This window comes from Serratia sp. Ser99 (genome assembly GCF_024519545.1).
In the GTDB taxonomy this organism is placed as follows: domain Bacteria; phylum Pseudomonadota; class Gammaproteobacteria; order Enterobacterales; family Enterobacteriaceae; genus Serratia; species Serratia liquefaciens.
In genome coordinates this window covers 1-57,671 of record NZ_JALJRT010000017.1, presented here as the reverse complement: position 1 = coordinate 57,671, position 57,671 = coordinate 1, and the positions used below count along the sequence as shown (strand labels likewise).

Genomic DNA, 57,671 nt, shown 5'->3' with positions numbered 1-57,671 from the left:
GACTGAAACCAGGGACACCTCCAGGATGGAGATTGAGAGCCAGCAAAGGATGGTTGGCGGGTCATGAAGACTAAGGAACCGCATCAGGACGATGCTATGGGACAACGCCAGGAAGGTTTGGTCAGGATGACCGCAGGAAAAGTTTTCAAGGATTGAGCAGGGAGCACACTGTGTAGCGGGATAGCTATAAAACGAACCGAGGGCACTGTTAGCGCAGTGCCCTCAACTTTTACGACTTCCTGTTTAAGCATCCATCAGTTTAACCCTGCTCAAACTTAATCCGCCTCAAATTCATCTCAGTTGTTAACCAATCGTCCCCAGCGTATCGCTATCAATCCTGTTTAAGAACTCAATCCCATTTCGATACTGATAGCCGGCAGTATAAAGCCGAGGATCAGCAGGTCAAAGCCAGCATGGCTTTGCCGGGCGTGGCGTGGTTTTTTGTCGTTGTGATCGCAGGCATGTGTCTAATCTGTTTGGTTTAGTCGGTGGGCCTATTGTGCCGTGGGGCGCTGGACGCCACCAGATAAAAACGGCCGTGCTAGTCAAGTCAGCCGAATTTGGACTATAAAAATGCTATGCTTTGCCGCTTTTCAGCCATACGGCTGAATCTTCATCATGAAAATAGATCGGGAATGCAGATGAGTATAAATAATCAGGTTCGCCACAGTTTGCAGGCGATTGAGCAGTCAATGCGCGATTTGGCTCTATGGCAGGCCGCGCCGCCTGAGCCTGAGGCTTTCTCCAGCTCCGAACCTTTCTGCGTAGACAGCATGTCGGCCGAAGCCTGGCTGCAATGGGTGTTTCTGCCGCGCATGTACGCGCTGCTGGATGCGGATGCGCCGTTGCCGACGCGTTTCGCCATCACGCCTTATTTTGAAGAGGCGCTGAAAGATAATGAACCCAACTGCATGCCGCTGCTGGTTGTGCTGCAGAAATTGGATAACATGCTGAATAAAGAGTCGTAATTATATTCCGACGTGGCCGCTGATTTTCGCCAGGCGGCAGATGGGTGTATTAGCGCAGACGCCAGGACAGGGTATTTGGCGGCGTCTTTCGAACCCGATAAACCTTGGCCGTTTATCCGGGGATCTGCAAAGGATTATAAGGTGCTGCAATAATGGATTTATTAAAGTTTATCCTTCGTCTGCCTTTTACGTTAATCAAGGGCGCATTTCGCCTGCTGGCACTGAGCCTGGCGTTACTGGGCCGGTTATTCAGGCCGCTGATCGGTAATCTTGCCTGGAGTGCGCCTGCCTGGTGGACTGCGCTGTCCGCCGGTGTGAAACGGGCGTTTTTGCGGCTGGAAAGCGGCGTAAACAAATACCCGAAAGCCATCAGTCTGGCGTTGCTGGTTTTGTTGTGTATCGCCGGTGGCGCTGTCTACGGCTGGCACTGGTGGCTGAACCGACCGCAACCGATCGAACCGGCACCCATGGTGTATCAGCAAACCGACGTGCAGGCCGCTGGCCCTGAAGCGATAAACTACGCGGTTCAGAAGCCGACACCGCAGAAGCTAAGCCTGACGTTCAGTCACTCGGCGGCGCCTTTGACCGACGTTGGTAAAGCGGTGACCAAAGGCGTGACGCTTAAGCCGCAGGCCGAGGGCCAGTGGATCTGGAACGACGCCTCAACCCTGGTCTTTACGCCGAAAAAACCGCTGCCGATGGGCACGCAATACCAGGTTAATCTCGATTCTGCCACGTTGCTGGCGCCGCAGATCAAGCTCGCCAATACTCGTTACACCTTTAACGTGCCCGCTTTTAATTACCAACTGGGGCAGGCCGAGTATTACCAGGACCCGCAGGATCCGAAGAAGCGCAGCGCTATCTTTAATCTGAAGTTCAATGCGCCGTTGGACGTCACCAGCTTTGAAAAACAGGTCTCGCTGGGATTGAAGGAAGGCAACGCCAAGTCGGAGAAAAAGCTTAACTTCTCGCTGGTCTACGACGAGAAAAAACTCAACGCCTGGATCCACTCAGAGCCGCTGCAGGCGCTGGATCAGGGCGGTGTGGTGCACCTGACCGTCGGCAAGGGCATCAAAGCGACGGTGCCCGCCAACGCCATCGACGAGGTGAAAAGCAACCGGGTCACGGTGCCGACGCTGTACAGCCTGGCGCTGAGCGATGCCAGCGCCCAGGTGGTCGACGCCGAGGGTGCCAAGGGGCAGCGGGCCCTGATCGTCGCTTTCAGCGACGCCGTCAAGGATAAAGAGCTGGTGCGCGCGACCAAGGCCTGGTTGCTGCCACAGCACGATCCCAGCGATGCTGAAGCCGCTAAAGACCCGAATGATTTTTATCAGTGGGATACTGACAGCGTCGCCAAGAATGTGCTGGCGCAGTCAACGCCGCTGAATCTGACGCTCAACGAAGCTGAAGAGAGCTACCAGCCGCAGTTCAGCTTCAAATTCGATGCCCCGGCACATCGCTTCATGCTGCTTGAGATCGACAATCAGCTGGTCTCCAACGGCGGTTACAAAATGCCGAAAAAGGCCTACCGGGTGATTGAGGTGCCGGAGTTCCCGAAATCCCTGCAGTTCATGTCGCAAGGGTCGCTCCTGTCGGTCAACGGCGATAAGCAGATCAGCGTTGCCGCGCGCAACGTGGAGGGCTTGCGCCTGGATATCAAACGGGTGATCCCAAGCCAACTGCAGCACATCGTTTCTTTCAAAAGCCGGGAATACTCTTCCGCCGAGTTTAACCGGCTGGATGACGAATATTTTACCGAGCATTTTAAATACCAGACCGCGCTCAATAATGACCAGCCGGGCGTGGTGAATTATCAGGGCATCGATCTTTCCCGCTACTTGTCCACCAATCCTGATTCTCACCGCGGTGTGTTTTTGCTGACGCTGTCCGAATGGCAACCAAACAGGAAACCGGCGGAGGAAGAGGCTGGAGCGGATGAGTCTGAGGAAGAAAGCGACGATCAAGCTGAGGTCGGCGATTCACGTTTTGTGGTAGTGACCGATCTGGGCATCGTCGCCAAAAGCTCCCAGGACAAAACGCGCGATGTATTTGTCCAATCGATTCACAGTGGCGCACCGGTCGGCAGCGCGAAAGTGTCGGTGATCGCGAAAAACGGCGTAACCTTGCTCAGTCAAATCACCGATACCAACGGCCACGTACGTTTCCCGGCGCTTGACGTTTACACCAATGAACGCCAGCCGGTGATGTTCCTGGTGGAAAAGGAGGGCGATGTTTCCTTCTTGCCGACCGGCAGCTATAACGATCGCGGGTTGGATTTCTCGCGCTTCGATATTGCCGGTGAACAGACCCCGACCGATCCGCGTGCGCTCAGTAGCTATCTGTTCTCCGATCGGGGCGTTTACCGGCCGGGAGATACCTTTAATGTTGGCCTGATCACCCGTGCTGCCGATTGGAGCGTGGGACTGGCCGGCGTGCCAGTACGTGCTGAAATCCGCGATCCGCGCGATAAGCTGATGACCACGGTGCCACTGACGTTGGGCGCCAGCGGGTTCAACGAGCTGAGCTACACCACCGATGAGAATTCACCCACCGGCGAGTGGAACGTCTATCTGTATCTGGTGGGGAAAAACCACGACACCTCAACGCTGCTTGGTCATACCTCCGTCAATGTTAAAGAGTTTGAGCCGGATCAGTTGAAGGTGAAGCTGGAGCTGACGCCAAACCGGCAACAGGGTTGGGTGAAACCTTCTGAATTGAAAGCCAATATTGACGTGCAGAACCTGTTTGGCACGCCGGCGCAAGACCGTCGCGTCACTTCCAGGTTGACGCTGCGCCCCATGTATCCGAGCTTTGACCGCTTCCCGGACTACGCCTTCTATGAGAATCGGCAGAACAGTGACGGCTTCGAAACTGAGTTGGAAGACCGCACCACCGATGAGCAGGGTACGGCTAACATCCCTCTGGATCTAAAAGGTTATGCCGACGCCACTTATCAGTTGCAACTGTTGTCGGAAGCCTTTGCCGCAGGTGGCGGGCGTTCGGTGGCGGCTACCGCCAGAACCCTGGTATCGCCTTATGATTATCTTGTCGGCGTGAAGGCGGATGGGGATCTTGGCTATATTAACCGCGATGCGGCGCGTCATCTAAATGTGATTGCCGTAGATCCGTCGCTCAAACAGATTGCCCTTGCGGATCTGAAGCTGGTGCTGATCGAGCAGAAATATATTTCCGTGCTGACCAAGCAGGACTCCGGTGTTTACAAATATCAATCCAAGTTGAAGGAAGTGTCGCTGTCGGAGCAGCCGTTGGCACTGAGTGAACAGGGGAATGACCTGCAGCTTGCGACCGACAAGCCGGGCGATTTTGTATTGGTGATTGAAGATGCGCAGGGCAAGGTGCTCAATCGCGTAGCCTACAGCGTGGCCGGGAATGCCAACCTTAGTCGTTCGCTGGATCGCAATGCGGAACTGAAATTGAAGCTGAACCAGGCGGAATATCAACCTGGCGAAGAAATAGAGGTGTCGATCAACGCGCCTTACACCGGCAGCGGTCTGATCACCATCGAGAAAGATCACGTTTACGCCTGGCAGTGGTTCCATAGCGATACCACTAGTTCGGTACAAAAAATCCGCCTGCCAGCCGGCATGGAGGGCAACGGCTATATCAACGTGCAATTTGTGCGCGACGTCAACTCCAGCGAAATCTTTATGAGCCCGCTGAGTTACGGTGTTATGCCATTCAAAATCAGCACCCGCGCACGGCAGAATGGGCTGGAAGTGACAGCACCAACGGTGATTAAGCCAGGCGAAGAGCTGACCATGACGGTGAAAACCGATGGCCCGCAGCAGGTGGCGCTGTTCGCCGTCGATGAAGGGATCCTGCAGGTCGCTCGCTACCGCTTAAAAGATCCGCTGGAGTTCTTCTTCAGCAAGCGTGAACTGAGCGTCACCAGTTCGCAAATTCTTGACCTGATCCTGCCGGAGTTCAGTAAGCTGATGGCGTTGACGGCGGCTCCGGGTGGCGATGCGGGGGAAGGTTTGGATCTCAACCTGAACCCGTTCAAACGCAAGCGTGATAAGCCGGTCGCTTACTGGTCAGGTATCACCGAGGTGAACGGCGAGAAGGCGTTCGTCTATCCGGTCCCGGATTACTTCAACGGTAAGATCCGGGTCATGGCTATCTCGGTCACGCCGGACAAGATCGGCAAGGCGCAAACCGCCGCGACAGTGCGGGACAACTTCATCATGACGCCAAACGTACCGGCGATGGTGGCACCGGGCGATGAGTTTGACGTCAGCGTGGGCGTCAGTAACAACCTCGAAGGATTGAACGGTCAACCGGTGGCGGTAAGCGTGCACTTGACGCCGCCTCCTCAGTTGGATGTGGTGGGCAACGCCGTGCAAGGCCTGTCACTGGCGGAAAAACGCGAGGGTGTGGTTAACTTCCGCCTGCGTGCCAAATCTGCGCTGGGGGATGCGCCTTTGGTGTTTGACTCCAGCTATGGCGACAAGAGCAGCCGCCGCACGGTCAGCACCTCGGTGCGGCCGGCTATGCCGTATCGAACCCAAACGGTAATGGGGCGGATGAGCGGCGGCAGCCAAAACGTCGAAGGCCTGCGTCAGATGTTTGACGCCTATGCGCAGCGTCAGGCGGCGGTTTCCCATTCACCGCTGGTGCTGACCAACGGGCTGGCTCAATACCTGGCAGACTACCCTTACTACTGTTCCGAGCAGATCGTCAGCCGCTCCATTCCGCTGATCCTGCAGAGCCGTCATCCGGAAATGGCGGGGGGCCTGAGCCAGTCCGAGGTTAGCAAACAGCTACGCAACCTGCTCGGCGTGTTGCGTTCTCGTCAGAATGACAGCGGGGCCATTGGCGCCTGGCGGTCATCGCCGGATGCCGATCCTTTCGTTACGCCGTATGTGGTCCAGTATCTGCTGGAAGCGAAACAAGCCGGGTATGCGCTGCCGGAGGGGATGCTTGAGGAGGCCAACGGCGCACTGCGTGAATTGGCGGCCAGCGGCTTTGATGACCTGTATCGGCTGCGTTTACGCAGCTGGGCTATCTATCTGCTGACGCGGCAAGGCGAGGTGACCACCAATGCGCTGGCAATGGTGCAGGATACGCTGCAAAAACGCTATCCGGACAGTTGGAAAACCGATCTGAGCGCGCTGTATCTGGCATCGTCTTATCAATTGCTGAAGATGGATGACGAGGCCGCCGCACTATTGCAGCCAAGCTGGCAGCAGTTGAGCAAAGCCTATGACAACGCCTGGTGGACGCAGAATTACTTTGATCCGCTGGTGCAGGATGCGACGCGGCTGTATTTGATTACCCGCCATTTCCCGGAAAAGGTGGCATCGATTCCGCCGCAGGTGTTGGAGAACATGGTGAAGGCGCTGAAAGAAGAGCGCTACACCACCTACTCTTCCGCGATGAGCATACTGGCGCTGGAGAGCTATTCGGCCCAGGTGGCGCAGTCAGCCAACGCGGGTTCGCTGGACATTGCGCAGATTGGTAAAGGCGGCAATGCAGCACCACAGCGGATAGCCGAGCTGCAGGGGCTGTTTGCCAAAGGGCAGTTTACCGCTGATGCCGCCGCTGTCCGCTTTACCAACAGCGGTGATGCGCCGGCCTGGTACTCGGTGACGCAGGCCGGTTATGACCTTGCTGCGCCACAGAAAGCCCTGGCACGCGGGCTGGAAATCACCCGCGATTACACCGATGAGCAGGGTAAGCCGGTCATGCAGGTAACGCTGGGTCAGAAGGTCAATGTACATCTGAAAATCCGTGCTAACGCTAAAGAGGGGCTGAGCAATCTGGCGATCGTCGATCTATTGCCGGGCGGGTTCGAAGTGGTGCAGCAAACGCCGCCGGAACCTACCGCTGACGAGGACAGCGAAGCGGAAGCGCCAAGCAGCGGTTGGCAGTCACCGCTGGCGGCTTCAGGATCCAGCTGGGCGCCGGATTACAGCGACATTCGTGAAGATCGGGTGATCATTTACGGCAGTGCCAGCACCGACGTACAGGAGTTCGTTTACCAGATCAAAGCGACCAATACCGGCAGCTTTATTATCCCACCGGCCTATGGCGAAGCCATGTATGACCGTGAAGTACAGGCCATGTCGGTCGGCAGCGGTAAACTGGTGGTGGTGCCGGCGGAAAATAAATAAGCCGTGACTGGCGTCGGGCGGATATCCGCCCGACGCCAGCGCGTTGAGATCCGATGAAAATCCTGAAAACACCCTGGCTGCAGAATAGCCTGATGGCGGTCTTTCTGCTCGCGCTGGTGCTTGGTGCCATTCGGTTATGGCCGCACCCGCCGTTGGCGCAAGAATTACCGCTGTCCTCCACCTACTATGATCGCCAAGGTACGCTGATGCGCATCACGCTGGCCAACGACGATCGTTACCGGCTATGGACTCCGCTGGAGGATATTTCACCTTTGGCGGTGCGTGGTCTGCTGCTGCATGAGGATCGGTGGTTTTACTACAACCCCGGTTTTAACCCCGTTAGCCTGGCGCGCGGCTTCTGGCGCAGCTATGTTTCCGGTGGCAGGATGCAGGGCGGTTCGACCATCAGCATGCAACTGGCGCGCATGCGCTGGCATCTCAACACCCGTACGCCGGGTGGCAAACTGCTGCAGGTCGCGCGTGCGATACAGCTAGAACTGAGCTACTCCAAGCACGATATTTTGGAAGCCTACCTGAACTACGCTCCTTACGGTCGCAATATCGAAAGCATCGGTGCCGCCAGCCTGATCTACTTCGCCAAGCCACCGCGAGACCTGACCCTGCCGGAAGCGTTAACCCTGGCCGTATTGCCGCAGTCACCCAGTTACCGTCTGGAACCTAAAACGGGCGTGCTGGGTGTTGCCCTGACGCAGGCGCGCGACCGCTTGTTCCAGCGCTGGCAGCAAGTCTACGCGACCGACAGCAGTCAACAGGCCCTGTTTCGGCTCCCGCTAGCGCTGCGTCAACCCGAGCAGATGCCCTATATTGCACCGCACTTTATCGAGCAACTGCGTCAGCAGACTCAGCAGTTGGTGCAGCATAATAGCCGCGTCGACACCACGCTGGACGTGGGGCTGCAACGTTTGGTCGAACGACAGGTAAATGCCTTTATCGCCCGTAATCAGAGCCGTGGGATCCACAATGCTGCAGTGCTGCTGGTGGACAGCCGCGATATGGGGGTCAGGGCGCTGGTGGGGTCAGCAGACTATTACAACCGCCAGATCCAAGGGCAGGTGAACGGGACCCATGCCAAGCGTTCGCCCGGTTCGACCCTGAAGCCCTTTATCTATGCCCTGGGCATGGAGCAAGGCGTGCTGCATCCGATGACCATCCTGAAAGATGTACCTTCCTCATTTGGTGCCTACGCGCCGGAGAATTTTGACCGGCGTTTTCTTGGGCCGGTAACCGCCACCGATGCGCTGAATTTTAGCCGCAATATTCCCGCTGTGTACGTGGCGTCGCAACTGCGGCAGCCGACGTTCTATCAGTTCCTGCGCCTGACTGGCGTCGAGAATATGGCCAGCGAGAATCACTATGGCTTGTCGCTGGTATTGGGGGGCGGTGAGGTTACCGCTCAGGAACTGGCGAAGCTCTATGCTCTGTTGGCGAATCGCGGCGCATTGCGTCCGTTACGCATGCTGAGTAGCGATGCGGAGACGCCGGCGGTGCGCTTGCTCAGCGAAGAAGCCAGTTTTATTACGCTGGATATGCTGCGGCAACACCGCCGCCCGGGAGATACCTTGGCGCAGCGTTCATCGTCGCTGCCGGTCTATTGGAAAACCGGGACCTCATGGGGATTTCGCGATGCCTGGAGCGTAGGGATTTTCGGGCCCTATGTGCTGGTGGTGTGGGAGGGGAACTTCGACAGTCGCGGCAATAATGCCCTGGTGGGCGCCGATGCAGCGGCTCCGTTATTCTTCAATATTATCGACAGTGTGCATGCCAGCTATCCCACGCTGCGGGAGCCCCGACATCCATTTCCGAAGCGGCTGCGGCGGGTGGATATTTGTCTGGCCAGCGGCGATTTACCCACCCCCTGGTGCCAGCAAAAGGGCAAAACCTGGTTTATTCCCGGCAAGTCACCGATCAAGGTCGACAGCGTTTATCGGCCGGTGGTGCTGGATATTCACAGCGGTGAGGTGGCCTGTCCGCCCTATGACCAGGCGCAAACCCGCACTGAAGTGTTTGAGTTCTGGCCTTCCGATCTGGCCAACGTGTTCGCTCAGGCCGGGTTGCCTAAGCGTTCGCCGCCGATAAATCGCTGTAAGGACAACGGCATTGCCGTCGGGGGTAATGCGCCGCGCATCACCTCGCCGCTTAAGAACACCACCTATACCCTGCGGCAATCGCAGCAGGGACGCGATAAAATTGCCTTCAACGCAGTGACCGATGCCGACAGCAAAACGGTGTACTGGTTTGTTGACGATATCTATCTCGGTAGCAGCGCCAGCAAAAAGGCCATCGACTGGCGGCCGATCAACAATGGGCAGTACCGCATTCGGGCGGTGGACGATCGCGGCCGGGCCGATAGTCGTCTGGTGACCATCGAATGGGTTAACTAGCCCTGACGCACTGCTGTATACTCGCGCCGGAATCTGGGCTTTTACGTAGGAAAAGAGATTGTGATTGAGGTTTTGTATCAGGATGAGCACCTGGTGGCGGTGAACAAGCCGTCCGGTTGGCTGGTGCACCGCAGCTGGCTGGATCGCCATGAAACCCGGTTTGTGATGCAGACCGTACGCGATCAGATTGGCCAGCACGTGTTTACCGTGCATCGCCTTGATCGTCCTACTTCCGGGGTATTGCTGATGGCGTTGTCCAGCGAGGTGGCGCGGCTGTTGTCGCAGCAGCTTGAACTGCACCAAATGCAGAAAACCTACCATGCGGTGGTCCGCGGTTACGTGCTGGAAGGCGATACCCTCGATTACCCGTTGACGGAAGAGCTGGACAAAATTGCCGACAAGTTTGCCTCGGCGGACAAAGGTCCGCAGCCGGCAGTCACCCATTATCGGCCGCTGGCGCAGGCAGAGATGCCGGTGGCGATTGGCCGTTACGACAGCGCGCGCTACAGCCTGGTTGAACTGAAACCGGAGCATGGCCGCAAGCACCAGTTGCGGCGCCATATGGTGCATATCCGCCATCCCATCATCGGTGACAGCAAGCACGGCGATCTGCGTCAGAACCGCGGCATGGCGGAGCATTTCGGCTGTTCACGCCTGATGCTTCACGCCAGTCACCTGCAGCTGAATCACCCGGTGACCGGTGAGCCGCTGCAGATTTCCGCTCGCTGGGACGAGTCCTGGCAGGGCGTTATGTCACAGTTTGGCTGGGCGGAGAGTATCCCTGAGCTTGCCAGGGTTGAGTTTCCTTCAGCTAGCGGTCAGGATAACTGATCATTTCTAAAGGTATTTAAGGGAGTAGGAGCAATGGCTCAGGTTGGAATCTTCGTGGGAACGGTTTACGGCAACTCACTGCTGGTGGCGGAAGAAGCGGAAAATATCCTCAGCGAACAGGGGCATGAGGTCAAACTGTTCGAGGAGGGCACGCTTGAAGCCTGGCAGTTTTACCGTCAGCATTACGCGTTGGTAATTACCTCCACCACCGGTCAGGGCGATTTGCCGGACAGCATTGCACCGCTGTTCCATGCTATTCGCGATCGGGTCGGCTACCAGCCAGAGCTGCGTTACGGACTGATCGCGTTGGGTGACAGCAGCTACGATAACTTCTGCGGTGCAGGGCGCGCATTTGATGCATTGCTGCAGGAACAAGGAGCAACTCGCGTAGGTGAGGTGTTGGAAATCGATGCGATGGAACAGCCGGAGCCGGAAGTGGTTTCCTGCCCGTGGGTCGAGCAGTGGGCCACATTGCTGAAATAGAATTACCCGTTGCCTTTCAAGTTGCAGCGTTGTTAGCTGCAACTTGAAATTCATAGGGTAAAAATGAAGTCCAGTAGATCCAGTTCGCTGAACCCTTACTTACCGCGGGTCAGTTTTTCCAGATCGGATTCGATCTCGGCAATCTTGTGGGAAACCACGCCTTCCAGATGACGCAGGTCATCAAGAATTTTGCGTTTCAGATCCACTTCAACCTGGTCCCGCTGGCACAGCTGATCCAGCTCATCAATCACGTAACGCAGGTTCGGGTTAATTTCGTGGATTTCTTTGTAACCCTGGCCGGCATTGTCCGCAACCACGGTCTTGCGTTGGCGCGGGTATTTGAACTTCACGCTTTTGGCAAAGAACTCGCCTTTATCCTTGCGGAAATAAATCTTAAGAATGTCGTTATTGGCCTCCTGACGCAGGCTATAGCGATCGACATCTTCCGGTTGATTGATTCCTAAGCTTTTCAGGTTGTCATACATAATAGCGCCACCTTATAAATAGACTTTATTCCACGGTCTGGGATTATGGCGAATAACCACGCCAGAGACTGTGACTGCTCACGTAATGAAGACAAAAAAATAGCGGGTGATTCACCCGCTATCTTAATTTAGTCGATGGTGCGCAATAACTCATTAATGCCGACTTTGCCGCGCGTCTTGGCATCGACTTTTTTGACGATCACTGCGCAGTACAGGCTGTAAGAGCCATCTTTGGACGGCAGGTTACCGGAAACCACCACCGAACCGGCAGGCACGCGGCCGTAGTGCACTTCGCCGGTTTCGCGGTCGTAAATGCGGGTGCTCTGGCCCAGGTATACGCCCATGGAAATCACTGAACCTTCTTCTACGATCACGCCTTCAACCACTTCTGAACGCGCACCGATGAAGCAGTTGTCTTCAATGATGGTCGGGTTGGCCTGCAGAGGCTCCAGTACGCCACCGATGCCGACGCCGCCGGACAGGTGAACGTTCTTGCCGATTTGCGCGCAAGAGCCGACGGTAGCCCAGGTATCCACCATGCTGCCTTCGTCAACGTAAGCGCCGATGTTCACGTAGGATGGCATCAGAACCGTGTTGCGGGCGATGAATGCGCCCTGGCGAACGGTCGCCGGTGGCACTACGCGGAAGCCTTCTTTCTGGAAGCGCGCTTCGTCGTAATCGGCGAATTTCATTGGCACTTTGTCGTAATAACGGGTTTCTGCACCGTCCATCACTTTGTTGTCATTGATGCGGAAAGAAAGCAGCACGGCCTTTTTCAGCCACTGATGCGTTACCCACTGACCGTCAATCTTCTCGGCAACGCGCAGGGCGCCGCTGTCCAGCAGGCCGATCACCTGGTTTACCGCTTCGCGCGTTACGGTGTCTACGTTCGCCGGGGTGATTTCCGCGCGGCGCTCGAAGGCGTTTTCAATAACGTTTTGTAATTGCTGCATGCTGTTCTCTGTCCTGATGTTGTCTACGAAAAGGTTACTTGTATCACAATTTATCGTTTGGATTGAGGGCCTCTGTCAACCGTTGTTCCAACTTTCTGCGCGTTTCCGGGTTAAGGGCGCGTCGATCGCTGTCGGCCAGAATAAATAAATCCTCAACCCGCTCGCCAATGGTGGAGATGCGCGCGCCATGCAGTGACAAACCGAGATCGGCGAACACTTCGCCTACCCGGGCCAGCAGGCCTGGCTGATCGAGCGCGGTCAGTTCCAGATAGCTGCGGCGGTCGGTATGGGTTGGCAGGAAGCTGACTTCGGTCGGCACGCTGAAATGACGCAGCTTGGAGGACGGCCTGCGCACGCGCGGCGGCTGATATTCCCGCTGGGTAATGGCCTGTACCAACGCGTGGCGGATCGCCGCATGGCGGTCCTGCGCCAGCGGGCTGCCATCCGGCTCCAGTACGATAAAGGTATCCATCGCCATGCCGTCGCGATTGGTGAAGATCTGTGCGTCGTGCACGCTCAGGTTGCGACGATCCATCTCGCCGGCCACGGCGGCAAACAGGTATGGGCGATCCGGGCTCCAGATGAAAATCTCGGTGCCGCCGCGCGTCGCCTGACGACTGACCAGCACCAGCGGTTGGGTGGAGTCATGGGCCAGCAGATGGCGTGCGTGCCAGGCCAATTGGTTCGGCGAATGGCGCAGGAAGTAATCGGCACGACAGCGGCTCCAGATGCGGTGCAGCGCTTCTTCGTCGATATTGTCCATGCGCAGCAGCGCCAGCGCTTGCAGGCGGTGGTGACGCACGCGTTCGCGCAAATCCGGGCTGTTCTGCATGCCGCGGCGCAGCTGTTTTTCGGTGGCGAAATAGAGCTCACGCAACAGGCTCTGTTTCCAGCTGTTCCACAGGGTCTCGTTGGTGGCGCAGATGTCCGCTACGGTCAGGCAAACCAGATAACGCAGGCGGGTTTCACTCTGCACTTCGGCGCTAAACTGCTGAATCACCGTCGGATCCTGAATGTCGCGCCGTTGGGCGGTGACCGACATCAGTAAATGGCAGCGAACCAGCCAGGCCACCAGTTGAGACTCACGGGAATTCAAACCGTGCAGCTCGGCGAACTCCAACGCGTCCTGCGCGCCGAGGATCGAGTGGTCGCCGCCGCGGCCTTTGGCGATATCGTGGAACAGCGCCGCCAGCAGCAAAAGTTCCGGGTTCGGCAGGCGCGGATACAGCTCAACGCACAGCGGGTGACGTGGCCGCGTTTCGGCATCGGCAAAGCTTTCCAGTTTTTGCAGGACGCGAACGGTGTGTTCGTCGACGGTGTAGGCATGAAACAGGTCGAACTGCATTTGCCCGACAATTTTGCCCCACTGCGGCATATAGGCCCACAGTACGCTGTGGCGGTGCATCGGCACCAGCGCCCGCGAAACGGCGCCCGGATGGCGTAGGATGGCCATAAACAGATCGCGCGCTTCCGGAATGGTGCACAGTGGTTGTTTCAGATGGCGGCGCGCATGACGCAACTGGCGGACGGTGGTGGAGTAAATGCCTTTGATTTCGCGGTTGCGCACCATCAGGTAGAACATCCGCATGATCGATTCCGGCTGACGAATAAACAGCGTTTCGTCACGCAGGTCGATCAGGTCGCCACGCAGTTGAAAATCTTCGTTCAACGGCCGGGGTTTTTCCGTGGCGTCCAGCGCCAGAATCGCCTCATCGAACAGTTGCAGCAGCATGTGGTTCAGTTCGCCGACGCGGCGCGTCATGCGATAAAAATCTTTCATCATGCGCTCGACCGGCTCGTTGCCTTCCCCCTCATAACGCAGCAACTGCGCCACGTTAAGCTGGCGATCGAACAGCAGTCGGTTATCGTAGCGGGGCAACACCAGATGCAGCGCGAAGCGAATGCGCCACAGGAAGCTTTGGCATTCGTTAAGCTCGTTGCGTTCGGCCTGGGTCAGAAAACCAAAGCCGACCATTTCGTCCAGCGAAGTGGCGCCGAAGTGACGGCGCGCTACCCACAGCAGGGTGTGAATGTCCCGGAGGCCACCGGGGCTGCTCTTGATGTCCGGCTCCAGATTGTAGCTGGTGCCGTGGTAGCGTTGGTGGCGCTCTTGCTGTTCGACCAACTTGGCGTGGAAAAATTGGGGGGAGGGCCAGAAGCCGTCGCTGAAAATGTGCTTTTGCATTTGCAGGAACAAGGCCACATCGCCGCAGATCATGCGTGATTCAATCAGGTTGGTGGCGACGGTCAGATCCGCCAGGCCCTCCAACAAGCACTCTTCCAGCGTACGTACGCTGTGGCCCACTTCCAGCTTAAGATCCCACAGCAGGGTGATAAATTCCCCCACGCGCTGGGATTGCTGTTCATTCAGCCGGCGCTGGCTCAGCACCAGCACGTCAATGTCCGAAAGCGGGTGCAATTCGCCACGGCCATAACCGCCGACCGCCACCAAAGCGGTTTCCGGAATATCTTCGAAACCGTAAAACACCCACAGGCGACGCAGCAGGCGATCGATAAAGTCGCTGCGGGCGGCGACCAGGCTTTCGGCGCTGGAGCCGGCATTGAACGCTTCGGCCAGCCACAGTTGGAACTGTTCGAGGCGCTGTTTCAGCGCGACGCAGTTGAGCTCCTCATCGCCATAGGCGTTGGGATATTCAGGCTGCTCCGGCACGGCCTGTCGTGGAATGACCGAGGTGTCTTGTTGGCGAAAGTTTTCAGACATAGTACGCAGCCCATAAAAAAGGCCGGCAAAAGCCGGCCTGTGACATCATGCATCGCGGCAATACGCCGCGGCGCTTACATCTCGTGCGTAATGATGTTGGGGATGGTGTCATCCTTGCGCAACGTCATTATCTCGCAGCCGTTATCTGTGACCACAATAGTATGCTCATACTGCGCCGACAAGCTGCGATCCTTAGTTTTTACCGTCCAGCCGTCTTTCATGGTGCGGATGCGGTAATCACCGGCATTGACCATTGGCTCGATGGTGAAGGCCATACCGGGTTGCAGTACCACACCGCCGTCGTCGGCATCATAGTGCAGCACCTGCGGTTCTTCGTGGAACACTTCGCCAATGCCGTGGCCACAGTATTCGCGCACCACGGAAAAGTTTTCGGCTTCGACGAATTTCTGGATCTCTTTGCCCAGCGTGCGCAGGCGGATGCCAGGCTTCACCATTTTCAGCGACAGATAAAGGCTTTCCTGCGTGATGCGGCACAGACGCTCGCCCAGAATGGTCGGTTTGCCGACGATGAACATCTTGGATGTGTCGCCGTGGAAACCCTCTTTGATCACGGTAACGTCGATATTCACGATGTCGCCGTCCTTCAGTACCTTGTCATCGCTCGGGATGCCGTGGCAGACCACTTCATTAACCGAGATGCACACGGATTTCGGGAAACCGTGGTAGCCCAGACAGGCGGAAATCGCCTGCTGCTTGTTGGTGATGTGGTCGTGACAGATACGATCGAGTTCGCCGGTGGTCACGCCAGGCTTGACGTGCGGCTCGATGATTTCCAGCACTTCGGCAGCCAGACGGCCGGCCACGCGCATTTTTTGGATGTCATCAGGTGTTTTAATTGAGATTGCCATGAAATTCGTCCGCAGGTGTCGTGCTCGCCGACAACAGAAAGAAATAATAAGAAGCAGTCTCTTATGGTATCAGTCCGGCCTGAGGCTGCCAAATTTGATTTCTCGACGATGACGACTGTGGCAACAAAAGTTGGTGTCCGGGGTGGGTTTATGGTATAAAGCGCGCCGGCAGATCCGCGTCTTGGTCCTTGCGATAAGGACGGGAAAGGCCGAAAATACTTTAACTGCACTCACATTGTGTAAATAACACACACGTATCGGCACATCCGCCGGGGTGCCCTGAGGTGATTTATCACCGCCAGGGTCGGCGTTATGGGATACGTGGAGGCATAACCCCAACTCACTCTATAGAGGTTTAATCATGGCAACTGTTTCCATGCGCGACATGCTCCAGGCTGGTGTACACTTTGGTCACCAGACCCGTTACTGGAACCCGAAAATGAAGCCTTTCATCTTCGGCGCACGTAACAAGGTTCACATCATCAACCTGGAAAAAACTGTACCAATGGCCAACGCAGCACTGGCTGAACTGACCAAGATCTCTTCCCGTAAAGGTAAGATCCTGTTCGTTGGTACTAAGCGCGCAGCAAGCGAAGCGGTAAAAGAATATGCTAACACCTGCGATCAGTTCTTCGTGAACCATCGCTGGTTGGGCGGCATGCTGACTAACTGGAAAACCGTTCGTCAGTCAATCAAACGTTTGAAAGATCTGGAAATCCAGTCTCAAGATGGCACCTTCGACAAGCTGACCAAGAAAGAGGCGCTGATGCGTACTCGCGAACTGGCCAAGCTGGAAAACTCCCTGGGTGGTATCAAAGACATGGGTGGTCTGCCTGACGCTCTGTTCGTTATCGATGCCGATCACGAACACATCGCGATCAAAGAAGCCAACAACCTGGGTATCCCGGTATTCTCTATCGTTGATACCAACTCCGATCCAGACGGCGTTGACTTCATCATCCCTGGTAACGACGATGCAATCCGTGCAATCAAATTGTACCTGACTGCCGTTGCTGCCGCCGTCCGTGAAGGTCGTTCTCAAGATCTGGCCGTTCAAGCGGAAGAAAGCTTCGTAGAAGCTGAATAATAAGGCAAGCTCGTCACTGAGCCCTTATTAACCAGGTATTGAATATGTTGGTTAGGGGGGCCTTTATTGGCCCCCTTTGCTTATCTGAATGAGAACTGTCTCTACGTGAGATAACCGAGGAAAAAGAAATGGCTGATATTACCGCTGCTCTGGTAAAAGAACTGCGCGAGCGTACTGGCGCTGGCATGATGGATTGCAAAAAAGCTCTGGTCGAATCTAACGGCGACATCGAGCTGGCAATCGAAAACATGCGTAAATCTGGCGCGATCAAAGCGGCGAAAAAAGCAGGCAACGTAGCTGCTGACGGCGTGATCAAAACCAAGATCGAAGGCAACTACGGCGTGATCCTGGAAGTAAACTGCCAGACTGACTTCGTTGCTAAAGATGCCGGTTTCCAGGCATTCGCTGACAAAGTGCTGGACGCTGCTGTTGCAGGCAAAATCACTGACGTTGAAGTGTTGAAAGCACAGTTCGAAGAAGAACGTGTAGCGCTGGTTGCCAAAATCGGTGAAAACATCAACATCCGTCGCGTGGCTTCCCTGGAAGGCGAAGTGCTGGGCAGCTACCTGCACGGCGCACGTATCGGCGTTCTGATCGCGGCTAAAGGCGCTGACGAAGAGCTGGTTAAGCAAATCGCCATGCACGTTGCGGCGAGCAAGCCAGAATTCGTTAAGCCTGAAGATGTGTCTGCTGAAGTGGTAGAAAAAGAGTACCAGGTTCAGCTGGACATCGCCATGCAGTCTGGCAAGCCGAAAGAAATCGCTGAGAAAATGGTTGAAGGCCGCATGAAGAAATTCACCGGCGAAGTTTCTCTGACCGGTCAGCCTTTCGTTATCGAACCAAGCAAAACCGTTGGCCAGGTGCTGAAAGAGCACAACGCTGACGTCGTTAACTTCATCCGCTTCGAAGTGGGCGAAGGCATCGAAAAAGCGGCAAATGACTTCGCTGCTGAAGTTGCTGCAATGAGCAAACAGTCTTAATGACTGTCAATGGAGCCGCCGTCAGGCGGTTCCATTCTATCCAGCCAGAATTACACCGGTGACAGGCCCTGTGGCAATATACTCATCACAGGCGCACTTCATCGGCTGAAATCCCCAATACTAATACTGCTTCTTAGGACAGAACACCATGGCAACCAATGCAAAACCCGTATATCAGCGTATTCTGCTCAAACTGAGTGGCGAAGCCCTGCAAGGCGCAGAAGGTTTTGGTATCGACGCTAGCGTTTTGGATCGCATGGCTCAGGAAGTTAAAGAGCTGGTCGAACTGGGAATTCAGGTCGGTGTAGTTATTGGCGGCGGTAACCTGTTCCGCGGCGCGGGCCTGGCGCAGGCCGGCATGAACCGCGTAGTGGGCGACCACATGGGAATGCTGGCTACCGTGATGAACGGCCTGGCTATGCGTGATGCACTGCACCGTGCCTATGTGAACGCCCGCCTGATGTCAGCCATTCCGTTGAACGGCGTGTGCGACAACTACAGCTGGGCCGAGGCGATCAGCCTGCTGCGTAATAACCGCGTGGTGATCTTCTCCGCCGGTACCGGCAACCCGTTCTTCACCACCGATTCTGCTGCGTGTCTGCGCGGGATCGAGATCGAAGCGGACGTGGTATTGAAAGCGACTAAAGTGGATGGTGTATACTCCGCTGATCCGGTTAAAAATCCGGATGCAACGCTGTACGAACATATCACCTATCAAGATGTACTGGAGCGCGAGCTGAAAGTGATGGATCTGGCAGCGTTTACGCTGGCCCGCGATCACGGTCTGCCGATTCGCGTATTCAACATGAACAAGCCAGGTGCGTTGCGCCGGGTGGTGATGGGTGAGAACGAAGGCACGCTGATCAGCAAATAAGGCTGTTCTGCCCAATTTAGCGGGAGCGGGTAACGTTGTGCGTTATGCGCTCTCCTTGAGTAAAATTCACGGGCTATACTGTGGTATGGCCTGCCAAGTCTCCAGCTTCCAAGGGTTTGCAACGTGATTAATGAAATCAGAAAAGATGCTGATTCACGCATGGAAAAAAGCGTAGAAGCATTCAAAAACCAAATCAGCAAAATCCGTACCGGCCGTGCTTCTCCAAGCATCCTGGACGGCATCATGGTGGAATACTACGGTTCTGCAACGCCGCTGCGTCAGTTGGCTAACGTGACCGTAGAAGACTCCCGTACCCTGGCAATCAACCTGTTTGATCGCTCCCTGGGTTCAGCGGTAGAAAAGGCCATCATGGCGTCTGATCTGGGCCTGAACCCAAGCTCAGCCGGCAGCGTGATCCGTGTTCCGCTGCCTCCGTTGACCGAAGAGCGCCGTAAAGACCTGATCAAAGTGGTGCGCGGTGAAGCCGAGCAGGGCCGTGTTGCCGTACGTAACGTGCGCCGTGACGCCAACGACAAAGTGAAGGCGTTGCTGAAAGACAAAGAAATCAGCGAAGACGAAGATCGTCGTTCTCAGGACGACATTCAGAAAATGACCGACGCCTACATCAAGCTGCTCGATGCCGCGCTGGCGGACAAAGAAAAAGAGCTGATGGAATTCTAATCAGCATCGCGCAGAAAAAAAGCGTCGCCTGGGCGGCGCTTTGTTTTTTGTGGCGCAGATCCCGTTTCATCGTGCTGATTGATCATGGACAAGCGGTGGCGAAGGTTACACACTGGAGCACCTCCGATCTCATCAGACAGTTATTCAGAGTGAGCTCATGAAGCAACTGACTATTCTTGGCTCCACCGGCTCAGTGGGGACCAGTACCCTGGCCGTGGTCAGGGAAAATCCCGACCGTTTTGCGATTAAAGCGCTGGTTGCCGGCCACAACGTAGCCGTCATGGCACAGCAGTGTATGGAATTTCGCCCAACCTATGCCGCAATGGCAGACGAAGGCGCGGCACGTGAGTTACGTACCCTGCTGGCGGAAAATGGCGTTGCCACCGAGGTGATGGCGGGCGAGCAGGCCGCTTGTGATTTGGCGGCGTTGGACGACGTTGATCAGGTCACCGCCGCCATCGTCGGTGCTGCCGGTTTACTTCCGACACTGGCGGCGATTCGTGCTGGCAAGCAGGTATTACTGGCGAACAAAGAGTCGCTGGTGACCTGTGGGCGCCTGTTTATGGACGCAGTGCAAAAAAGTCAGACGCAGTTGCTGCCGCTGGACAGCGAGCATAACGCGATTTTTCAGAGTTTGCCTGAGAGCATTCAGCGTCAGTTGGGATACTCTTCATTAGACAGTCATGGTGTGTCGCGCATCGTGCTCACCGGTTCCGGCGGCCCGTTCCGCACCACGCCACTGGAACAGTTCGCCACGATGACGCCGGATCAGGCCTGTGCCCATCCCAATTGGTCGATGGGGCGCAAGATCTCGGTGGATTCCGCCACCATGATGAACAAAGGACTGGAATATATCGAGGCCCGCTGGCTGTTTAACGCCTCGGCCGAACAAATGGAAGTGATTCTGCATCCTCAGTCGGTGATCCATTCAATGGTGCGCTACACTGATGGCAGCGTGTTGGCCCAGTTGGGCACGCCGGATATGCGTACGCCGATCGCTCATGCAATGGCCTACCCGCAGCGGGTAAACTCCGGTGTGGAAGCGCTGGATTTTTGCCGTATCGGCTCGCTGACCTTTGCCGAACCTGAACGGGAACGCTATCCCTGCCTGTATCTGGCCATAGAGGCCTTTGACGCGGGGCAGGCGGCAACCACCGCACTGAACGCGGCCAATGAAGTTGCCGTGGCGGCTTTCCTGCAGGAGCAGATTCGCTTTACCGATATTGCGACGGTGAACCAAAAAGTAGTCGAACGGCTGTCACTGCAGGAACCGTCCTGCATTGATGCGGTCTTAGAAATAGATCGTCAGGCACGTGAGGTTGCGGTTGGGTTGGTTAAATCACTGCGTAACTGATAGCGGCATTTATCCTATTTTGTTCGTAAATTACGCGTGCCGCAGTGGGGTTGTTTGTTCAGGCCCGGCTGAGGTGATATAGTCTGCGCCACTTGTCAGCGGTTATACCGTTGAATTCTGGCCCGATTGATATCTCGAACGCCAATGGCGCAGCGGAAATTACCGGCTGTCGCAGGGCAGACTGAAAAGCCGTGTCGGGCACACGGCTTTTTTTGCGCGTAAGGGCCTGATGTTCCGGAAGGGCAGTTGTATTTCTATTGAGGAAATAAGTACGAGTTATGTCGTCCGCAAATCAACAAGAGGCTAATCCGTCCACTTTGGGGCCACGGCATGTTGCCATTATCATGGACGGTAACGGGCGCTGGGCTAAACGTCAGGGTAAGTTACGTGTCTTCGGTCATAAAGCAGGGGTGAAATCGGTTCGTCGCGCGGTCAGTTTTGCTGCCAACAACCATTTAGATGCGCTCACGCTTTATGCCTTCAGCAGCGAGAACTGGAACCGTCCGGTGCAGGAAGTCTCCGCCCTCATGGAGCTTTTCGTCCGAGCCTTGGACAGTGAAGTAAAAAGCCTGCATAAACATAACGTCAGACTGCGGGTGATCGGCGACATCAGCCGTTTCAGCGCGCGTTTGCAAGAGCGGATCCGCCGCTCCGAGCAACTGACAGAAAATAACGATGGCCTGACGCTCAACATTGCCGCCAACTACGGTGGCCGTTGGGATATCATTCAGGGAGTAAGGGAACTGGCTGAGCAGGTGAAGGATGGTTTGCTGCGTCCGGATCAAATTAGCGAAGAATTACTGGGTGAGCGAGTCTGCATGAGCGACTTGTCACCGGTGGATCTGGTGATCCGCACTGGCGGTGAACACCGCATCAGTAACTTCTTGCTGTGGCAAATTGCTTATGCCGAACTTTACTTTACTGATGTACTCTGGCCTGATTTTGATGAACTTGTCTTTGAAGGTGCGCTGAATGCATTTGCACAACGCGAGCGTCGCTTCGGGGGAACAACACCTATCGGCGCCAATGCGTCCTAGGGGGAACTTTTGCTGAAGTATCGCCTCATAACGGCTCTGATTTTAATCCCGATTGTTATCGCGGCGCTGTTCTTGCTGCCGCCAGTGGGCTTTGCCCTGGTAACGCTCGCTGTGTGCATGCTAGCCGCTTGGGAGTGGGGCCAACTGGCCGGTTTCACCTCCCGTTCGCAGCGCATCTGGCTGGCGATATTGTGTGGCTTCCTGCTGGCGCTAATGATGCTCAGCATTCCGGCCTACCATCAGTCGGTCCACCTGCCTCAGGTAGGTGGGCCGCTTTGGCTGTCACTGGTCTGGTGGTTGGCGGCGTTGTTGCTGGTGCTGTTTTATCCGGGGTCTGCCGCGCTGTGGCGTAATTCGCGTCCAATACGTCTGATGTTCGGCTTGCTGACCATAGTGCCGTTCTTTTGGGGCATGCTGTCGCTGCGTCAGTTTGGCTATGAGCAAAACCATTTCACCGGCGCCTGGTGGCTGCTGTATGTGATGTTGCTGGTTTGGGGCGCGGATTCCGGCGCTTACATGTTCGGCAAGCTGTTTGGCAAGCATAAGCTGGCGCCTAAAGTTTCTCCGGGGAAAACCTGGGAGGGACTCATCGGCGGTCTGATTACCTCGGCCCTGATATCCTGGCTGTTTGGCCGTTACGCGCCGTTGAATATCGTGCCGGCGACCTTACTGATTTGTTCGGTGATTGCCGCCCTGGCCTCTGTGCTGGGCGATCTTACCGAGAGCATGTTCAAACGCGAAGCGGGTATCAAAGACAGTGGTCATTTGATACCGGGTCATGGCGGTATACTGGATCGTATCGACAGCCTGACCGCAGCAGTGCCTGTATTTGCCTGCCTGATGCTGTTAGTGTTTTAATCCGTCAACGACGGGGAGTGAAGGGATTATGGGTAGCGTGCTCTGGAACTTAGTCGCATTTCTTATTGCACTCGGTGTTTTGATCACCGTGCACGAGTTCGGGCACTTTTGGGTAGCCCGTCGCTGCGGCGTCCGTGTAGAACGCTTTTCCATCGGCTTTGGCCGCGCCTTATGGCGCCGTACTGACCGTCAGGGGACGGAGTACGTGATTGCCCTGATCCCTCTGGGCGGTTACGTGAAGATGCTCGATGAGCGGGTTGATTCGGTTGCACCGGAATTCCGCCATCAGGCATTTAACAACAAAACCGTGTGGCAACGCGCCGCTATCGTCAGCGCTGGACCTATCGCCAACTTCCTGTTTGCTATTCTTGCTTACTGGCTGGTATTTATTATCGGCGTTCCCAGCTTCCGTCCTGTGATTGGTGAAATATCGCCTCAGTCGATTGCCGCCCACGCTGAAATTTCACCTGGAATGGAACTTAAGTCCGTTGACGGTATCGAAACGCCTGATTGGGAATCAGTTCGTCTGGCGCTGGTGGCGAAGATCGGCGACGCACAAACCGAAGTCGGTATCGCGCCGTTTGGCTCTTCTCAGGTGGTGACTAAAACCCTGGATTTACGCCAGTGGAATTTCGAGCCGGACAAACAAGATCCCGTGGTGGCGTTGGGTATTATTCCGCGCGGCCCACAGATAGAATCTGTCCTTGCCGAAGTGCAATCGGGGTCGGCGGCACAAAAGGCGGGTTTACAAGCGGGGGACAGGATCGTTAAAGTCGACGGTCAGCTATTGGGTCGTTGGCAAACGTTGGTTAAACGGATCCACAACGGCCCTGGGCAACCGCTGGTTTTAGAGATTGAAAGAAACGGCGCCCCCTTGTCTTTGACGCTGATACCGGATACAAAGCCGGTGGGAAAAGACAAATCGGTGGGTTTCGCCGGCATCATTCCGAAAGTGCTGCCGCTGCCGGACGAGTATAAAACGATTCGTCAGTATGGACCTTTCCCGGCGCTGTATCAGGCTGGGGACAAGACCTGGCAGCTAATGAGCCTCACGGTCAAAATGCTGGGTAAATTAATAACCGGTGATGTAAAGCTGAACAACCTGAGTGGCCCGATTTCGATTGCACAGGGAGCAGGGGCGTCAGCCGGGGTCGGGTTAGTGTATTATCTGATGTTCCTGGCGTTGATCAGTGTCAACCTGGGTATCATCAACCTGTTCCCATTACCGGTGTTAGATGGTGGGCATCTCCTCTTCCTGGCGATAGAAAAGCTGAAGGGTGGGCCGGTTTCCGAGCGAGTACAGGACTACAGTTACCGCATAGGTTCGATCGTGTTGGTGCTTTTAATGGGTCTTGCACTTTTCAATGATTTTTCTCGCCTTTAGGGGCGGGGATAGGTTAGGAAGAACGCATAACAACGATGGCGATGAAAAAGTTGCTCATAGCGTCGCTGCTGTTTGGCAGCGCCACCGTATACGGTGCAGACGGGTTCGTAGTGAAAGATATTCATTTCGAAGGCCTGCAGCGAGTCGCCGTCGGTGCGGCGTTACTCAACATGCCGGTTCGCGTAGGCGATACCGTCTCTGACGATGATATCAGTAATACCATCCGTGCCTTGTTTGCCACTGGCAACTTCGAGGACGTTCGCGTGCTGCGCGATGGTAATACGCTGATTGTTCAGGTTAAGGAACGCCCTACCATTGCCAGCATCACTTTCTCCGGCAACAAGTCGGTGAAGGATGACATGCTCAAGCAAAACCTGGAGGCCTCTGGCGTTCGGGTTGGCGAAGCGCTTGACCGCACCACGATATCCAGCATTGAAAAAGGGCTGGAAGACTTCTATTACAGCGTCGGTAAATACAGCGCTTCGGTGAAAGCCGTTGTCACGCCGTTGCCGCGTAACCGTGTCGACCTGAAACTGGTGTTCACGGAAGGGGTTTCCGCCAAGATTCAACAAATCAACATTGTCGGCAACCATGCCTTCACTAACGATGAGCTGATTTCACGCTTCCAACTGCGTGATGAAGTGCCGTGGTGGAACCTGGTTGGCGATCGCAAATACCAGAAACAAAAGCTGGCGGGTGACCTTGAAACCCTGCGCAGTTTCTATCTGGACCGCGGCTACGCGCGCTTTAATATCGATTCGACTCAGGTCAGCCTGACGCCGGACAAAAAAGGCATCTACATCACCATCAACATCACTGAAGGCGAGCAGTACAAGCTCACCGGCGTGATGGTGAACGGCAATCTGGCCGGTCACTCGGCGGAAGTCGCGCAACTGACCAAGATTGAACCGGGTGAGCTGTATAACGGCAGCAAAGTGACCAAAATGGAAGACAACATCAAAACGATGTTGGGCCGTTACGGTTATGCCTACCCGCGCGTTTCTACACAGCCTGAAATTAACGATGCGGATAAAACCGTGAAGCTGCACGTAAACATTGATGCGGGTAACCGTTTCTATGTGCGTCGCATCAAGTTCGAAGGCAACGACACCAGTAAAGACTCCGTACTGCGCCGTGAAATGCGTCAGATGGAAGGTGCGTGGCTGGGCAACGCTCAGGTCGAGCAGGGTAAAGAACGTCTGAACCGTTTGGGTTATTTTGAAACGGTAGATGTGGAAACCCAGCGCGTGCCTGGCACTGCGGATCAGGTAGATGTCACTTACAAAGTGAAAGAGCGTAACACCGGTACCTTCAACTTCGGCGTCGGCTACGGCACCGAGAGCGGCGTGAGCTTCCAGGCGGGGGTCCAGCAGGACAACTGGCTGGGTACTGGCTATTCCGTCGGTATCAGCGGCACCAAAAACGACTACCAGACTTACACCGAACTGTCGGTAACCAACCCGTACTTCACCGTTGACGGTGTGAGTTTGGGTGGGCGTATCTTCTACAACGACTTTAAAGCGGATGACGCGGACCTGTCCGACTATACCAACAAGAGTTACGGCATAGACGGTACCTTGGGCTTCCCGATCAACGAAAACAACTCGTTGCGTACCGGTTTGGGTTACGTACATAACGGCCTGTCTAACATGCAGCCGCAGGTTGCCATGTGGCGTTATCTGGACTCCATGGGTCTGGATCCGAATAAGACTGACCGTGCCAGCTACTCTGCGGATGACTTCACGCTGAACCTGGGTTGGACCTACAACAACCTGGACCGTGGTTATTTCCCAACGTCGGGTAACCGTACTACCCTGAATGGTAAAGTGACCATTCCAGGGTCGGATAACGAATACTACAAACTGACGCTGGACAGTGTGCAATACGTCCCAATCAACGACGATCGCACCTGGGTGCTGTTGGGTCGTGGTCGTCTGGGTTATGCAGATGGTCTGGGCGGCAAGGAAATGCCGTTCTACGAGAACTTCTACGCCGGCGGCTCCAGCACCGTGCGTGGTTTCGGTTCGAACACCATCGGTCCAAAAGCAGCGTACTACAATTCCAACTCGTATAGCTGCAGCAACGGCACGCCGATTTGTAATTCGGACGATGCGGTTGGTGGTAACGCCATGGCTGTCGCCAGTATGGAACTGATTACGCCGACGCCATTCATCAGCGAGAAATACGCTAACTCAGTGCGTACTTCCTTGTTCATGGACGCGGGTACCGTATGGGATACCAACTGGAAGAACTCTTCCGAAACCAGCATGTACGATATTCCGGACTACAGTAAAGCGAGCAATATCCGCGTTTCTGCCGGTATCGCTTTGCAATGGATGTCACCTCTGGGGCCATTGGTGTTCTCTTATGCCAACCCGATCAAGAAATACGAAGGCGACAAATCCGAACAGTTCCAATTTAACATTGGCAAGACCTGGTAACAGGTCCCGCTTCTGGGCATAAGCAGTTATTAAGAATCGCAAATGCCAGGCGCCCGTTAAAACACAGAGATGATTCTCATTGTTTTGCGGGATAAGTCTGGCAGATTGTGTACTTCAAGTGTCATATGGCACAAATGGGTGATGGTAAGGAGTTTATAGTGAAAAAGTGGTTGTGTGCCGCAGGCCTCGGTTTAGCAATGGCTGCTTCAGCTGGCGTTCAGGCAGCAGATAAGATCGCTGTAGTTAACGTCTCCAGCATTTTCCAACAGTTGCCGGCTCGTGAAACCGTAGCTAAACAGCTGGAAAACGAGTTCAAAGGCCGTGCGGGTGAGCTTCAGAACATGGAGCGTAGCCTTCAGACCAAAATGCAACGTCTGCAGCGTGATGGCGCTACCATGAAAGCCAGCGATCGCAGCAAGCTTGAAAAAGACGTAATGGCACAGCGCGAGCAGTTCTCTCAGAAAGCCCAGGCTTTTGAGCAGGACAACCGTCGCCGCCAGATGGAAGAGCGTAACAAAATCCTGAGCCGTATTCAGGACGCTGTGAAATCTGTTGCCAGCAAAGAAGGCTATGACGTAGTGATCGATGCTAACGCCGTTGCCTACGCAGGTTCTTCTAAAGACATTACTGCTGACGTGCTGAAACAGGTTAAATAACAACATGCCTTCTATTCGACTGGCTGATTTAGCGCAGCAGTTGGATGCACAATTGCACGGTGATGGCGATCTCGTCATCACCGGCATTGCTTCTATGCATTCGGCACAGGCTGGCCAAATCACGTTTTTGTCAAACAGCCGCTATCAAGAGCAGCTGGCTTCCTGCCAGGCAAGCGCAGTCGTGCTTACCGAGGCGGATTTACCACACTGCCGTTCTGCGGCGCTGGTGGTTAAAAACCCTTACCTGACCTACGCGCGCATGGCGCAACTGATGGACACCACTCCCTCTCCGGCCCAGGATATCGCCCCTAGCGCGGTTATTTCCCCTGAAGCCACCTTGGGGCAGAACGTGGCTATCGGAGCAAATGCGGTGATCGAGTCGGGCGCAGTCCTTGGCGATAACGTGGTTATCGGTCCGGGCTGTTTTATCGGCAAACGTGCACGCATTGGCGCAGGAACGCGTCTGTGGGCTAACGTAACGATTTATCATGAAGTCGAGATCGGTCAGCACTGTCTGATCCAATCGGGCACCGTGATTGGTGCTGATGGTTTCGGCTATGCCAACGAACGCGGCAACTGGATTAAAATTCCTCAGTTGGGCACGGTGATTATCGGCGATCGCGTCGAAATCGGCGCTTGCACCACCATTGACCGCGGCGCGTTGGATAACACCCAGATCGGGAATGGTGTTATCATCGACAACCAATGCCAGATTGCACATAACGTTGTGATTGGCGACAATACTGCCGTTGCCGGCGGTGTTATCATGGCGGGCAGCCTGAAAATCGGCCGCTACTGCCAGATCGGTGGAGCCAGCGTGATCAATGGTCACATGGAGATCGCCGACAAGGTTGTTGTCACCGGAATGGGAATGGTTATGCGACCAATCACCGAACCTGGGGTATACTCTTCGGGCATTCCGTTACAACCCAACAAAGTTTGGCGTAAAACCGCTGCGTTGGTGATGAATATCGATGAGATTAGCAAGCGCTTAAAAGCTGTCGAACGAAAAGTCGGAAAAGACTAATCACTACCGCCCGCCTGACTGGGTACAAAACGAAACGCGTTGGTCATGAGACCAAAAGCGCAAAGAGTTGTTAATTTGCGGCCTGCATGATGATCTCCTTTTGGGGTCAGCGCAGGCCGTGTTGTTGATGCCATCAGTTTTTAGAGACAGGAAGAGTATTTTGACTACTGACACTCATACTCTGGATATTGCAGAAATTTTAGAGTTGCTTCCTCACCGTTACCCGTTCTTGCTGGTTGATCGCGTCCTCGAGTTTGAGGAGCACAAATTCCTGCGTGCGGTGAAGAACGTATCTGTAAATGAGCCGTTTTTCCAGGGACACTTCCCTGGTAAGCCGATTTTTCCAGGCGTATTGATTCTGGAAGCCATGGCGCAGGCCACAGGTATTCTGGCGTTTAAAAGCGTCGGCAAACTGGAACCGGGCGAGCTGTATTACTTCGCCGGTATCGATGAAGCCCGCTTCAAACGCCCGGTCGTGCCTGGTGATCAGATGATCATGGAAGTCACCTTTGAGAAAACACGTCGTGGTCTGACGCGCTTTAAAGGCGTGGCAACCGTCGACGGCAAAATTGTCTGCGAAGCAACCATGATGTGTGCGCGCAGCCGGGAGGCTTAATCCGTGATCGACAAAACCGCCTTTATCCATCCTAGCGCGATTATTGAAGAAGGTGCCGTTATCGGCGCTGGTGCGCACATCGGTCCCTTCTGTTACGTCGGCTCCCAGGTGGAAATCGGCGAAGGCACGGTACTGAAGTCCCACATTGTGGTGAATGGCCTGACCAAAATCGGTCGCGACAACCAGATCTATCAATTTGCCTCTATTGGTGAAGTGAATCAGGATCTGAAATACGCGGGCGAACCTACGCGTGTCGAGATTGGCGATCGCAATCGCATTCGCGAAAGCGTGACCATTCATCGCGGCACAGCGCAGGGCACAGGGTTGACCAAGGTAGGTAATGACAACCTGCTGATGGTTAACGTACACGTTGCGCACGACTGTGTGGTGGGTAATTCCTGTATCTTGGCGAACAATGCTACGCTTGCCGGGCATGTGGAAATTGACGACCATGCCATTATTGGCGGCATGACGGCTATCCACCAGTTCTGCATCATCGGCACCCACGTGATGGTGGGCGGTTGTTCCGGTGTTGCCCAAGACGTGCCTCCTTTTGTCATCGCGCAGGGTAACCACGCCACGCCATTCGGCGTTAACGCCGTGGGCCTGAAGCGTCGTGGTTTCGATAAAGATCAAATGCAGGCAATCCGTAACGCCTACAAGATCCTTTATCGCAGCGAGAAAACGCTGGATGAAGCGAAAACAGAAATCGAAACCCTGGCAAAAGAGCAGCCGGTGGTGCAGCAGTTCCTGGATTTCTTTGGCCGCTCAACCCGCGGTATCATTCGCTGACCTATGCAAAATCGCCCATTGACTATCGGATTGGTCGCCGGAGAAACCTCCGGTGATATTCTTGGCGCCGGTTTGATCCGTGCGCTTAAGGCGCAAGTCCCCGACGTGCGTTTTGTTGGCGTCGCCGGCCCGCTGATGCAGGCTGAAGGCTGTGAAACCTGGTACGAAATGGAAGAGCTGGCGGTAATGGGCGTGGTGGAGGTGCTTGAGCGCCTGCCACGCCTGTTAAAGATCCGTAAGGATCTTACCCGCCGGTTCAGCGATCTGAAGCCGGACGTGTTTGTGGGTATCGACGCGCCGGACTTCAATATCACCCTGGAAGGCCGTCTGAAACAACACGGCATTCGCACCATTCACTATGTCAGCCCGTCCGTCTGGGCCTGGCGTCAAAAGCGCGTTTTCAAAATTGGCAAAGCCACCGATCTGGTGCTGGCGTTTCTCCCTTTCGAAAAAGCGTTTTACGATCGTTTTAACGTTCCCTGCCGGTTTATCGGCCACACCATGGCTGATGCCATGCCGCTGCAGGCGGACAAATTGGCTGCGCGCGCTACGCTTGGCATCGCACCCGATGCGCGTTGTCTGGCCCTGTTGCCGGGCAGCCGAAGCGCAGAAGTTGAGATGCTGAGCGCCGATTTCCTGAAAACGGCGCAGTTGCTGCGTACCCGTTATCCCGACCTTGAGCTGGTGGTGCCGCTGGTTAACGCCAAACGACGCGAACAGTTCGAGCGGATCAAAGCTGAAGTGGCGCCAGAGCTACGTGTCCATCTGCTGAACGGCCAAGGGCGTGAGGCGATGGTTGCCAGCGACGCGGCATTACTGGCTTCAGGTACCGCCGCACTGGAGTGCATGCTGGCCAAATGTCCGATGGTGGTGGGTTACCGCATGAAACCGTTCACCTTCTGGCTGGCGCAGCGGTTAGTGAAGACGCCGTATGTTTCGCTGCCTAATCTGTTGGCAGGCCGTGAAATCGTCACCGAACTGCTGCAGCATGACTGCGTGCCGGACAAGCTGGCGGCAGCGGTAATGCCGCTGCTGGAAGACGGCCCGCAAACTGACGAACTGAAACAGACTTTCCTGACCTTGCACCAAAGCATCCGTTGCGGTGCCGATGAACAGGCCGCTCAGGCTGTGTTGGAGCTGGCAAAAGCATGATTGAACCCTTCATCTATCCTGTCGCCACGCTAATTGCAGGCGTGGACGAAGTGGGCCGTGGCCCTTTGGTTGGCGCAGTGGTTACCGCTGCGGTGATCCTCGATCCCGCACGGCCGATCGTTGGCCTGGCGGACTCGAAGAAGCTCAGTGAGAAGCGCCGCCTGGCGCTGTATGACGAGATCGTCGAGAAAGCGCTGTCCTGGAGTCTGGGCCGCGCTGAGCCAAAAGAAATCGACCAACTGAACATTCTGCATGCCACTATGCTGGCGATGCAGCGTGCTGTGGCCGGTTTGCATATCGCGCCGGACATGGTATTGATCGACGGTAATCGCTGCCCTAAATTGCCGATGCGTTCGCAGGCGGTCGTGAAGGGAGACAGTCGCGTGGCGGAAATCAGCGCGGCATCCATTCTGGCTAAGGTAACGCGTGACCGCGAAATGGCCGAGTTGGATCTTGTGTTCCCCGATTACGGTTTTGCGCAGCATAAGGGCTACCCGACCGCCTTCCATCTGGAGCGGCTGGCCGCTCTGGGTGCGACCGAGCATCACCGCCGCAGTTTTGCCCCGGTAAGAAGGGCGCTGGGGCTGTAATCTGCAGGCCTGGTTATCCGGGCCAGACAAGCGATAGCGTTAACCCGGGTTCAGTCCGCTGAGCCCCTAGATTCAGGTATCTGGATATGGCCGAACCTCGTTTTATTCACCTGCGCGTTCATAGCGACTACTCCATGATAGATGGATTGGCCAAGATTGGGCCGTTGGTGAAGAGAGCCGCCGCGTTAGCCATGCCTGCTTTGGCAATTACCGACTTTACCAACCTGTGTGGTCTGGTGAAGTTTTATGGCAGCGCGCACGGCGCCGGGATCAAACCGATCATCGGCGCGGATTTTCATGTGCAAAGCGAAGTGCTGGGCGATGAGCTGGCGCAGCTCACCGTGCTGGCCGCCAATAATGAAGGTTACCAAAACCTGACGTTGCTGATTTCCCGCGCTTATCAGCGTGGTTACGGTGCCGCCGGTCCGACTATTGATCGGGACTGGTTGATTGAGCACCGTGAAGGGCTGATTTTGCTCTCTGGCGCGCGCCAGGGGGACGTCGGCAAGTTTCTGCTGCGCGGCAACCAGCCGCAGGTGGAGCAGTGCCTGGAGTTCTATCAGCAATACTTCCCTGACAGCTATTACCTCGAACTGATCCGTACCGGTCGGCCGGACGAAGAAAACTATCTGCACGCCGCAGTGGCGCTGGCCACTGAACGCGGATTGCCGGTGGTGGCCACTAACGACGTGCGCTTTCTGGTCGAGGATGATTTTGACGCCCACGAAATCCGCGTCGCCATTCATGATGGCTTCACGCTGGACGATCCCAAGCGCCCACGTAACTATACGGCGCAGCAATACATGCGTAACGAAGACGAGATGTGCGAGCTGTTTGCCGACATCCCGGAAGCGTTGCTCAACAGCGTAGAGATCGCCAAACGTTGTAACGTGACTATTCGCCTCGGCGAGTACTTCCTGCCGCAGTTCCCGACCGGTGATATGAGCACCGAGGACTTCCTGATCCTCAAGTCGAAGGAAGGGCTGGAAGATCGCCTGGAGTTCCTGTTCCCAGACCCAGAGGTGCGTGCTCAACGCCGCCCTGAATACGATGAACGTCTGGATATTGAACTGAACGTGATCAACCAGATGGGCTTCCCAGGCTACTTCCTGATCGTGATGGAGTTCATCCAGTGGTCGAAGGATAACAACGTGCCGGTTGGCCCGGGGCGTGGTTCCGGTGCCGGTTCTTTAGTAGCCTATGCACTGAAAATCACAGATCTTGACCCGTTGGAATTTGACCTGCTGTTTGAACGCTTCCTTAACCCGGAACGTGTTTCGATGCCCGACTTCGACGTCGATTTCTGCATGGAAAAACGCGATCTGGTGATTGAGCACGTGGCGGATATGTACGGCCGTGAGGCGGTATCGCAAATCATCACCTTCGGTACCATGGCGGCTAAAGCGGTTATTCGCGACGTGGGTCGCGTGCTGGGCCACCCCTATGGCTTCGTCGACCGCATCTCCAAACTGGTGCCGCCCGATCCGGGCATGACGCTGGAAAAAGCCTTTGCTGCCGAACCCCAACTGCCGGAAATTTACGAGGCCGATGAGGAAGTCAAAGCGCTGATCGACATGGCGCGCAAGCTGGAAGGTGTCACACGTAACGCCGGTAAACACGCCGGGGGCGTGGTGATCGCGCCGACTAAAATCACCGACTTCGCGCCGTTGTATTGTGACGCCGAGGGGCAGCATCCTGTTACCCAGTTCGACAAGAACGACGTGGAATACGCCGGGCTGGTGAAGTTCGACTTCCTCGGCTTGCGTACCCTGACTATCATCGACTGGGCGTTGGAAATGATTAACGCCCGGCGCGCCAAAACCGGGCTGGAGCCGATTGATATCGCCGCCATCCCGCTCGAAGACAAAAAAAGCTTCGACATGCTGCAGCGTTCGGAGACCACCGCGGTCTTCCAGCTTGAATCGCGCGGCATGAAGGATTTGATCAAACGTCTGAAGCCCGACTGTTTCGAAGACATGATCGCATTGGTGGCGCTGTTCCGCCCTGGTCCTCTGCAGTCAGGCATGGTAGATAACTTTATCGACCGCAAGCACGGCCGCGAAGAAATTTCCTACCCGGATATCCAGTGGCAGCATGAGTCGCTCAAGCCGGTGCTGGAGCCGACCTACGGCATTATCCTGTATCAAGAACAGGTTATGCAGATTGCCCAGGTACTGGCCGGGTATTCGCTGGGCGGCGCGGACATGCTGCGCCGTGCGATGGGTAAAAAGAACCCGGTTGAAATGGCCAAGCAGCGTGGCGGTTTCGAGGATGGGGCAAAAGCACGAGGCATCGACGGCGAACTGTCGGTAAAAATCTTCGATCTGGTGGAGAAATTCGCCGGTTATGGCTTCAACAAGTCTCACTCCGCCGCCTATGCGTTGGTGTCCTACCAGACGCTGTGGCTGAAGGCACACTACCCGGCCGAGTTTATGGCGGCGGTAATGACCGCCGATATGGACAACACCGATAAGGTGGTGGGGCTGGTGGATGAGTGCTGGCGTATGGGGCTGAAAATCCTGCCGCCGGACATCAACAGCGGCCAGTACCATTTCCACGTTAACGATGAAGGCGAGATCGTTTACGGTATCGGCGCCATCAAAGGCGTCGGGGAAGGGCCGATTGAAGCCATTCTGGAGGCGCGTAACAGCGGTGAACAGGGCTACTTTAAAGACCTGTTCGATCTGTGCGCGCGCTCTGACATCAAAAAAATTAACCGCCGCATTCTGGAAAAGCTGATCATGTCCGGGGCGTTCGACCGCCTTGGGCCACACCGCGCCGCATTGATGAACTCTTTGCCCGATGCGTTAAAAGCGGCAGATCAGCATGCCAAAGCCGAAGCGATCGGCCAGGTGGACATGTTTGGCGTACTGGCGGAAGCGCCGGAGCAAGTGGAGCAATCCTACGCCAACGTGCCCCGCTGGCAGGAGCAGGTGGTGCTGGACGGTGAACGGGAAACGTTGGGGTTGTACCTCACCGGCCACCCAATCACCCAGTACCTGAAGGAGATCGAACGCTACGCCGGTGGCCAGCGTTTGAAAGATATGCACCCGACGGATCGGGGAAAAATGACCACCGCCGTTGGGCTGGTGATCGCCTCGCGGGTTATGGTCACCAAGCGCGGTAACCGCATCGGGATCTGTACTCTGGATGACCGCTCTGGCCGTCTGGAGGTGATGTTATTCACCGATGCGTTAGAAAAATACCAGCATTTATTGGAAAAAGACCGTATCCTGATCGCCAGTGGACAGGTCAGCTTTGATGACTTTAGCGGCGGGCTTAAAATGACCGCCCGCGAGCTAATGGATATCAGTGAAGCCCGTGAAAAATACGCTCGCGGACTTGCTATCTCGCTGACGGACAGGCAAATTGATGACCAGCTTTTGAACCGTCTCCGTCAGTCTTTGGAACCCCATCGCTCGGGGACGATTCCAGTGCATCTTTACTATCAACGGGAAGATGCGCGGGCCAAGCTGCGTTTTGGCGCAACCTGGCGCGTGACGCCCACCGACCGCTTATTGATAGATTTGCGGACTTTGGTAGGTAATGAGCAGGTGGAACTGGAATTTGACTAAAATAGGAATGCTATGAGTCTGAATTTTCTTGATTTTGAACAGCCGATTGCAGAGCTGGAAGCGAAAATTGACTCGCTGACTGCAGTCAGCCGTCAAGACGAAAAATTAGATATTAATCTGGACGAAGAGGTTCAGCGCCTTCGTGAAAAGAGCGTTGAGCTGACGCGCAAGATTTTTTCCGATCTTGGGGCCTGGCAAGTTGCCCAATTGGCACGCCACCCGCGCCGTCCTTATACCCTGGATTATATCAAACACATCTTTACCGACTTCGAAGAGCTGGCGGGTGATCGCACCTATGCCGATGACAAAGCGATTGTCGGTGGCATTGCGCGCCTGGATGGCCGTCCGGTGATGATCATCGGGCATCAGAAAGGCCGCGAGACCAAAGAGAAAATCCGCCGTAACTTCGGCATGCCGGCACCAGAAGGCTATCGCAAAGCGCTGCGCCTGATGGAAATGGCTTCTCGCTTCAAGATGCCGCTGATCACTTTCATCGACACCCCTGGGGCCTACCCGGGCGTGGGCGCGGAAGAGCGTGGCCAGTCAGAAGCGATTGCCCATAACCTGCGTGAAATGTCTCGCCTGAAAATTCCGGTGATCTGTACGGTGATCGGCGAAGGCGGTTCCGGTGGCGCATTGGCCATTGGCGTGGGCGACAAAGTGAACATGCTGCAGTACAGCACCTATTCGGTGATCTCACCGGAAGGTTGTGCTTCCATTCTGTGGAAAAGCGCCGACAAAGCGCCGATTGCCGCAGAAGCCATGGGCATTACCGCACCGCGCCTGAAAGAGCTGAAGCTGATCGACTCGGTGATCCCGGAACCGCTGGGCTCTGCTCACCGCGATGTGCCGGCGATGGCGGAAGCGCTGAAAGCGCAGCTGCTGGCCGATCTGAAAGATCTCGACGGCCTGAACACCGAAGAGCTGCTTAACCGCCGCTACCAGCGCCTGATGAACTACGGCTATTGCTGAGTGCTGTCACGCGTTGCAAGAAACCGCCTTCGGGCGGTTTTTTTTTGTCTACACACCGCAGTATTTTCATGTTGTTATAGAGGTTTGGTGGTTAACTGACAGGAGCAGCCGATGAATATCATCGCGATCATGAGCCCAGCGGGCGTTTACTATAAAGACGAGCCGATCCGCGAGCTTCACACCGCACTGGCTGCGATGAACTTCCAACTGGTGTATCCCAAAAACAGCGGCGATTTGTTGAAGCTGATCGAAGCTAACGCACGCATTTGCGGCGTGATTTTCGACTGGGACGACTACAGCCTGGAGTTGTGCAGCGAGATCAACGAGCTCAACGAGTATCTGCCGCTGTATGCGTTTATCAACACGCATTCCACCTTCGACGTTAGCCTGCATGAAATGCGTATGGTGCTGTATTTCTTCGAGTACGGACTGAATGCGGCAGATGATATTGCGCAGCGCATCCAGCAATATACCGCCGAATACATCGATACTATTACACCGCCGCTGACCAAAGCACTGTTCAACTACGTGCATGAAGGGAAATACACCTTCTGTACTCCCGGCCATATGGCCGGTACGGCCTTTCAGAAGAGCCCGGTCGGTTGCCTGTTTTACGATTTTTTCGGTGCCAATACCCTGAAAGCCGACGTGTCGATTTCGGTCACCGAGCTGGGCTCGCTGCTGGATCACACTGGCCCTCACCTGGAGGCAGAAGAGTATATTGCGCGTACCTTTAACGCCGAGCAAAGTTATCTGGTGACCAACGGCACCTCTACCGCCAATAAAATTGTTGGCATGTATTCGGCACCGACCGGCAGCACGGTATTGATCGACCGCAACTGCCATAAGTCCCTGTGCCACCTGCTGATGATGAGCGATATCGTGCCGATTTATTTGCGCCCGCTGCGCAATGCCTACGGGATTCTTGGCGGGATCCCACAGCGTGAATTCACCCATGACAGCATTGCCGCTCGGGTGGCTGACACGGCCAACGCCAGTTGGCCAGTCCATGCGGTGATCACTAACTCGACCTACGATGGCCTGCTGTACAACACCGACTACATCAAGCAGACGCTGGACGTCCCATCAATTCATTTTGATTCCGCCTGGGTGCCCTATACCAATTTCCATCCGATTTATGACGGCAAGAGCGGCATGAGCGGTGAACGTATACCCGGTAAAGTTTTCTACGAAACCCAGTCGACTCATAAACTGCTGGCGGCGTTTTCACAGGCCTCGATGATCCACATTAAGGGTGACTATGACGAAAGTACCTTTAACGAGGCCTATATGATGCACACCACCACTTCGCCGAATTACGGCATCGTGGCGTCGATGGAGACCGCGGCGGCGATGCTGCGTGGTAATCCGGGGCGCAGGTTGATTAACCGCTCGGTGGAGCGTGCGCTGCATTTCCGTCGTGAGGTGCAGCGTTTGCGGGAAGAAAGCGATAGCTGGTTCTTCGATATCTGGCAGCCGGAAGAGATTGACGAGGCGCAGTGCTGGCCGCTAAACCCGGATGACAACTGGCACGGCTTTGGCAATACCGACCGCGATCACATGTATCTCGATCCTATCAAGGTCACCATCCTGACGCCGGGGATGAATGAGCTTGGCGCTCTGGAAGATAGCGGCATACCGGCAGCGCTGGTGGCGAAATACCTGGACGAACGCGGTATCGTGGTGGAGAAAACCGGCCCTTATAATCTGCTGTTCCTGTTCAGTATCGGCATTGATAAGACCAAGGCGATGAGCCTGCTGCGTGGCCTGACCGACTTTAAACGCGCTTACGATCTCAATCTGCGAGTGAAGAACATGCTGCCGGACCTGTTTGCCGAGGATCCAGATTTCTACCGTAATATGCGTATTCAGGATCTGGCCGCCGGGATCCACAGCTTGATCTGTCGGCACGATCTGCCGGGTTTGATGCAGCGGGCTTTTGATGTGTTGCCAGAAATGAAGCTGACGCCACACCAAATGTTCCAGCAGCAGGTGCGTGGCAACGTGGAAACCTGCGAGTTGGATCAACTGGTCGGCAAAGTCGCGGCGAACATGATCCTGCCTTATCCGCCAGGGGTTCCGCTGGTGATGCCGGGGGAGATGATCACCGAAGAGAGCCGAGCAGTGCTCGATTTCTTGCTGATGTTGTGTTCTATCGGCGAGCGCTATCCGGGGTTTGAAACCGATATCCACGGCGCGAAGCTGACCGAAGACGGGCGTTATCTGGTGAAAGTACTCAAAGCACCGCAGCCTTAAGCAAACTCACGGCAGATCAGGTTCACGCTGCTGGTCGGCAGCGGTTCCTGCGTCAGGCCGCAAAATGGCTGCCCGTCATGCCGCTGGTGATAGCGGCATTGATGACATTCGCCGAACAGGGCCACATTATCATCCTGTTTTTGCAACTGACGCAGCAACTGCGTCAGTAATTCCAGCAACTGTCCGCCGTCCTGCTGCATGGCATCCTGCGCTTGCTGTAAATAGGCCGGCGGGAATAGGGCATCCATCAACAAGCGCGATTTGTCGGTCAGCTTTAACCTGACGCTGCGACGGTCCTTCTCGTCTGCCGTACGGGCGATCATCCCGTTACTTTCCAACTTTTTCAGCGATTGCGACACCGTACCCTTGGTCAGGCCGAGATATTCCGCCACCGCCATCGGCGTATTGGAGTAATGGTTGCAGCGTGCCAGGTAATACAAGGCGCTCAGCTGCACCGGCGGCAGGCTTTCCAGCTCTTCATGACTCCGCAGCCAGCTGCGTTGCAGGCTATTCAGTCGTTCCAGTAAATCAAACAGTGTCAACATGGGATCCTCGCTAGTGTGGCAAAATAGTATCGATTAAAAACTATATTGACAAGGCATGGTGGAGGATTTATTGTGCTGTTGGTTTCGAGTCGAAACTAAATGGGTGCGCAGTTCACCCACAACAGTCAGAACCAAGGAGAATTATCATGACTAAGGCCGTTTTCTATCATGCCGGTTGCCCGGTTTGCGTGAGCGCAGAGCAGCAGTTGTTGGGCCTGTTGAGCCAGGATGTGCAGGTGGACGTGGTTCATCTGGGCGAAACGCCGGCGCGTATCGCCGAAGCCGAAAAAGCCGGGGTGCAGAGCGTCCCTGCATTGGTGGTGGGTGGGCAGGTGCTGCACATCAACTACGGTGCGGCATTGGCGGATCTTAAAGCCTGATCGACCTATTGCATTGCCGATAGCTCAATAACAGCCCCGTCTTATCCAGCGGGGCTTTTTGCCGTTGACGATACCGCCGCTGCCGGATACCTTGCCTCATCAGACAGACAATGAGGCATCACAATGTTGGCATTACGTCAGGTACACCACATCGCAGTTATAGGCTCAGATTATGCAGCCAGTAAGCATTTTTACTGCGATATTCTGGGATTCACCCTATTAGGCGAGTTTTACCGTGCGGAGCGCGATTCATGGAAAGCGGATTTGGCGCTCAACGGTCAATACACCATCGAACTGTTTTCCTTCCCGTCACCGCCGGCCCGCGTCAGTCGCCCGGAAGCCTGCGGCTTGCGTCATTTGGCGTTCAGCGTCGACGACATCGAGCAGGCCATCCAGCATTTGCAGAATGCTGGGGTAGTTTGCGAACCGGTGCGTATCGATCCTTACACCCAGTCACGTTTCACTTTTTTCAGCGATCCGGATGGGTTACCTCTAGAATTATATGAGCTATGAATGCTTAATCGGGACCAGGCGGCGCAGGCGGCACCCGCATATGCTATCATCCCGCGCTTGCCGCACGCCCCTTTTGAGTTATGTTCACTATGCAAGAGCCTGTTTTTCGCGTTGGAGAATGGTTAGTTACTCCCGCAGACAACAAAATAAGCCGTGACGGGCGCCAACAGACGTTGGAGCCTCGCCTGATCGATATGTTGCAATATTTCGCCCGGCATCCGGATGTGGTGCTGAGCCGAGATGAGCTGATCGATAATGTATGGAAACGCAACATCGTCACCAATCATGTGGTGACCCAGAGTATTTCCGAGCTGCGCAAATACCTCAAAGACGGCGACACCAATAGCCCGGAATACATTATCACCGTACCCAAACGCGGCTATAAGCTGGCTGCACCGGTCATGTGGTGTGAAGGGGACGATGTGGTAACGCCTGCGGTGCCGCAGGTTGCGGTGATCATGCATGAGCCGGAAGATGGCAGCGACGGCAGCGAAGAAGACGAGGTAGCCTACGAGCCGCCCAAACCAACCAAGACAAAAACGCCGTCGGTCACCTCAACCACCCCTTTTTATCGCCAATCAACATTCTGGGTGTGGCTGGCATTTCTTGCTGCGTTGAGCGCCTGTGTGGTGTTTGTTGCCATCGCGACCTTGTCGCAGCGCATACCGGAATCCACCATGCCGGTGCTGATGAACCCGCGTGATATCGACATCCGTATTCAGGGCGGTAACAGTTGCAGCAACTGGACGCCGCAGCTCTCTTATGTAGTTGGCCTGAGTGAAGTGGTGACGGACTCGCTGAATACTTACTCGACCTTCCTGGTGCATGATCAGACCAATTACAACTACACCGGACCCAGCAGTTCGGGTAAGTCTCTGACCATTGAGTTCGTCAATCAGCGCCATTATCGCGCTCAGCAGTGTTTCCTGTCGGTGCGTCTGGTGAACAACGCGGACAGTTCCATCATGTTGGATAAGCGTTACTTTGTGACCGATGACAACCAGCTAAAAATTCAGGAAGATTTCCTCAGCAGTCTGTCTACTGCTCTTAAGCAGCCCTGGCCGCCGCAGTTGCAGCAGCGCCTGACCCAGCTTTTGCCGAATTCCGGCCCGGCATTGCAACAGTATTATCAGGCGCACCAACTCTTGATTCAGGGGGATAACGACTCACTGACCCATGCGAGTAATATGCTGGCGGATATGATAAAAATTACGCCGAATTTTATTTATCTCTCTGCAGAAAAAGCGCTGGCCGATTTATTGCGTAACTCTTATCAACCCTTTGACGGCGTACAATTGGCGCAATTGCAGGCTGAAATCGCTCGTTTGAATACGCTGCCGACGTTAAAAGACAGCCCGATTATTCAGCAAATTCATACGATACAAGCGCTGGGGCAGGGGAATACCGATGAGGCCCACCAGGCAATTGACAAGGGCATTGAGTTACAGATGTCCTGGATGAATTATGTATTGCTGGGTAAGGTTTATGAAATGCAGGGCTATAACCATCTGGCAGCTGATTCCTATATCACCGCCTTTAATCTTCGTCCTGGAGAAAATACGCTGCATTGGATCAGTAATGCCGTATTTCACACCTCAATTAACGCCGTCGTTCCCTATCTCAATAACTATACTCAAGGCGAATAACCTTCGATAACACCGCTGACTCAATATCTTGAGTGGCGGTGTTATTTATTGTGCCGATTTTGTTAAATTAAATAAATGTATCGGTTGGTGATTTATTCTCTGTTGTTCACGTTTGTAGGTGAAAAATAACACACTTATCATGCTGTTTTTTAATGATATTTATCTTTTCTTGATGCCGTGTTTAGCTCTTTATTTGTTAATAGAAAACCTCAAGTTATCATTTGTATGATCATGACCGTAATATCACTTTATCTTTAGGACTTTACTGACGCCATTCTTTAGCATCCTGACCATCAAGTCCGGTCATTAGCAAAACTGCATAACGACCTGGACTTATAAGAAATCAAAATCAGGAGAAACTGACCATGGCTTCATCCAAGAAAATCGGGCTTATTGCCTGCACCGGTGTTGTTGCCGGTAATATGATGGGGAGCGGTATTGCCTTATTACCCGCGAACCTGGCAAGTCTCGGATCTATCGCTATTTGGGGATGGGTAATATCCATTATTGGTGCGATGTCGCTGGCCTATGTATATGCTCGCCTGGCCACCAAAAATCCTCAACAGGGCGGTCCCATTGCCTACGCGGGTGAAATTTCCCCGGCGTTTGGTTTCCAAACTGGTGTGCTTTATTACCATGCGAACTGGATCGGTAATTTGGCCATCGGCATCACCGCGGTTTCTTATCTTTCTACCTTCTTCCCTGCACTGAATAATCCGGTACCGGCGGGTATTGCCTGTATTGCTATTGTTTGGGTGTTTACCTTTATTAACCTGCTGGGCGGTTCATGGGTCAGTCGTTTGACGACTATGGGCCTGGTATTGGTGCTGATCCCGGTGATTGTGACTGCGACTGCAGGCTGGCATTGGTTCGACGCCGCAACCTATCAGGCTAACTGGAATACTTCCGGTACCACTGATTTCCATGCCGTAATCAAAAGTATCCTGCTGTGCCTGTGGGCGTTTATCGGCGTGGAATCTGCCGCAGTAAGCACCGGCATGGTGAAAAACCCGAAACGTACCGTACCGCTGGCAACCATGCTGGGGACTGCGCTGGCTGGGATCATCTACGTTGCAGCAACTCAGGTCATCAGCGGTATGTATCCTGCGTCTGAGATGGCGGCTTCCGGTGCACCGTTCGCTATCAGCGCCTCTACCATCATGGGTGGCTGGGCTGCGCCAATGGTTTCTGCCTTCACCGCCTTTGCCTGCCTCACTTCACTTGGTTCCTGGATGATGCTGGTTGGTCAAGCTGGGGTACGTGCCGCCAACGACGGTAACTTCCCGAAAGTTTATGGTGAAGTCGATAAAAACGGCGTGCCGAAAAAAGGCCTGCTGCTGGCAAGCTGCAAAATGACTGCGCTGATGGTGCTGATTACGGCCATGAGCTCCGGCGGCGGTAAAGCTTCCGACCTGTTCGGCATGTTGACCGGTATCGCGGTACTGCTGACCATGCTGCCTTACTTCTACTCCTGCGTAGATCTGATCCGCTTCGAAGGTGTCAATATCCGTAACCTGCTGAGCCTGATTGCCTCGGTGCTGGGTTGTGGCTTCTGCTTCATCGCACTGATGGGTGCCGACTCGTTCGAACTGTCCGGTACCTTCATCATCAGCCTGATCATCCTGATGTTCTACGCCCGCAAAATGAATACCCGTCAGACCGCCAAAGCCAACGGTGTAGCCCTCGACGGCAACACGACGGCCAAAGCGCACTAAGCACGTACTGACCCACTTCTTAATTTAGCCCCTTGCAGTAATTGTCACTCGTGATGGCAAGGGGCTCGCTTTACCTGGAGAAATGATTATGAACGTTATAGCTATCATGAACCACATGGGTGTCTACTTTAAAGAAGAGCCTATCCGCGAACTGCACAAAGCATTGGAAAGCCTGGACTTCCGCGTTGTCTATCCTAACGATCGCGAAGACCTGTTAAAGCTGATCGAGAATAATGCACGCTTGTGCGGGGTGATTTTCGACTGGGATAAATACAACCTCGAGTTGTGTGAAGAAATCAGCCAGTTGAATGAATATATGCCGCTGTATGCATTTGCCAATACGCATTCAACCCTGGATGTCAGCCTGAACGATCTGCGCATGCAGGTGCGTTTCTTTGAATATGCGCTGGGTGCGGCTACCGATATCGCTGCCAAGATCAAACAAAACACCGATGAGTACATCGATACCATCCTGCCGCCGCTGACCAAAGCGCTGTTCAAATATGTGCGTGAAGGCAAATACACCTTCTGTACTCCAGGCCACATGGGGGGCACCGCCTTCCAGAAAAGCCCGGTCGGTAGCCTGTTCTACGATTTCTTTGGCGCCAACGCCATGAAGTCCGACATTTCTATTTCGGTTTCCGAACTGGGTTCACTGCTGGACCACACCGGTCCGCACAAAGAAGCTGAAGAGTATATTGCTCGCGTATTCAACGCTGAACGCAGCTATATGGTGACTAACGGCACTTCTACCGCCAACAAAATTGTCGGCATGTACTCCGCACCGGCCGGCAGTACCGTATTGATTGACCGTAACTGCCACAAATCGCTGACCCATCTGATGATGATGAGCGACATTACGCCAATCTATTTCCGCCCAACCCGTAATGCTTACGGCATTCTCGGTGGTATCCCGCAGAGTGAGTTTGCCCGTGACACCATCGCCAAACGTGTTAAAGAAACACCAAACGCGACCTGGCCAGTGCATGCGGTAATCACCAACTCTACCTATGACGGTCTGCTGTACAACACCGATCATATTAAGAACGCGCTGGATGTGAAATCTATTCACTTTGACTCCGCCTGGGTGCCTTACACCAATTTCCACCCGATCTACAAAGGCAAATGCGGCATGAGCGGCGGCCGTGTGGAAGGGAAAGTGATTTATGAAACCCAATCCACCCATAAACTGCTGGCGGCATTCTCGCAGGCTTCGATGATCCACGTTAAAGGCGATATCAACGAAGAAACCTTCAACGAAGCCTATATGATGCAAACCACCACTTCACCGCACTACGGTATCGTGGCGTCTACCGAAACTGCCGCGGCGATGATGAAAGGCAATGCCGGTAAGCGTTTGATTAACGACTCTATTGAACGTGCTATCAAGTTCCGTAAAGAAATCAAACAGCTGAACGTTGAGTCCGAAGGTTGGTTCTTTGACGTCTGGCAGCCAGAACACATCGATCAGGCTGAATGCTGGCCGCTGAAGTCTGACAACGCCTGGCACGGCTTCAAAAATATCGACGATGAACATATGTATCTCGACCCGATCAAAGTCACTCTCCTGACCCCAGGGATGAGTAAAGAGGGTGAAATGCAGGAGTTTGGTATCCCGGCCAGCCTGGTTGCTAAATACCTGGACGAGCACGGTATCATCGTTGAGAAAACCGGCCCATATAACCTACTGTTCCTGTTCAGCATCGGTATCGACAAAACCAAAGCCCTCAGCCTGCTGCGCGGCCTGACTGATTTCAAACGTTCGTTCGACCTGAACCTGCGGGTGAAAAACATGCTGCCGTCACTGTACAAAGAGGCGCCTGAGTTTTATGAAAACATGCGCATTCAGGATCTGGCGCAGAACATTCACAACCTGGTGGTTGAGCACAACCTGCCGGATCTGATGTACCGCGCATTTGAAGTGCTGCCAACCCTGGTTATGAACCCGTTCAATGCGTTCCAGAAAGAGCTGCACGGTGAAGTGGAAGAGGTTTATTTGGAAGACATGGTCGGCAAGGTGAATGCCAACATGATCCTGCCATATCCTCCAGGTGTTCCATTGGTGATGCCAGGTGAAATGCTCACCGAGGAAAGCCGTCCGGTACTGGAGTTCCTGCAAATGCTGTGCGAAATCGGCGCGCATTATCCGGGCTTCGAAACTGATATCCACGGCGCTTACCGTCAGGCGGATGGACGTTACACCGTGAAGGTGTTGAAAAACGATAAATAACTGAAATAACGGGGAGGCGTTTACGCCTCCCTTTTGTCGTTCACCGACTGATGGGAGAAAACCATGAAAACACCCTCACAGCCGCGCGCAATCTACTATGTCGTAGCCATACAAATTTGGGAATATTTCAGCTTTTACGGCATGCGTGCATTACTTATTCTCTATCTTACTCATCAACTTGGTTATTCCGATAGCCGCGCTATCAGCCTTTATAGCGCCTATGCCTCTCTGGTTTACGTCACGCCGATCCTGGGCGGCCTGCTTGCCGATCGCCTGCTGGGCAACCGCGTTGCGGTAATCGCCGGGGCGGTACTGATGACGCTGGGCCACATTGTCCTCGGTCTGAGCGCCGTCTCGACACATTCACTCTATCTGGCCCTAGCGATCATCATCTGCGGCTACGGCCTGTTCAAATCCAATATCAGCTGCCTGCTGGGCGAGTTATACCAACCGCAAGACTCGCGCCGTGAAGGGGGCTTTTCGCTGCTGTATGCCGCCGGCAACGTGGGGTCGATTCTGGCACCCATCGCTTGTGGGCTGGCGGCAGAGCGCTATGGCTGGCACGTCGGTTTTGCGCTGGCGGGGATCGGCATGCTGGCAGGGCTGGCCATCTTCCTGTTTGGCAGCCGTCATTTCACCCACACACGCGGGGTGGATCGTGCGCAGATGTGCGCCAACACCCTTAAGGTACCGAACTGGGTGTGGCTAAGCGCCATGCTGTTGTTGGCCCCCTTGTTCTTTACCTCGCTGTTTATTTACGGTCTGGCGGGGCAATTACTGATGCTGGTGTGTGCTGCTGCGGTGGTAATGGTGGCGCGGATTATGATCCGGGCTACGAGAGAGCAACGCCGTGGACTGTGGCAGATCGTTATGCTGATGCTGCTGGGTACTTTGTTTTGGGCTTTCGCTCAGCAGGGCGGTAGCTCCATCAGCCTGTTTATCGATCACTATGTCGATCGCCAATGGTTTTCCTGGACGGTGCCGACGGCTTTATTCCAGTCAGTGAATGCCTTTGCCGTGATGTTTGGCGGTGTGATGCTGGCCTGGCTTGTACGAGGCAACGGCAGCGGTAGCCGTACGCTGCGCATTTGGGGGAAATTCGCCTTTGGCTTGCTGCTGATAGGCGTCGGTTTCACCCTGATGGCGCTGAATGCCCGCTACGGTCAGGGATCGATGTTCCTGATGATCGCCGGGCTTTCCGTGATGGGGCTGGCAGAATTGTTCATCGACCCGGTCGCCATGGCGCAAATCACCCGGCTGAATATCCCAGGTGCTACCGGGGTACTGACGGGGATCTACATGCTGACCACCGGCTCGATAGCAAATTATCTGGCGGGCATTATCGCGGGGCAAACAGCGGAAGATCCGGCAACCGGAGCGACCGCACAGGCCTACGCGCACCTGTTCTCACAAATCGGCTGGTGGGCATTGGGTTGTACTGCCGCAGTGATTGCGGTGTTGGCCATGTGGTGGTTGCTGACCGGCCGCCACCTGCGTGCGGTTAATGCTTGATTGATGGTATTGCGGGGGGTAACGTGCAGCTATCTGGACGTTATTAAGCCTAATCAATGAATAGCAATCAATTATCTGGACAGCTTGCCCGTCAGCTGGGAGCGCGCCGGCACTTGCTGGTGGCATTCAGCGGCGGGCTGGATTCCAGCGTACTGCTGCACTTGCTGGTGCAGTTGCGTCAACAGCTGCCGGAGTTGCAGCTACGCGCGGTGCACGTGCACCACGGCCTGAGTTCTTTTGCCGATCGGTGGGTAGAACACTGTCGCCAACAATGTGCCGCCTGGCAACTGCCATTGGTGGTGCAATATGTGCAGGTCGACGGCCGTCAGGACGGCATCGAAGCCGCGGCCCGGGCGGCGCGCTATTCCGCTTTTGCTGCCACGCTGGCCGTGGATGAAACCTTGCTCACCGCGCAACACCTTGACGATCAATGTGAAACCTTTCTTTTGGCGTTAAAGCGCGGCAGCGGCCCGGCGGGCCTGTCGGCAATGGCTGCGCAAACCTCATTGGGAAATAACGGCTTGTTACGTCCATTGCTGGGCAGTTCCCGGCAGCAGTTGGAAGCCTATGCCCAGCAGCATCAGCTCAGTTGGATTGAAGACGACAGTAACCAGGACTCGCGTTTCGATCGCAATTTTCTGCGCCTGCAGGTATTGCCACTGTTGAATCAGCGTTGGCCGCATTTTGCCGCCGCGACGGCGCGTAGCGCCAGCCTGTGTGCCGAGCAAGAACAACTGTTGGATGAGCTACTGGCAGAGCAGTTGCACTCGCTGCTCGATGAAGAAAATGCGCTGGCGATTGACGGTTTGTTGGGATGCTCGCCGGCCCGTCGTTTTGCTTTGTTACGCCGTTGGATCGCAGCACGTGGCGCAAGCATGCCCTCACGCGAACAGTTGCAGCGTCTGTGGGACGAAGTGGCGCTCAGCCGTGAAGATGCCGAACCTCAGCTACAGCTGGGACAATATCAGATCCGTCGTTTCCGTCGGCGCCTATACCTGTTGCCATTGATGGCCGAACTACGCCAAACCTGCTTGCCGTGGCCGTTATCAGAGCCGCTGATGTTGCCGGATGGCCTGGGTGAGCTGGTGAGTGGGGAAGGCGATATTGTCCTGCGCGCTCCGCAGCCACTGCAAAAAGTGAGCGTTCGCTTTAGCGCTCAGGGCAAGCTCCGCATCCTGGGGCGCACGCATTCCCGGCCGATCAAAAAACTGTGGCAAGAGTTGGGTATTCCACCGTGGCAGCGTGAGCGTACTCCTTTGATCTATTATGATGACCAACTTATCGCTGCGCTGGGCGTTTTTGTCAGCGAGGCCGGACAACCCGCCGAGGGGCAGCAACCCCTGCGGCTGCAGTGGCGTAAAAAATAATAAGAGCGTAAGGAGCAATGATGAAATTTGTGAGCGCAATAGCGGTGTTGGTTGGTTTGTGCAGTTTGCCGGCTATGGCGGCGGGGGATGCGGCGGCAGGCAAAGACAAATCTGCCAGTTGCATGGCATGCCACGGCGCTGAAGGGAAGGTCTCGGTGCCAATGTATCCTAATCTGGCTGGGCAAAACGCCATGTACCTGGAGCATGCGCTGCAGGCTTATAAGAAAGGCGAACGTAACGGTGGCCAGGCAGAGGTGATGAAAGCCTATGTTTCAGCGCTGTCCGATGACGATATTGCCGATCTGGCAGCTTACTATGCCAGCCTTAAACCCTAACCAGCCTGAAGCTCTAAATGACGAGGGCAGCCGTTGGGCTGCCCTGTTGGGATGGCGTTACCGAAAAATCAGTCAGACAGGCTGACGACCACGGTACCGATTTCCGGATGACTGAAACTGAGGATGTGATCCAGACGCAAGCTGATAGCATTGCCGGCCTGATCGATAATCAGGTACTCAACGCCCTTGGTAAATTTCAGCTCGGTGGCTTTGCCTTCGAGTTTATCTCCGTCGCGTAACTCCAGCTTCAGTATGTAGTTATGCTGACAGGCGAGTTCCAGGCTTTCATAGTCATCGCAATTGATGGATTGGTACTCATCATTCATCAACATAGTCGCTCACCAATAAGTTAGCGGCAGCAAAAGCCGCCTGTTCCCTAACGGAGGACGGTAGCGCGTTATCCGCAGCAACTTCGTCCAATGCCTTTAATACACATGCTAACGCATCAGGCACGTAGCCGCGATCACCACTGCCGATCTCGGCGTAAAAACGGCGTACTAACTCACAGTATTGTTGCACAGTTTCCTCCCTTAAGAACCTCTGCGTCATCGAAACCCTTTAGCGATGAGGCGCAGGCTCTCGGAGCTTGACTCTATCCTAGACGACTATAGCACAGCTATTCTGGAGTTATTAGCACCTGCACGCGGCTTTCGCACTGCGCTTTGCCTGGCAGCGGTTGGGCCAAATCAAGTACACTGTCGCCTGATAATTATGAGGTCACCCATGGCGCTGAAAGCTACCATTTATAAAGCCACGGTCAATATCGCTGATATGGATCGTCATTTCTACCACGACGCCACGCTTACCCTGGCCCAACACCCTTCCGAAACCGAACAGCGCATGATGCTGCGCCTGCTGGCCTGGATTTGCCACGCCGACGAGCGCCTGGTATTCACCAAAGGCCTGAGTGCTGAAGATGAACCGGAAATCTGGCAGCGTAATGACCATAACGGGCTGGAAATGTGGATCGAAATGGGTCTGCCTGATGAGAAGCGCATCAAGAAAGCCTGTAATCAGTCTCCGCGAGTGGTGCTTTACGCCTACGGGGAACGTGCCGGCCACGTATGGTGGCAATCGATGCAGAGCAAAGTGGCAAACCACAAAAACCTAAGCATCCGTTTCCTGGATGATGAACAATTAAGCAAGCTGGCGGCCTTGGCCAGCCGTAATATGACGCTGCAGGCCACGCTGCAAGAGGGAACTATCTGGCTATCTGACGCTCAGAATAGTCTGGAAATCCAGTTTGCCGAATGGCAACAGGCGCAGGTGTGATCGGTGCTGGAACTGTCGAGAAGCGTTGCCATACCGGATAACGAGCTGGAATTGACGGCGATCCGCGCGCAGGGTGCGGGTGGCCAGCACGTGAACAAAGCCTCAACGGCCATCCATTTGCGCTTTGACATCCGGGCATCCAGCCTGCCAGAGTATTATAAGGAAAGGCTGCTGGCCCTGAATAATCATTTAATTACCGCCGATGGGGTGGTGATTATTAAAGCGCAGGAATATCGCAGCCAGGAATTAAACCGTGAGGCGGCGTTGGCCAGATTGGTGGCGCTGATTCAGCAGGCGATGGTGGTGGAAAAAGCGCGCAGAGCGACCAAGCCCACGAAAGGGGCTAAATTACGTCGGCTGGAAGGCAAAGTACGTAAAGGCGCAACGAAAGCGCTGCGTGGCAAAATCCGCACTTAAAGATACATGGACACAGTAGGAGAATAGCTGTGAAGAAAATAACAATAGCCCTGTTTTTAGCGGCAGGGGCACTCTCATTATTGGGATGTAATAATCAATATCAGCCAAAGGAACAGCCTCTTCAGGCAATGCAGCAAAGTTATCAGGGCGTGTTGCCTTGTGCAGACTGCGGCGGCCTGGATACTTCGCTGTTCCTGGATGAAGACGGCACTTTCGTGCTGCAGGAAACCTATCGTGATACCAAAGACGGCGACCAGACTTTCGCCGACTACGGTAAGTGGGCACGAACCGCCGATAAGCTGGTGCTGACGGACAGCCGTGGCGACAAACGCTATTTCCGGCCCGCAGGCAAGAGCCTGGAAATGCTGGACCAAAGCGGTGCGGTTATCGAGTCCAAATTGAATTATCGTCTGGATCCGGTAGAGAAAGCCTTGCCTAAAACGCCGATGGCGCTGAAAGGCAGCTACACCTACATGGCGGATGCGGCGGTGTTTAAAGATTGCGCCACGGGCAAGACGTTCCCGGTAGACAATACCATTGCGTTGGAGCAAGGGTATGCCAAAGCCTACAAAACGCCGGGTGAACCGGTCTTCCTGACGTTGAATGGCCACTTCAGTGTTCAGCCGTCAATGGAAGAAGGGCAGACTGAAAAGGCGCTGGTGCCGGACGGTAAACTCGTTTTCGACCGCAGCAAAAATTGCGACAGCAAATAACGACCATAAAAAAACCCGCCTAGGCGGGTTTTTGCTTTCTGTCTCTGCGGATCAGCGTTTGATCTGCCCCAGCAGGAAATCAACGATTTCGCCGGTTTTGATCATTTGCTTCTCGCCGACACGGCGGTTTTTGTACTCAATCTCTTCGCTGTCGAGGTTACGGTCGCCGATAACGATAGAGTGCGGCACGCCAATCAGTTCCATATCCGCGAACATCACGCCTGGACGTTCTTTACGGTCATCGAGGATCACGTCGATGCCATGGGAACGCAGGGTGTTGTACAGCTCTTCCGCCAGCGCCTGCACGCGGAAGGACTTGTGCATATTCATTGGCAGAATGGCAACCTGGAACGGGGCGATAGCATCTGGCCAGATGATGCCGCGATCGTCATGATTCTGTTCGATAGCCGCCGCCACCACGCGAGTGACCCCAATACCGTAGCAGCCCATGGTCAGGACCTGATTACGGCCGTCTTCGCCCTGAACCGTCGCCTTCATTGCTTCAGAGTACTTGGTGCCGAGTTGGAAGATATGGCCGACTTCGATACCGCGTTTGATCAGCAATGTCCCTTTACCGTCCGGGCTGGTATCGCCATTGACCACGTTACGGATATCAGCAACCTGTGGTTGCGGCAAATCACGCTCCCAGTTGATACCGAAGTAGTGTTTACCGTCAATGTTGGCACCGGCGCCAAAATCGCTCATCGCCGCGACGCTGCGGTCAGCTACGACCGGAACCTGCAGATTGACCGGGCCGAGTGAACCCGGGCCTGCACCGACAATGGCGCGGATCTCTTCTTCGGTGGCGAAGGTCAGTGGAACGGCAACCTGTGGCAGCTTCTCGGCTTTCACTTCATTCAGTTCGTGATCGCCACGCACCAGCAGAGCAACCAGCTTGTGGCCGCTTTCTTCTTTAGCGCGAACCAGCAGCGTTTTGACCGTTTTCTCGATAGGCAGTTGGAATTGCTCTACCAGCTCGGCGATGGTCTTGGCATTCGGCGTATCTACAATGCGCAGTTCTTCGCTGGCTGCGGCACGTGGCTGAGCCGGGGCAACCGCTTCTGCCAGTTCGATATTGGCAGCAAAGTCGGAACCGGTGGAAAACACGATATCGTCTTCACCGCTGTCGGCCAGTACCTGGAACTCGTGTGAGGCGCTACCGCCGATAGAGCCGGTATCGGCATCCACCGCACGGAAGTCCAGGCCCATGCGGCTGAAGATTTTGCTGTAGGCTTCGTACATCGCATCGTAAGTCGCCTGCAGGGATTCCTGCGAGGTGTGGAACGAGTACGCGTCCTTCATCAGGAATTCACGTGAACGCATCACGCCGAAACGAGGGCGGACTTCATCGCGGAACTTGGTCTGAATCTGGAAGAAGTTCAGCGGAAGTTGCTTGTAAGAGCTGATCTCGTTGCGGATCAGATCGGTGATCACTTCTTCGTGCGTTGGACCCAGTACGAATGGGCGATCGCCGCGATCGACAAAGCGCAGCAGTTCAGGACCGTACTGCTCCCAACGGCCGCTTTCCTGCCACAGATCGGCAGGCTGTACTACCGGCATGCAAACTTCGATCGCGTTAGCATTGGTCATTTCTTCGCGAACGATGTTTTCAACCTTTTTCAGAACGCGCAGGCCGGTAGGCAACCAGGTATAAAGACCGGAGGCAAGCTTGCGAATCATCCCGGCGCGCAGCATCAGCTGGTGGCTGATCACTTCGGCATCGGCAGGTGTCTCCTTCAGAGTGGAGAGCAGATATTGGCTAGTACGCATGGTGTTTTGGTTCCGTTAGAACTGCAAATTGCAACCGGCTGCCAGTAGTAGGGCAGCCAAAATTTTCGAAAGTGATTTAGTTTACCAGTGCGAGCAGGTTGTCAAAAGAGAGACGGTGGAATTTTAACGCAGGTCGAGTGACAACACCTCGGTTTGCTGATCCACTACCCGCCAGCGCACGTTGAAATCCAGCAGCCAGACGGCATAATCCCGTTCCGCCTGTTGCCCCTTGCGGTAAGCCGGACGCGGATCCTGAGCCAGCACCTGAGTGATAAACCGACGTAGCTGCGGATAACGCTGCTGATGTTGCAGCAACTGCTGTTCCGCCTCGGCAGTAAAGCTCACCGGCATATCGCCGGCCGGTGCGGCTTGGGCAAATCCGGCGCGTGCCTGCGGCTGGCTTTCGGCAAACGGCAGGTAAGGTTTGATATCCACCACCGGCGTGCCGTCAACCAGATCCAGGCTGCCTAATTCCAGTACTACCTCAGCGCCTTGAATGCGCACGCCTTTTAATTCGATCAGCGACATGCCTAACGGGTTGGGGCGAAAGGTCGAGCGGGTTGCGAAGACGCCCATACGGGCATTACCGCCCAGACGAGGAGGGCGAACGGTTGGCCGCCAGCCACCTTCCAGGGTTTGATGGAAAATGAACATTACCCAAAGATGGCTGAAGTCGCTAAGGCCGCGTATTGCTTCCGGCTGGTTATAAGGAGGCAGCAGCACCAGTTCGCCGCCACCGTCTTCGACTAACCCCGGCTGGCGGGGTACGGCGAATTTTTCTTTATACGGTGAACGAATAGTGCCGATCTGATTGAAAACAAACTCGGTCATTTGGACGAAACGTTAAGCGCAGAGCCCTGGCAAATGGCCTGTTGGTAACAGCCGGCAACGCCGCTGACAATCTGGCAGTCATGCAGCAGCACGGCATTGGCCTTCATGTAGGACGCGCGAATTTGCATACGCTTACGAGCGGTGGCCAGATTGGGTGGGGAATCCTGTACTGTCGTCTGGCAAGATTCGCCGGAGACTTCACCCAGATCGCGGAATGGCTTACCTACTAATTCTTCTGCACTTTTGTACAGTTTAACCGGTGCCGGACGTGCTGCTGGCGTGGTTTTTGCTGGTGTGGTCGAGACCGGTTTGCTGGTGCTGCTTGTTGAAGGTGGCGCGAAACGCTGCGACGAACACCCTGCAAGCGCGAGCGCTAACAAACAGAGAGGTAAAGCACGCATTGAGATTCCTCTGCCTTGATGGAATATGTGAGTGGCGCTATTGAAGCAATCTATGGTGGAAATAACAAGACGGGCCGGAGCCCGTCTAGATTTCTGACAAAGACCCGAAAAACGTGGTTTTCGGGTCTTTGGGGTAATGCAGAGAATATAATCCTTTGTTTTTATTAGTACTAAATGGTTGCGTTAGTCGCAAAGGATTTTATTAACAGTGTCTGACGGGCCGGAGCCCGTCTTGCAATTATAGGAATAAATTCGGTAATTAATGATTACCAGCCTTTAACTGCACCACCGTTAAAGATTTTGTTGGCTGCTTCGTTCACTTCGTCAGACTGATAGGCCTGAACGAATTTCTTCACGTTTTCCGCGTCTTTATTGTCTTCGCGGGCAACCAGCAGGTTCACGTAAGGTGAATCTTTATCTTCAACAAACAGACCGTCTTTTGCCGGTGTCAGGCCAATCTGGCTGGCGTAAGTGGTGTTGATCACCGCCAGCGCGATTTGCTGATCGTCCAGAGAGCGTGGCAGTTGCGGCGCTTCCAGCTCGACCAGCTTCAGGTTTTTCGGGTTTTCAGTCACGTCCAGCACGGTCGGCAGCAGGCCAACACCGTCTTTCAGTTTGATCAGGTTAACCTTCTGCAGCAGCAGCAGAGAGCGGCCCAGATTGGTTGGGTCGTTTGGCAGCGCAACCTGAGAACCGTCTTTCAGTTCGTCCAGAGATTTGATCTTCTTGGAGTAACCGGCAATCGGGTAAACGAAGGTGTTGCCGACCGGTACCAACTTATAGCCGCGATCTTTGATCTGCTGATCCAGATACGGTTTGTGCTGGAAGGCGTTCAAATCGATGTCGCCTTTACTCAGTGCTTCGTTCGGCAGCACGTAGTCGTTGAAGGTCACCAGTTCGACGTCCAGACCGTATTTTTCTTTCGCCACTTTTTGCGCGATTTCAGCAACCTGCTGCTCAGCACCGACAATGACGCCGATTTTGATATGGTTCGGATCTTTTTCTTCCTGACCGCAGCCTGCCAGAGCCAGAGTACCGATCAGTGCGCCGATTGCCGCGATGGATTTAAATTTTAACGACATATCCCTTCCTCATTAGACTCGCATTTGAAATACGCTGTGTGAGCGCAGTTGCTGTAAAAACTATTTATGGGTGACGGCTTTGACGATCCGATCACCGCAGAACTGAATCAGATAGACCAGCACCACCAGTAATACTAATACGGTATTCATTACTGTGGCGTTATAACCTATATAACCGTACTGATAACCGATCTGCCCCAGCCCGCCGGCACCTACCGCACCGCCCATGGCGGAATAGCCCACCAACGTGATCAAGGTAATGGTGGCAGCGTTGACCAGGCCCGGCAGGGCTTCCGGCAAAAGCACCTTTTTGATGATTTGCATCGGGGTCGCGCCCATTGCGCGGGCAGCTTCCACCAGGCCAGAAGGGATCTCCAGCAGGGCGTTTTCTACCATACGGGCGATAAAGGGCGCTGCGCCGACCGTCAGCGGCACGATAGCCGCCTGCAGGCCGATAGAGGTACCGACGATCATCCGCGTAAAGGGAATCATCCACACCAGCAGGATAATGAACGGAATGGAGCGGAACACGTTCACTAACCCGGACAGCGTCCTGTATAGCGTATTGTTGGCGGCGATTTGCCCCGGGCGAGTCACATACAACAGCACACCAACCGGCAAGCCAAGTACGAAACCGAAGAAGCCGGAGACAAAGGTCATCATGACGGTTTCCCACACGCCGCGCGCCATTAGCCAAATCATTGCCTCAGACATAACCCAGAACCTCTACTTTTACCTGATTTTCCTGCAGGAACTTAATCGTTGCCAGCGCATCTTCATCGCTGCCGTGCAGCTCTGCCAGCATCACGCCGAATTTAACGCCGCCGGCGTAATCCATCTGGGCGCTGATGATATTGTTGTTGACGTTGAAACGGCGAGCCGCTTCTGACAGCAGCGGCGCATCTACGGACTGGCCGGTGAATTCCAAACGCAATAGCGGCTGACGGCCACCGCTGCGTTCCGGAGCCAGGCGCTTGGCATAATCATCGGGGATATCCAGATGCAATGTAGACTGAATAAACTGCTGGGCCAGCGGCGTTTTCGGATGAGAGAACACTTCGCTGACGCTGTCTTTTTCAATCAACTGCCCCTGGCTGATGACCGCAACCTGATCGCAGATGCGTTTCACCACGTCCATTTCATGGGTGATCAACAGGATGGTCAGGCCGAGACGACGATTAATGTCTTTCAGCAGTTCCAGAATGGAACGGGTAGTGGCTGGATCCAATGCGCTGGTGGCTTCGTCACACAGCAGGACTTTCGGTTGGCTTGCCAGCGCACGGGCAATCGCCACGCGTTGCTTCTGGCCGCCGGACAGATTGGCCGGGTAGGCGTCGTGTTTGTCCGACAACCCGACCAGTTCCAGCAATTCGGTCACGCGCTTTTTGATTTCAGCCCGTGGGGTGTTGTCCAGCTCCAGCGGCAGCGCAACGTTGCCAAATACCGTGCGGGAAGAAAGCAGGTTGAAGTGTTGGAAGATCATGCCGATTTGGCGGCGGGCGCGTGTCAGTTCGCTTTCAGACAGCGAGGTCAGATCCTGTCCGTCAACCAACACCTGGCCGGACGTCGGGCGCTCAAGCATGTTGGCGCAGCGGATCAGCGTACTTTTACCGGCGCCTGATGCACCGATAACGCCATAAATTTGCCCGGCAGGGACGTGAAGAGTCACGTCAGAGAGCGCGCTAATGGTGCGCGAACCCTGCTGGAACACTTTGGTGATGTTAGAAAGTTTAATCATATTCTTCTTATTTTAGCGTGGTTGCCCGTGGCTAGATAAAAGTAAACCTTGGCGTGGACCAAGGTATAAATCAGATGTTAAGGCGTCTAGACGTCTAAGTCAACGATCAACGCTGTTCTCTGCCGTTCTCAGTACCGGGTAAAACATGCGATACTGTCCGGGTTTTCAGGCCCTCAGGAGCAAACCGGTGACACAAAGCGTTCCAGCAATTTTCCTCGATCGTGACGGCACGATTAATGTCGACCATGGCTACGTCCATGAAATCGATAATTTCCACTTTATAGAAGGCGTGATCGACGCCTGTCGCGAACTTAAAAAGATGGGCTTTGCTTTAGTATTGGTGACCAACCAGTCTGGCATTGCGCGTGGCAAGTTCAGCGAAGACCAATTTATGTACCTGACGGAGTGGATGGATTGGTCGCTGGCCGATCGCGATGTTGACCTGGACGGCATCTATTTCTGTCCGCATCATCCTGAAGCTGTAATAGAAGAGTACCGCCAGACATGCAACTGCCGTAAACCTGAGCCGGGCATGCTGTTGCAAGCGCAGCAAGAATTGAACATTGATATGGCCGCTTCTTATATGGTGGGTGACAAACCGGAAGATATGCAGGCGGCAATAGCGGCAGGTGTCGGTACTAAAGTTCTGGTGCGCACCGGTAAGCCGGTCACTGAACAAGGTGAGAAACTGGCGGATTGGGTGCTAAATAGCCTGGCAGACCTGCCAGAAGCCATCAAAAAGCGGGTTTAATAGACGTTATGCATGAATAGTGAGCTGTCAGATAAAAAGTGAATATTAATCCTTGTCATTCTGAACCGGCTCCCTATAATGCGCCTCCATCGACACGGAACATGTGAACAACTTCACAGAGTATCCGGGGTTCGAAGAGAAAAAATCCTGAAATTTAGGGGTTGACTCTGAAAGAGGAAAGCGTATTATACGCCACCTCGAGATAGCAAGCTACGGCGGCTAACTCACTGCTCTTTAACAATTTATCAGACAATCTGTGTGGGCACTCCACAAG

48 protein-coding genes are annotated in these 57,671 nt (G+C 54.7%); 35 read left to right on the top strand and 13 right to left on the bottom strand.

The features are described 5' to 3' along the window. Nucleotides 1-641 precede the first annotated feature (641 nt). The 5 genes from NR114_RS22995 to NR114_RS22975 all read left to right on the top strand — a co-directional run bounded on the left by NR114_RS22995 (nt 642) and on the right by NR114_RS22975 (nt 10,818). Nucleotides 642-968 carry a YqcC family protein gene (locus tag NR114_RS22995; protein ID WP_041415648.1) on the top strand — a complete coding sequence of 109 codons (327 nt, stop codon included), beginning with the start codon at nt 642-644 and terminating at the stop codon, nt 966-968. Nucleotides 969-1,120: 152 nt separating this feature from the next. Continuing rightward, complete coding sequence (locus tag NR114_RS22990; protein ID WP_256814523.1) at nt 1,121-7,102, top strand: alpha-2-macroglobulin; 5,982 nt, start codon at nt 1,121-1,123, stop codon at nt 7,100-7,102. Nucleotides 7,103-7,155: 53 nt separating this feature from the next. Then, nucleotides 7,156-9,504 (top strand): penicillin-binding protein 1C, encoded by a 2,349-nt coding sequence (pbpC, locus tag NR114_RS22985; protein ID WP_129983697.1) that lies wholly within the window; start codon nt 7,156-7,158, stop codon nt 9,502-9,504. Nucleotides 9,505-9,564: 60 nt separating this feature from the next. Next, nucleotides 9,565-10,335: a tRNA pseudouridine(65) synthase TruC gene (truC, locus tag NR114_RS22980; protein ID WP_048759181.1), complete on the top strand. Its 771-nt coding sequence runs from the start codon at nt 9,565-9,567 to the stop codon at nt 10,333-10,335. A gap of 33 nt (nt 10,336-10,368) precedes the next feature. Beyond that, nucleotides 10,369-10,818: a flavodoxin gene (locus NR114_RS22975; RefSeq protein WP_020828369.1), complete on the top strand. Its 450-nt coding sequence runs from the start codon at nt 10,369-10,371 to the stop codon at nt 10,816-10,818. 95 nt (nt 10,819-10,913) lie between these two features. Here NR114_RS22975 and NR114_RS22970 read toward each other — a convergent pair whose 3' ends face one another. The 4 genes from NR114_RS22970 to map form a co-directional block, all read right to left on the bottom strand. Next, entirely contained in the window at nt 10,914-11,303 is a 390-nt protein-coding gene (locus NR114_RS22970) for a DUF3461 family protein (protein WP_006318690.1), read from the bottom strand. A gap of 128 nt (nt 11,304-11,431) precedes the next feature. After that, nucleotides 11,432-12,256 (bottom strand): 2,3,4,5-tetrahydropyridine-2,6-dicarboxylate N-succinyltransferase, encoded by an 825-nt coding sequence (gene dapD / locus NR114_RS22965; RefSeq protein ID WP_020828368.1) that lies wholly within the window; start codon nt 12,254-12,256, stop codon nt 11,432-11,434. 43 nt (nt 12,257-12,299) lie between these two features. Next, nucleotides 12,300-14,978, bottom strand: coding sequence for a bifunctional uridylyltransferase/uridylyl-removing protein GlnD (glnD, locus tag NR114_RS22960; RefSeq protein WP_020828367.1), 2,679 nt, complete (start codon nt 14,976-14,978; stop codon nt 12,300-12,302). 74 nt (nt 14,979-15,052) lie between these two features. Continuing rightward, nucleotides 15,053-15,847: a type I methionyl aminopeptidase gene (gene map / locus NR114_RS22955; protein ID WP_020828366.1), complete on the bottom strand. Its 795-nt coding sequence runs from the start codon at nt 15,845-15,847 to the stop codon at nt 15,053-15,055. 361 nt (nt 15,848-16,208) lie between these two features. On the opposite strand from map, the gene rpsB reads away from it, so the two are divergent. The 18 genes from rpsB (at nt 16,209) to NR114_RS22865 (ending at nt 38,179) form a co-directional block, all read left to right on the top strand. Continuing rightward, the gene (gene rpsB / locus NR114_RS22950; protein ID WP_020828365.1) at nt 16,209-16,934 is read left to right on the top strand and encodes a 30S ribosomal protein S2; all 726 of its coding nucleotides are present in this window, start codon (nt 16,209-16,211) and stop codon (nt 16,932-16,934) included. A 128-nt stretch (nt 16,935-17,062) separates the two neighbouring features. After that, nucleotides 17,063-17,914 (top strand): translation elongation factor Ts, encoded by an 852-nt coding sequence (tsf, locus tag NR114_RS22945; protein WP_020828364.1) that lies wholly within the window; start codon nt 17,063-17,065, stop codon nt 17,912-17,914. A gap of 148 nt (nt 17,915-18,062) precedes the next feature. After that, a complete protein-coding gene (gene pyrH, locus NR114_RS22940; protein ID WP_004952223.1) occupies nt 18,063-18,788 on the top strand; it encodes a UMP kinase in 726 nt (241 codons plus the stop codon). Between the two features lie 123 nt (nt 18,789-18,911). Continuing rightward, a complete protein-coding gene (gene frr, locus NR114_RS22935; RefSeq protein ID WP_020828363.1) occupies nt 18,912-19,469 on the top strand; it encodes a ribosome recycling factor in 558 nt (185 codons plus the stop codon). A gap of 157 nt (nt 19,470-19,626) precedes the next feature. Further along, nucleotides 19,627-20,823 (top strand): 1-deoxy-D-xylulose-5-phosphate reductoisomerase, encoded by a 1,197-nt coding sequence (ispC, locus tag NR114_RS22930; RefSeq protein WP_020828362.1) that lies wholly within the window; start codon nt 19,627-19,629, stop codon nt 20,821-20,823. A gap of 278 nt (nt 20,824-21,101) precedes the next feature. Beyond that, nucleotides 21,102-21,860: a (2E,6E)-farnesyl-diphosphate-specific ditrans,polycis-undecaprenyl-diphosphate synthase gene (ispU, locus tag NR114_RS22925; protein ID WP_048759170.1), complete on the top strand. Its 759-nt coding sequence runs from the start codon at nt 21,102-21,104 to the stop codon at nt 21,858-21,860. Between the two features lie 9 nt (nt 21,861-21,869). Next, nucleotides 21,870-22,718, top strand: a complete 849-nt coding sequence (gene cdsA, locus NR114_RS22920) for a phosphatidate cytidylyltransferase (protein WP_234530276.1) — start codon at nt 21,870-21,872, stop codon at nt 22,716-22,718. 28 nt (nt 22,719-22,746) lie between these two features. Next, nucleotides 22,747-24,102: a sigma E protease regulator RseP gene (gene rseP / locus NR114_RS22915; protein ID WP_020828359.1), complete on the top strand. Its 1,356-nt coding sequence runs from the start codon at nt 22,747-22,749 to the stop codon at nt 24,100-24,102. Between the two features lie 35 nt (nt 24,103-24,137). Continuing rightward, nucleotides 24,138-26,543: an outer membrane protein assembly factor BamA gene (bamA, locus tag NR114_RS22910; RefSeq protein WP_020828358.1), complete on the top strand. Its 2,406-nt coding sequence runs from the start codon at nt 24,138-24,140 to the stop codon at nt 26,541-26,543. Between the two features lie 158 nt (nt 26,544-26,701). After that, nucleotides 26,702-27,199, top strand: a complete 498-nt coding sequence (gene skp / locus NR114_RS22905; protein ID WP_020828357.1) for a molecular chaperone Skp — start codon at nt 26,702-26,704, stop codon at nt 27,197-27,199. A gap of 4 nt (nt 27,200-27,203) precedes the next feature. Then, nucleotides 27,204-28,226, top strand: coding sequence for a UDP-3-O-(3-hydroxymyristoyl)glucosamine N-acyltransferase (lpxD, locus tag NR114_RS22900; protein ID WP_044553121.1), 1,023 nt, complete (start codon nt 27,204-27,206; stop codon nt 28,224-28,226). Nucleotides 28,227-28,386: 160 nt separating this feature from the next. Further along, nucleotides 28,387-28,842: a 3-hydroxyacyl-ACP dehydratase FabZ gene (fabZ, locus tag NR114_RS22895; RefSeq protein ID WP_017893789.1), complete on the top strand. Its 456-nt coding sequence runs from the start codon at nt 28,387-28,389 to the stop codon at nt 28,840-28,842. 3 nt (nt 28,843-28,845) lie between these two features. Beyond that, entirely contained in the window at nt 28,846-29,634 is a 789-nt protein-coding gene (lpxA, locus tag NR114_RS22890; protein ID WP_020828355.1) for an acyl-ACP--UDP-N-acetylglucosamine O-acyltransferase, read from the top strand. A gap of 3 nt (nt 29,635-29,637) precedes the next feature. Next, nucleotides 29,638-30,786: a lipid-A-disaccharide synthase gene (gene lpxB / locus NR114_RS22885; protein WP_020828354.1), complete on the top strand. Its 1,149-nt coding sequence runs from the start codon at nt 29,638-29,640 to the stop codon at nt 30,784-30,786. After that, nucleotides 30,783-31,376: a ribonuclease HII gene (rnhB, locus tag NR114_RS22880; protein WP_256814522.1), complete on the top strand. Its 594-nt coding sequence runs from the start codon at nt 30,783-30,785 to the stop codon at nt 31,374-31,376. The genes lpxB and rnhB overlap by 4 nt, the downstream gene beginning before the upstream one ends. A gap of 86 nt (nt 31,377-31,462) precedes the next feature. Beyond that, nucleotides 31,463-34,951, top strand: coding sequence for a DNA polymerase III subunit alpha (gene dnaE / locus NR114_RS22875; protein ID WP_020828352.1), 3,489 nt, complete (start codon nt 31,463-31,465; stop codon nt 34,949-34,951). Nucleotides 34,952-34,963: 12 nt separating this feature from the next. Next, entirely contained in the window at nt 34,964-35,923 is a 960-nt protein-coding gene (accA, locus tag NR114_RS22870) for an acetyl-CoA carboxylase carboxyl transferase subunit alpha (RefSeq protein WP_020828351.1), read from the top strand. A gap of 111 nt (nt 35,924-36,034) precedes the next feature. Beyond that, nucleotides 36,035-38,179 (top strand): lysine decarboxylase LdcC, encoded by a 2,145-nt coding sequence (locus NR114_RS22865; protein ID WP_234530272.1) that lies wholly within the window; start codon nt 36,035-36,037, stop codon nt 38,177-38,179. On the opposite strand, the gene NR114_RS22860 is transcribed toward NR114_RS22865, so the two are convergent. After that, on the bottom strand, nt 38,176-38,721 hold the full coding sequence (locus tag NR114_RS22860) for a MarR family winged helix-turn-helix transcriptional regulator (protein ID WP_081667737.1): 546 nt from the start codon (nt 38,719-38,721) through the stop codon (nt 38,176-38,178). The genes NR114_RS22865 and NR114_RS22860 overlap by 4 nt on opposite strands. A 149-nt stretch (nt 38,722-38,870) precedes the next feature. Between NR114_RS22860 and NR114_RS22855 the strand changes: the two genes are divergently transcribed. The 8 genes from NR114_RS22855 (at nt 38,871) to NR114_RS22820 (ending at nt 48,422) form a co-directional block, all read left to right on the top strand. Continuing rightward, the gene (locus tag NR114_RS22855) at nt 38,871-39,104 is read left to right on the top strand and encodes a glutaredoxin domain-containing protein (protein ID WP_129941008.1); all 234 of its coding nucleotides are present in this window, start codon (nt 38,871-38,873) and stop codon (nt 39,102-39,104) included. 123 nt (nt 39,105-39,227) lie between these two features. After that, a complete protein-coding gene (locus NR114_RS22850) occupies nt 39,228-39,617 on the top strand; it encodes a VOC family protein (RefSeq protein ID WP_020828347.1) in 390 nt (129 codons plus the stop codon). Nucleotides 39,618-39,706: 89 nt separating this feature from the next. After that, nucleotides 39,707-41,263: a lysine decarboxylation/transport transcriptional activator CadC gene (cadC, locus tag NR114_RS22845; RefSeq protein WP_256814521.1), complete on the top strand. Its 1,557-nt coding sequence runs from the start codon at nt 39,707-39,709 to the stop codon at nt 41,261-41,263. Between the two features lie 365 nt (nt 41,264-41,628). Then, nucleotides 41,629-42,978 (top strand): cadaverine/lysine antiporter, encoded by a 1,350-nt coding sequence (gene cadB / locus NR114_RS22840; RefSeq protein WP_020828345.1) that lies wholly within the window; start codon nt 41,629-41,631, stop codon nt 42,976-42,978. An 88-nt stretch (nt 42,979-43,066) separates the two neighbouring features. Next, entirely contained in the window at nt 43,067-45,208 is a 2,142-nt protein-coding gene (locus NR114_RS22835; protein WP_020828344.1) for a lysine decarboxylase CadA, read from the top strand. 63 nt (nt 45,209-45,271) lie between these two features. Continuing rightward, entirely contained in the window at nt 45,272-46,720 is a 1,449-nt protein-coding gene (gene dtpD / locus NR114_RS22830; RefSeq protein ID WP_048759154.1) for a dipeptide permease DtpD, read from the top strand. A gap of 56 nt (nt 46,721-46,776) precedes the next feature. Further along, nucleotides 46,777-48,087, top strand: a complete 1,311-nt coding sequence (gene tilS, locus NR114_RS22825; protein WP_142814524.1) for a tRNA lysidine(34) synthetase TilS — start codon at nt 46,777-46,779, stop codon at nt 48,085-48,087. A 17-nt stretch (nt 48,088-48,104) separates the two neighbouring features. Then, nucleotides 48,105-48,422, top strand: a complete 318-nt coding sequence (locus tag NR114_RS22820; protein ID WP_162838000.1) for a cytochrome c — start codon at nt 48,105-48,107, stop codon at nt 48,420-48,422. 68 nt (nt 48,423-48,490) lie between these two features. Here NR114_RS22820 and rof read toward each other — a convergent pair whose 3' ends face one another. Together rof and NR114_RS22810 are read right to left on the bottom strand one after the other, a co-directional pair. After that, nucleotides 48,491-48,748, bottom strand: a complete 258-nt coding sequence (gene rof / locus NR114_RS22815; RefSeq protein WP_234530279.1) for a Rho-binding antiterminator — start codon at nt 48,746-48,748, stop codon at nt 48,491-48,493. Next, nucleotides 48,741-48,941: a YaeP family protein gene (locus tag NR114_RS22810; RefSeq protein WP_041415645.1), complete on the bottom strand. Its 201-nt coding sequence runs from the start codon at nt 48,939-48,941 to the stop codon at nt 48,741-48,743. The genes rof and NR114_RS22810 overlap by 8 nt, the downstream gene beginning before the upstream one ends. Before the next feature lie 204 nt (nt 48,942-49,145). On the opposite strand from NR114_RS22810, the gene NR114_RS22805 reads away from it, so the two are divergent. Genes NR114_RS22805 through nlpE form a run of 3 tightly spaced genes read left to right on the top strand, consistent with a single transcriptional unit; the run spans nt 49,146 to nt 50,824 of the window. Further along, entirely contained in the window at nt 49,146-49,694 is a 549-nt protein-coding gene (locus tag NR114_RS22805; RefSeq protein ID WP_020828338.1) for a YaeQ family protein, read from the top strand. A gap of 3 nt (nt 49,695-49,697) precedes the next feature. Next, nucleotides 49,698-50,111 carry an alternative ribosome rescue aminoacyl-tRNA hydrolase ArfB gene (arfB, locus tag NR114_RS22800; protein WP_046372783.1) on the top strand — a complete coding sequence of 138 codons (414 nt, stop codon included), beginning with the start codon at nt 49,698-49,700 and terminating at the stop codon, nt 50,109-50,111. Between the two features lie 29 nt (nt 50,112-50,140). Beyond that, nucleotides 50,141-50,824 (top strand): envelope stress response activation lipoprotein NlpE, encoded by a 684-nt coding sequence (nlpE, locus tag NR114_RS22795; RefSeq protein ID WP_044553096.1) that lies wholly within the window; start codon nt 50,141-50,143, stop codon nt 50,822-50,824. Between the two features lie 51 nt (nt 50,825-50,875). Here nlpE and proS read toward each other — a convergent pair whose 3' ends face one another. The 6 genes from proS to metN all read right to left on the bottom strand — a co-directional run bounded on the left by proS (nt 50,876) and on the right by metN (nt 56,646). Beyond that, entirely contained in the window at nt 50,876-52,594 is a 1,719-nt protein-coding gene (proS, locus tag NR114_RS22790; protein WP_234530267.1) for a proline--tRNA ligase, read from the bottom strand. Nucleotides 52,595-52,717: 123 nt separating this feature from the next. Beyond that, the gene (gene tsaA, locus NR114_RS22785) at nt 52,718-53,425 is read right to left on the bottom strand and encodes a tRNA (N6-threonylcarbamoyladenosine(37)-N6)-methyltransferase TrmO (protein ID WP_020828334.1); all 708 of its coding nucleotides are present in this window, start codon (nt 53,423-53,425) and stop codon (nt 52,718-52,720) included. Continuing rightward, on the bottom strand, nt 53,422-53,826 hold the full coding sequence (rcsF, locus tag NR114_RS22780; protein ID WP_020828333.1) for an Rcs stress response system protein RcsF: 405 nt from the start codon (nt 53,824-53,826) through the stop codon (nt 53,422-53,424). The genes tsaA and rcsF overlap by 4 nt, the downstream gene beginning before the upstream one ends. A 266-nt stretch (nt 53,827-54,092) precedes the next feature. Beyond that, entirely contained in the window at nt 54,093-54,908 is an 816-nt protein-coding gene (locus tag NR114_RS22775) for a MetQ/NlpA family lipoprotein (protein WP_020828332.1), read from the bottom strand. Nucleotides 54,909-54,968: 60 nt separating this feature from the next. Further along, nucleotides 54,969-55,622 (bottom strand): methionine ABC transporter permease MetI, encoded by a 654-nt coding sequence (locus NR114_RS22770; protein WP_020828331.1) that lies wholly within the window; start codon nt 55,620-55,622, stop codon nt 54,969-54,971. Continuing rightward, complete coding sequence (gene metN / locus NR114_RS22765; protein ID WP_020828330.1) at nt 55,615-56,646, bottom strand: methionine ABC transporter ATP-binding protein MetN; 1,032 nt, start codon at nt 56,644-56,646, stop codon at nt 55,615-55,617. The genes NR114_RS22770 and metN overlap by 8 nt, the downstream gene beginning before the upstream one ends. Nucleotides 56,647-56,833: 187 nt before the next feature. On the opposite strand from metN, the gene gmhB reads away from it, so the two are divergent. Next, entirely contained in the window at nt 56,834-57,397 is a 564-nt protein-coding gene (gmhB, locus tag NR114_RS22760; RefSeq protein ID WP_256814520.1) for a D-glycero-beta-D-manno-heptose 1,7-bisphosphate 7-phosphatase, read from the top strand. Nucleotides 57,398-57,671 lie beyond the last annotated feature (274 nt).

Bases quoted from the DNA above. Each gene is read 5' to 3' on its own strand.
- cadC (WP_256814521.1), top strand. From the start codon at position 39,707: ATGCAAGAGCCTGTTTTTCGCGTTGGAGAATGGTTAGTTACTCCCGCA.
- lpxD (WP_044553121.1), top strand. From the start codon at position 27,204: ATGCCTTCTATTCGACTGGCTGATTTAGCGCAGCAGTTGGATGCACAA.
- bamA (WP_020828358.1), top strand. From the start codon at position 24,138: ATGGCGATGAAAAAGTTGCTCATAGCGTCGCTGCTGTTTGGCAGCGCC.
- proS (WP_234530267.1), bottom strand. From the start codon at position 52,594: ATGCGTACTAGCCAATATCTGCTCTCCACTCTGAAGGAGACACCTGCC.
- rnhB (WP_256814522.1), top strand. From the start codon at position 30,783: ATGATTGAACCCTTCATCTATCCTGTCGCCACGCTAATTGCAGGCGTG.
- ispU (WP_048759170.1), top strand. From the start codon at position 21,102: ATGTCGTCCGCAAATCAACAAGAGGCTAATCCGTCCACTTTGGGGCCA.
- NR114_RS22775 (WP_020828332.1), bottom strand. From the start codon at position 54,908: ATGTCGTTAAAATTTAAATCCATCGCGGCAATCGGCGCACTGATCGGT.
- NR114_RS22855 (WP_129941008.1), top strand. From the start codon at position 38,871: ATGACTAAGGCCGTTTTCTATCATGCCGGTTGCCCGGTTTGCGTGAGC.
- pbpC (WP_129983697.1), top strand. From the start codon at position 7,156: ATGAAAATCCTGAAAACACCCTGGCTGCAGAATAGCCTGATGGCGGTC.
- NR114_RS22805 (WP_020828338.1), top strand. From the start codon at position 49,146: ATGGCGCTGAAAGCTACCATTTATAAAGCCACGGTCAATATCGCTGAT.
- NR114_RS22970 (WP_006318690.1), bottom strand. From the start codon at position 11,303: ATGTATGACAACCTGAAAAGCTTAGGAATCAATCAACCGGAAGATGTC.
- tsaA (WP_020828334.1), bottom strand. From the start codon at position 53,425: ATGACCGAGTTTGTTTTCAATCAGATCGGCACTATTCGTTCACCGTAT.
- NR114_RS22865 (WP_234530272.1), top strand. From the start codon at position 36,035: ATGAATATCATCGCGATCATGAGCCCAGCGGGCGTTTACTATAAAGAC.
- glnD (WP_020828367.1), bottom strand. From the start codon at position 14,978: ATGTCTGAAAACTTTCGCCAACAAGACACCTCGGTCATTCCACGACAG.
- dtpD (WP_048759154.1), top strand. From the start codon at position 45,272: ATGAAAACACCCTCACAGCCGCGCGCAATCTACTATGTCGTAGCCATA.
- lpxB (WP_020828354.1), top strand. From the start codon at position 29,638: ATGCAAAATCGCCCATTGACTATCGGATTGGTCGCCGGAGAAACCTCC.
- ispC (WP_020828362.1), top strand. From the start codon at position 19,627: ATGAAGCAACTGACTATTCTTGGCTCCACCGGCTCAGTGGGGACCAGT.
- pyrH (WP_004952223.1), top strand. From the start codon at position 18,063: ATGGCAACCAATGCAAAACCCGTATATCAGCGTATTCTGCTCAAACTG.
- NR114_RS22820 (WP_162838000.1), top strand. From the start codon at position 48,105: ATGATGAAATTTGTGAGCGCAATAGCGGTGTTGGTTGGTTTGTGCAGT.
- map (WP_020828366.1), bottom strand. From the start codon at position 15,847: ATGGCAATCTCAATTAAAACACCTGATGACATCCAAAAAATGCGCGTG.
- rcsF (WP_020828333.1), bottom strand. From the start codon at position 53,826: ATGCGTGCTTTACCTCTCTGTTTGTTAGCGCTCGCGCTTGCAGGGTGT.
- NR114_RS22990 (WP_256814523.1), top strand. From the start codon at position 1,121: ATGGATTTATTAAAGTTTATCCTTCGTCTGCCTTTTACGTTAATCAAG.
- NR114_RS22975 (WP_020828369.1), top strand. From the start codon at position 10,369: ATGGCTCAGGTTGGAATCTTCGTGGGAACGGTTTACGGCAACTCACTG.
- NR114_RS22770 (WP_020828331.1), bottom strand. From the start codon at position 55,622: ATGTCTGAGGCAATGATTTGGCTAATGGCGCGCGGCGTGTGGGAAACC.
- NR114_RS22995 (WP_041415648.1), top strand. From the start codon at position 642: ATGAGTATAAATAATCAGGTTCGCCACAGTTTGCAGGCGATTGAGCAG.
- dapD (WP_020828368.1), bottom strand. From the start codon at position 12,256: ATGCAGCAATTACAAAACGTTATTGAAAACGCCTTCGAGCGCCGCGCG.
- rof (WP_234530279.1), bottom strand. From the start codon at position 48,748: ATGAATGATGAGTACCAATCCATCAATTGCGATGACTATGAAAGCCTG.
- tilS (WP_142814524.1), top strand. From the start codon at position 46,777: ATGAATAGCAATCAATTATCTGGACAGCTTGCCCGTCAGCTGGGAGCG.
- NR114_RS22835 (WP_020828344.1), top strand. From the start codon at position 43,067: ATGAACGTTATAGCTATCATGAACCACATGGGTGTCTACTTTAAAGAA.
- tsf (WP_020828364.1), top strand. From the start codon at position 17,063: ATGGCTGATATTACCGCTGCTCTGGTAAAAGAACTGCGCGAGCGTACT.
- rseP (WP_020828359.1), top strand. From the start codon at position 22,747: ATGGGTAGCGTGCTCTGGAACTTAGTCGCATTTCTTATTGCACTCGGT.
- NR114_RS22850 (WP_020828347.1), top strand. From the start codon at position 39,228: ATGTTGGCATTACGTCAGGTACACCACATCGCAGTTATAGGCTCAGAT.
- dnaE (WP_020828352.1), top strand. From the start codon at position 31,463: ATGGCCGAACCTCGTTTTATTCACCTGCGCGTTCATAGCGACTACTCC.
- cadB (WP_020828345.1), top strand. From the start codon at position 41,629: ATGGCTTCATCCAAGAAAATCGGGCTTATTGCCTGCACCGGTGTTGTT.
- accA (WP_020828351.1), top strand. From the start codon at position 34,964: ATGAGTCTGAATTTTCTTGATTTTGAACAGCCGATTGCAGAGCTGGAA.
- rpsB (WP_020828365.1), top strand. From the start codon at position 16,209: ATGGCAACTGTTTCCATGCGCGACATGCTCCAGGCTGGTGTACACTTT.
- metN (WP_020828330.1), bottom strand. From the start codon at position 56,646: ATGATTAAACTTTCTAACATCACCAAAGTGTTCCAGCAGGGTTCGCGC.